The sequence below is a fragment of the Enterococcus columbae DSM 7374 = ATCC 51263 genome (assembly GCF_000406925.1).
Lineage (GTDB): Bacteria > Bacillota > Bacilli > Lactobacillales > Enterococcaceae > Enterococcus_E > Enterococcus_E columbae.
In genome coordinates this window covers 117843-175513 of the sequence record NZ_KE136348.1, presented here as the reverse complement: position 1 = coordinate 175513, position 57671 = coordinate 117843, and the positions used below count along the sequence as shown (strand labels likewise).

The following is a 57671-nucleotide window of genomic DNA, read 5'->3' as shown; positions in this document are numbered from 1 at the left end:
GTGATTTACAGCAAAATCCTGACATTTTTGCCAAAATGATTGGTGTAAAGGGAAGCATGAAAAATGCAATTGAGCAAGCGAAAGCAGCGATTTTATATCCTCCCAAAGGTTTAAACTGTTTAATTACTGGTCCAACCGGTTCTGGTAAAACCTATTTTGCGCATGCGATGTTCCAATTTGCTAAGGATCATCAAGTGATTGATCAAGATAAGGATTTGATTGTTTTTAACTGTGCAGACTATGCTAACAACCCTGAGCTATTGATGAGTCACCTATTTGGCTATGCTAAAGGTGCCTTTACGGGTGCAGATCAAGAAAAAGAAGGGGTCATCGATCAGGCTGACGGTGGAATGCTCTTTTTAGATGAAATTCATCGCTTACCACCTGAAGGTCAAGAAATGGTTTTTTATTTCATGGATCATGGAACCTATAGTCGTTTAGGGGAAACTGGTAAGAAGCACCAAGCAGATGTACGGATTGTTGGCGCTACAACCGAAGATCCAAATTCAGCTTTGCTGGATACTTTTGTACGTCGAATTCCAATTAATATTCAATTGCCGGCCTTTGAGAAAAGACCAGCTGGCGAGCAAATTGATTTAGTACGTGTGATGGTGGCCCAAGAAGCCAAAAGAATTCAACGCACAATCACCTTGACCGAAGATGTGGTGAAGGCCTTGCTTGGTAGTGTTAGCTTTGGTAATATCGGTCAGTTAAAATCTAATGTTCAGTTAATTTGTGCCCGTGGTTTTTTAAATCATATGCAGCAAGAGCAGATTGATATTGATTTAGACGATTTATCAGAGGGCATTCGGAGTGGTCTGATTGTATTAGCGAACAAGCGTGAACAATTGGCTGAGTTACAAAAGCAATTAGTCCCTAAATTGATTGTTCAACCTAATGAAAGCATCATTGATATTAATACCGATTCTTATGAGCTACCCTATAATTTGTATGATATTATTGGGGACAAAGCAGCCTTATTAAAAGCAGAAGGAATCGATCAAGAGGCAATCAATCATTTTATCAAGACGGATATTAACGTGCACTTGAAATCCTTCTATCGACATCATCAATTCTCATTTCAATCAGAAAATAAGTTGAGTGAACTAGTAGACAAACGAGTCATCGAGGTAACTAGCAAAATCTATCAACTAGTAGAAAATGAGCTCGCGATTGACTATCAGGCTAACTTTATCTATGCCTTTAGTCTACATATTAGTAGTCTGCTGAAAAAAATGAACCTAGGTGAGCAACGTCATATTAATGATAATATTCGTACGATGATTAGTGACTATCCTGAAGAATTCGCCTTGGCTAAAAAAATTCGTCATATAATAGAAGAAAGTTTTTCAGTAGAAATTTTAGAAAGTGAAGATTACTATTTAGCTGCCTTATTGGTTTCCTTAAAATCAACGCCTTCTGTTGGTAAAATTGGCGTAGTCGTAGCCGCTCATGGAAAAAGCTCGGCAACTAGTATGGTTGAAGTGGTTACGCAGCTTTTGGGCGTTGAGCAGCTGCGCGCGGTTGATATGCCATTAGATATGTCGCCTAAGGTAGCCTTGGAAAAAATTGAACAAGCTGTACTTGAAGTCAATGATGGCAATGGTGTCTTACTATTGGTTGATATGGGTTCATTGGCAACCTTCTCGCAGGAAATTTTCCGTGATACGAAGGTACGAGTACGCACGATTGATATGGTGACAACAGCAGTGGTTTTAGAAGCAGTCCGTAAAGCTTCGGTTATCGGTGCTGATTTAGATAGTGTTTATGATTCGCTAAGGCACTTTAGAGGGTATGGTCATGTCGAACAAACTGATGCGAAAAAAACAACTAAGAAAAAAGCGATATTAGCTATCTGTGCTTCTGGTGAAGGAACGGCGCAGCGAATCAAGGAGATTCTGGAATTTTCACTACAAAAACGGCAAAATGATGAAATTGAGATTGTTACCTCCTCCATCATTGAGATTAATCAACGTTTACCAGAAATTATGCAACACTATCAACTAATTGCTAGCACCGGTATTGCCCAACCAGCTGTACCCGTACCCTTTATTTCATTAGAGCAGTTTATTGATTCTGATGTTGATCAGCTTTTGGATAAATTGTTGTTGGATAATGAATTATTAGTTGATTTTGATACTGAGGAGCTTGCTTTAGCTAGTGAGACTGATGATACCAGAGATTTATGCATTCAATTTTTAGAACGTAATGTTACCTTTATCAATCCGAAAAAAGTCATTGATTTACTTTGGGGCTTTGCTGATAAAATTATTCAAGAATGGCAATTTACAGAGGAGTTAAAAGGTTTTCGGATTAATTTCATTTTACATTGTGGGAATATGCTTGAACGGAATGTATTGAAAAAACCGTTAAGTGAGCCAGAAGACTATTTAGAGAAGCTACATAGTGAGCCGTTGTATGATAAATTACATCTATATACACAAAGCTTAGCTCGGATGCTTAATATTGAATTGCCACCGGTAGAAGAATACTATTTATTAGAGCTGATTTTAAATCACCAGGCAAGAATACAGTATACAGAATAATACAGTAAAAGATCAATACACTAGATACACTATCAAAGATGGTAGTGTATCTTTTTAGTGTATTGCTTTTTTGTTGATTTTTAAGACTTTTTTAAGGAGTGTATTAATTAAAAAGTTGGCACGCATCTTGCTTATATATAAGTGAATACAAAGGAGGGAGGAACACTAAGGGAGAAATTTTGAGTGAGTGCTAAATTTACTAAGGAGCGTTTGGTATGGATGTCCGTTTAGTTCGAATTGATGATCGCTTAATCCACGGTCAAGTTGCGACGGTTTGGGCAAAGCAAACCGGTATTGAACGTATTATCGTGGTGAGTGATGTTGTCGCCCAGGACGAGATGCAAAAATTCTTATTGAATCAAGCAGCTCCACCTGGGATTAAGGCGAATGTCGTTACTATTGATAAGATGCTTGAGGTGTTTCATAACATTTTATTCTTAAATGCAAAAGTCATGTTATTATTTACCTGTCCTCAAGATGTCGAACGACTGGTACGAGCGGGAATTCGATTTTCCTCGGTGAATATTGGTGGGATGCGTTTTGCAGCTGGCAAAAAGATGCTTACCAATGTCATTTCATTGAGTGAAGACGACGTACGAGCATTTAAATATTTGTATGGGCAAGGGATAGAATTAGAAGTACGCCAGGTACCAGCCGATCGCAAAGTAAATTTTATGGATTTACTTTCAAGATTTCGATGAGTAAATAAAGAAGTATTCGTTGGTTAAGGTTAAATTTATCAATAGGAGGTATGAAGATGGTAGGAATTATCCTAGCAAGTCATGGGGAATTCGCAAATGGTATTTTACAATCTGGTTCAATGATCTTTGGTGAACAACAAAATGTTGCAGCTGTAACATTGATGCCTAGCGAAGGTCCAGATGATGTAAAAGCAAAAATGGAAGCAGCGATTGCTACTTTCGAAAACCAAGACGAAGTATTATTCTTAGTCGATCTTTGGGGTGGCACACCTTTCAACCAAGCAAACAGCTTGCTTGAAGCACACAAAGACAAATGGGCAATTGTTGCCGGTATGAATTTACCAATGGTAATTGAAGCTTATGCTTCACGTTTTTCAATGAACACTGCACACGAAATTGCAGCGCACATTATCGCTACTGCAAAAGATGGTGTGAAAGTGAAACCTGAAGAACTAGAACCAAAAGAAGAAAAAGCAGCCGTTGCTGCACAAGGTCCAGTTGGAGCAATCCCTCCAGGAACAGTTCTTGGTGATGGAAAAATCAAATATGTATTGGCTCGTGTGGACTCTCGTCTATTACACGGACAAGTGGCAACAGCTTGGACTAAAGCTACACAACCAAACCGTATTATCGTTGTTTCTGATGCAGTATCAAAAGACGATTTACGTAAGAAATTAATCGAACAAGCTGCTCCTCCAGGAGTAAAAGCAAATGTTGTACCAGTTGCTAAAATGATTGAAGTAGCAAAAGATCCTCGTTTTGGTAATACTAAAGCATTACTATTGTTTGAAAACCCACAAGACGTTGTTCGCGCAGTTGAAGGTGGCGTAGAAATCAAAGAATTAAATGTAGGTTCAATGGCTCACTCAGTTGGTAAAGTACTTGTTAACAAAGTATTATCAATGGATGCAAAAGATGTAGAATCATTTGAAACATTGAAAAAAGCTGGCTTAACATTTGACGTACGTAAAGTACCTAATGATGCAAAAGATAATATGGATGCATTATTACAAAAAGCAAAATCAGAATTAGGTAATGCTTAATTTACCAAATAAAGTACTTATATAGGAGGTTTATTATGTCTATTATTTCTATGGTATTAGTCGTAGTGGTTGCCTTTTTAGCCGGAATGGGCGGGATCTTAGATGAATTCCAATTCCATCAACCACTAGTCGCATGTACATTAATCGGATTAGTTACTGGTAATTTAGAAGCCGGAATTATTTTAGGTGGTACTATTCAAATGGTTGCTCTAGGTTGGGCAAATATCGGTGCTGCCGTTGCACCAGATGCTGCGTTAGCTTCTGTTGCATCAGCAATTATTTTAGCATTAGGTGGTAAAGGTGTTGCTGGGGTACCTGCAGCATTTGCAGTTGCAATGCCTTTAGCTGTTGCTGGTTTATTCATTACTATGATTGCTCGTACTTTAGCGGTTGCTATGGTTCATGCTATGGACCGTGCTGCTGACAATGGTAACATTCGTGCAATTGAAATGTGGCAAATCGCTGCAATTTGTATGCAAGGTTTACGTGTAGCTATTCCTGCTGCTTTACTATTGATGATTCCTGCTGAAAGCGTACAAGCATTGTTAAATTCAATGCCTGCATGGTTAAATGAAGGTATGTCTATCGGTGGTGGTATGGTCGTTGCCGTAGGTTATGCAATGGTTATCAATATGATGGCATCTAAAGAAGTATGGCCATTCTTCATGTTAGGTTTTGTTATCGCTGCAATTTCTCAAATCACATTAATTGGTTTAGGGGTAATCGGTGTTGCTTTAGCATTACTTTACATCCAAATCACTAAAAATGCTGGTTCAGCAGGTGGAAATTCTGGTTCAGGAGATCCATTAGGCGATATCCTAAACGACTATTAAGAAGGAGGAAAATGAATAATGGCTGAAAGAATTGAATTAACTAAAAAAGATCGTTTATCAGTTGCATGGCGCTCAACTTTCCTTCAAGGTTCTTGGAACTATGAACGTATGCAAAACGGTGGCTGGTGCTATGCTATGATTCCAGCAATCAAAAAATTATATAAAGATCCAGAAGATCGTAAAGCGGCTTTAAAACGCCACTTAGAATTCTTTAACACTCACCCATATGTAGCTTCTCCTATTTTAGGGGTAACTTTAGCACTTGAAGAAGACCGTGCAAACGGTGCTGCTGTCGATGATGTAGCAATTCAAGGGGTTAAGGTTGGTATGATGGGACCTTTAGCCGGTGTTGGTGACCCAGTATTCTGGTTTACTGTACGTCCTATGTTAGGGGCTCTAGGGGCATCTCTAGCTTTAGGTGGAAATATCTTAGGACCAATCTTGTTCTTCGTATTATGGAATGTAATTCGTTGGGCATTCATGTGGTACACACAAGAATTTGGTTACCGTGCAGGTTCAAAAATTACTGAAGATTTATCAGGTGGTTTATTACAAGACATCACTAAAGGTGCTTCAATCTTGGGTATGTTCGTATTAGCTGCTTTGGTAGAACGTTGGGTATCAATCAAATTTACTCCAGTAATTGCAAATATTAAATTGTCTAAAGGTGCTTATATTGAATGGGATAAAGTTGAAATGTCTGGTAAAGGCTTGAAGACTTTATTTGAACAAGTAAATTCAGGTATGGCATTTGAACCAATTAAACAACAAACATTACAAGGAAACTTAGATTCATTAATTCCTGGTTTAGTTCCATTACTATTAACTTTCCTATGCATGTGGTTATTGAAGAAGAAAGTTTCTCCAATTGTTATCATCATTGCATTATTCATCGTTGGTATCGTGGGACACTTAGTACACATTTTATAATTTTTAATTATATTTCTATTCGTTTATTGGGTCGAGAATCGCTGCTAGGTTCTCGACCTTTTTACTAGTGGTTTCTATTTTTTAAATATGATATGCTTAAACAAAGAGTAAGAAGGAGGCGCTGGCTTTTAGCTAGCATATACTTATGGTACAATCATTAAACACAAAAGTTGATTTAGTTATGGACGGCACATCATTTTTAGGTTTACCCAATTATGGAGAAATTATGATTGGTGATAAAGCCTTTGAGTTTTATAATGATCGTGATGTAAATAAATTTGTACAAATTCCATGGGAAGAAGTTGAATGTGTAGTAGCAACCGTTGTTTTTAAAGGAAAATGGATTCCAAGGTTTGCAATTCAGACTAAGAAAAATGGCACCTATCAATTTGCTGCTAAAAATCCCAAACAATTATTGCGTGCAATGCAGGCTTATGTTAATCCGAAGAAAATGGTTCGGGCATTAAGCTTTTTCCAAATGATAACTCGTGGAATTAAGGGGACATTAAATAAAAAAAAATAAAAAAAGCGTAATTAAGTAGTGCAGGTGTAAAAGAACTACTTGATTACGCTTTTTTGACTGTTTACATAGGCAATTAGCCAAACCTTTGTTATAATAGATAAAAATGAAGAATGAAGGGTGATACAATGATTCGAGTAGAAAATTTACGTAAATTACTGCGAGCAAATGATTTATCAGCGTTTTTAATTACCAGTCCATATAATCTACGCTACCTAACGAATTTTACAGGTACTACCGGATTGGCAGTGATTACTTTAAATAAAGCCTATTTTGTGACTGATTTTCGTTATACTGAGCAAGCAAGTATGCAAGCGAAAGGTTTTGAAATAGTAAAAAACACCGGTCATATTTTTGAAGAAGTGGCTAAAATTTGTCAACAGGATGAATTAGTTACTTTGGCTTTTGAAGAAAGCTTTGTAACAGTTAAGGATTATGATTTATTAGAAGAATTGATTGCTGAGACTTCTTTAGTACCAGTTAGTGGGCTAATTGAAGAATTAAGAGAAATCAAAGATGAACAAGAGATTACAATTACCAAAAAAGCTTGTGCGATTGCTGATCAAGCCTTTCAACATATTTTAGACTATATTCAACCAGGAATGAGTGAAATCCAAGTCGCTAATGAACTAGATTTTTATATGCGTTCATTAGGAGCAAGTGGTGTATCATTTGATACCATTGTGGCAAGTGGTGTACGTTCAGCAATGCCACATGGTGTAGCCAGTGAAAAGCTAATTGAAAAAAATGATTTGATTACGATTGATTTTGGTTGTTATTATCAAGGCTATGTATCAGATATGACGCGTACGTTTGCTATTGGTGATCCAGGTGAAAAATTAAAAGAAATCTATGAGATTGTTTTACAGGCTCAATTAAAGGTAATTGAAGCAGCTAAACCTGGAATCACAGGTATTGAATTGGATGCAGTAGCTAGAGATCATATCGCTAGCTTTGGCTATAAAGAAGCTTTTGGTCATTCAACCGGTCACGGAATTGGTTTAGAAATCCATGAAGGGCCAAATGTATCCTTTAGAGCGAATAAAGCTTTTGTGCCAGGGAATATTATTACTGATGAGCCAGGAATTTATTTACCAGGTATCGGTGGTGTACGGATTGAAGATGATCTTTTAATTACTAAAACAGGTAATGAAGTCCTTACCCATTCACCAAAAGAGTTGATTATCTTATAAAAAGCTTAGAATTAGCAAGAGTTTTGCATCAAGCGCTAGCTAATCTTACTATAAAATGATAAACTAAAAATGATTAGTGCTTAGAAGAATAGAAGTTTTCTTTTAAGTAGATTGAATGTAGGAACGGAGGAAAGTATGATGGCTGATGAAAAAGCATTAAAATTAGATGTTCAAGATGATCTTGGTGAAATTGTTATCGCGCCTGAAGTAATTGAAATTATTAGTGGAATTACTGCTGCAAAGGTGGAAGGTGTCCATCGTATGCAAGGTTCATTTGCCAATAATGTAACGGAACTTTTAGGTCGTTCTGTTTATGGTAAAGGAGTGTATCTATCTACTACTGAAGAAGGCATTCAGGTTGATGCCTATGTTAGTGTAAAATATGGTGTATCAGTACCTAAAGTGGCTACTGAAATCCAACAAAAAATTAAGCAGCAAGTATTATACATGACAGATGTAACCTTAGCTGAGGTCAATGTACATGTCGTTGCGGTTGTACCTGAAAAGACAGAAGCTGTGAATTTAGACGAATTATTTGATGCTGAAGAGGATGACAATGAGTAATAAAGAATTATCAAGACATCAAATTAGAGAAATGGCTGTTCAAGCCTTATTTCCTTTAATTTTTAATCAAGATTTATCTAAGCAGTCAGCGATTAATCATGCTTTAACCTTGAATCTTTTTGATCAATTAGATGAAGAGCATGAACATTTCGTTCCGGCTTATTTAGATTTATTGGTATCAGGCGTTTGCAATTATCAAGCGCAATTAGATCAGTTGATTGAAAGTCATCTACGTCCTGGTTGGAAGATTAGTCGGCTAGCTAAAATGGATGTAACGATTTTACGATTGGCTTTATTTGAAATGGTTTATGTTGAAGATGTACCAAATGCAGTTGCGTTAAATGAAGCAATTGAATTGACAAAAACTTTCAGTGACGAAAAATCACGGCGATTTGTTAATGGAGTATTATCAGCAATTAACCAAGAACTAAAAGAAAAAAGTGAGTAATGCTAGGCAATTGCTTAATTGGATGATTGGCTATAACCGAGATACTCTAAACTACTTGTAGCAGTTTAGAGGTTTCGGTTTTTTCATCATTAGAAATCATATGAAAAAGGGGTAAGAAAAGAATGACTGAAGTATTGAATGGGAAAGTTTTAGCTGAACAATTACAAAATCAAATGCGACAGGAAGTAGCGGAATTGGCAAAAGATGATATTCATCCTGGTTTAGCCGTAATTTTAGTAGGGGATGATCCAGCTAGTCAGGTCTACGTGCGCAATAAAGAACGAGCTGCTCAAAAAATCGGCTTACACTCTAAGGTATTGCGTCTGCCAAAAACGACGACGCAAATGGAATTATTAGCTGAAATTGAAAAATTAAATAGCGATGAAGCCTTTCACGGTATTTTAGTTCAGTTACCTTTACCCGCACATATTAATGAAGCAGTTGTTCTTGATGCGATTGATCCTAAAAAGGATGTTGACGGTTTTCATCCAATGAATTTGGGAAATTTATTTGCTGGAAAACCAACGATGATTCCTTGTACACCAGCAGGCATTATGGAAATGTTGAAAGCTGCTAATATCGAGATTGCTGGTAAAAATGCGGTGATTATTGGTCGTAGTAATATCGTGGGGAAACCAATGGCGCATTTATTATTAGCCGAAAATGCAACAGTTACTTTGACACATTCTAAAACAAAAAATCTCTCCCAGGTAGCCTCACAAGCCGATATTTTAGTCGTAGCGATTGGTCGGGCAGCTTTTGTGACAAAGGATTTTATTAAAGAGGGAGCCGTAGTTGTTGACGTAGGGATTAATCGTAATGCAGAGGGCAAACTGATTGGCGATGTCGCTTATCCAGAAGTAGCCCCATTATGTAGCTATATCACGCCTGTTCCTGGAGGCGTTGGTCCAATGACGATTACGATGCTAATGAAGCAAACCATTGAGGCAGCGAAAAGAATGGAGTAGATTAAATGACAGAACAACAATATTTAACTGTCAGTGCATTGACTAAATATATTAAACGTAAATTTGAGGCTGATCCCTATCTTGGACGCGTTTATTTAACCGGTGAGATTTCTAATTTCCGTAAGCGGCCGATGCATCAATACTTTTCTTTAAAGGATGATCATGCGAAGATCTCCGCTGTTATGTTCAAAAGTGCATTTGATAAAGTGAAATTTGAACCAACAGAAGGGATGAAAGTTCTCGTTGTCGGCTATGTTTCGGTTTATGAAGCAACTGGTGCCTATCAAATCAATATTGAACGCATGGAACCAGATGGTATCGGCGCTTTGTATCAAGCTTTTGAACAATTAAAGGAAAAATTAGCCAAAGAAGGTTTGTTTACTGCACCTAAAAAGGCAATTCCACGTTTTCCTAAGCGAATTGCTGTCTTGACAAGTCCAAGTGGTGCAGTGATCAGAGATATTATTACCACCGTTCGTAGACGTTATCCGATTGCGCAAATCATTCTTTACCCAACCGTTGTTCAAGGAGATCAAGCAGCAAGGAATATTGTTGAAAACTTAAAACGGGCAGATCAACAAAACTTCGATACAATTATTATTGGTCGTGGGGGTGGTTCGATTGAGGACTTGTGGCCGTTTAATGAAGAAGTGGTTGCTCGGCAAATTTTTGCGACCAATACACCGATTATTTCTTCCGTTGGTCACGAGACTGACACGACGATTGCCGATTATGTTGCGGATATGCGTGCGCCAACCCCAACGGCAGCCGCTGAGTTAGCTGTGCCGGTTTTAACTGAGGAAGTACTGAAAATTAACCAGCAACAAATGCGTTTAGTTCAAGCTTTTCAAGCCCAATTACAAAAAAAGACGCATCAATTAGACCGCTTATTACAAAGTTATATCTTTACCCAACCTCAACGTTTGTATGAAGCGAAGGTTTTACAGCTAGATCATTTGCAGCAACAGTTGAATATACAACTACAATCAATGCTAAGAGAGAAGGAAAAGGCTTATCAGTTTATAGCGCAACGCTTAAATCAGCAAACGCCCATTTATCGCCTACAAGCTGAGGGTCAAAAGCTGGATTATCTCTATGAACGATTAAATCAGGCAACCAACCGCATCTATCAACAAAAGCTGCAGACCTTCCAGCATTTAGTTGCCTCACTTGATTTATTAAGTCCATTAAAAATTATGCAAAGAGGCTATAGCTATACAACAAGTGAGGAAAAGGTAGTTAAATCAGTGAAGCAATTAGCTGTTAATCAACTTTTAACGATTCACTATGCTGATGGTAAAGTACAATCAAAAGTAGAAAAAATTCAGGAGGATAAATGATGAGTGAACCAAGCTTTGAACAATCAATTGCTGAATTAGAACAAATTGTTCAGCGACTAGAACGTGGCGATGTTCCTTTAGAAGAAGCATTAACGGCTTTTCAAACGGGAATTGCCCTAAGTAAAAAATGTAAAGATCAATTAACTAGTGCAGAAAAAACCTTGGCCAAAATGATGAATGACCAAGATGAAGAATTGCCATTTGAAGGGGTTGAAGGTGATGCAAACCATTGAGCATGAACTAGCCCAAGTTGAAGCATTGATGCAGCAATTTATCGTTACGCATACAAATGATGAAAAACTACAAGAAAGTATGCGTTATTCGGTGCAAGCTGGCGGCAAACGGATTCGTCCGCAGATTGTGTTGATGGTGACCGAAGCTTTAGGTGGAAAAATTGATTGGAATACCTATCGCGCGTCTGCTGCAATCGAAATGATTCATACCTATTCATTGATTCATGATGATTTACCAGCGATGGATGATGATGATTTACGTCGTGGTAAGCCGACCAATCATAAAGTCTTCGGTGAAGCGATGGCTATTTTAGCCGGTGATGCCCTTCTGACAATGGCCTTTGAATTATTAAGTCACTTAACACTTTCTAGTAAGCAGAGTCTACGATTAATTCGTTTATTAGCTGAGTCAGCTGGCGCAAGCGGGATGGTGGCTGGACAGGCAGCTGATATTTTGGCTGAAGAAAAACAGCTAGCTTTAAATGATTTGATGTTTATTCATCGCCGAAAGACTGGAAAATTAATCGAATGTGCCTTTTTGTTTGGGGCTATTTTGGCAGAAGCAAGTCATGAGCAACAAATCTTATGTCAGCAATTAGGTCAAGAAGTGGGCGTTGCTTTTCAAATTCGCGATGATTTATTAGATGTCCTTTCTACAACCGAAGAATTAGGCAAAGTCGTGCATCGTGATGAGGCATTACAAAAAAGTACTTATCCGCAATTATTAGGGATTGATCGGGCGAAAGAGGCTTTTGCTCAGCGTTTGGCACAAGCCGATGAACTATTAGCAAAATTAGCTGCAAGTGGTGCTGAAACCTACCTGCTACAATCACTAATTCATCGCCTAAAAATTGATTGAGATGAGGATGAGAATATGAAGAAAGAACGTGTAGATGTACTAGCAGTGATGCAAGGTTTATTTGATAGCCGCGAACAGGCAAAGCGTGGCATTATGGCGGGCTTGGTTTATTAATAAGTAGTAAATATATAGAGAAATTTGTATATGATGAATGATGGTTCATTCATTCCACTTGAATTGCTGGAAAGTCGTAAAGCTGACGGAACGACAACGTAAAGATGAAAGAGGCTTAAGCGTGAACGTGGCGAAAGCAGAAAAAATTCGTCAGATGGTTTAAGGTTAAATCCTAAGAACTGTAAGAATCGATAATCAGCAGCGAAGACTTGAATAGAGTAACGTTCAACGACTATCCTTTTAGGAGTAGGATGAAGTCATCCGAAGTAAGTGGCGCTTAACACATTATGGTGAAGCTGAAGATATAGTCTGTGCTGTATGGAAACATACAGAAGTTCATTAGAGAACTGCATTAAATTAACGACTTAATGTGAACACCTTCCATTTGGATTCAGACCGACAAGCATGAACGCCTAGATAAACCTGGTGAAAAAATCCCACTATCGACAGAGCTAGTAATAAAAGGGAAGAAACTCCCCTATGTATCTAGAGGTGGCTTGAAATTAGAAAAAGCCTTGCAAATTTTTGATTTTGATGTAAAGGATAAAATTGTGCTAGACATCGGTGCTTCAACTGGAGGCTTTACCGATGTTGCCTTACAAAACGGAGCTAAATTAAGCTATGCTTTAGATGTTGGTTATAATCAATTGGCTTGGAAAATTCGACAAGATCCACGTGTTGTTGTGATGGAGAAAACGAATTTCCGTTATAGTCAGCCAACTGATTTTCTTGATGGCTTACCTAGTGTAGCAACGATTGATGTGTCGTTTATCTCATTAGCTTTAATTTTGCCCCCATTAGCTCAAATTATTGTGGATCAAGGCGATGTGATGGCTTTAATTAAACCACAATTTGAAGCTGGTAAGGAATTTGTGGGGAAACACGGTGTTGTTCGTGATCCAAAGGTGCATGAAAGTGTGATTAATCAAACGATAGCGCTAGCCTTAGCCAATGGTTTTTCAGTGAAAAATTTAAGCTACTCACCAATTACTGGTGGGGAAGGGAATATCGAATTTTTAATCCATTTAAGAAAAGAAGCGACCCCACAGCTTGCTGATGGAGTAGATGTATTAGCAACGATTCAAGCAGCGCATCAACATTTACTAGGTTAATTTTGCATAAAAATTATCTAAGAACCCAATTTTTGAGGGTTCTTTTTTTGTATAAGCATGATATAATCAGAATACTGAAGAAAATAGTGTATAAAAATAAATATTTAAATACAAAGGAGGGAACCACGGTTAGCAGTGGTTAATACGTGGCTTGAATGAGAAAAAAAGATCGACATCGCTTAATTACTAAGTTACTGACAGAACATGAAATCGAAAAACAAGAAGACTTTGTTGAATTATTGCGTAACTATTCAGTAGAGGTTACCCAAGCAACTGTCTCTAGAGATATAAAAGAATTAAAATTAATCAAAGTACCAGCTGCTTCTGGAGGCTATCGCTATAGCTTGCCAGCTGAAACGCCAGAGGATAGCTTTAATCGTTTATTGCGCTTATTAAAGACCGCTTGTTTAGGTATTGATCAAATGGATAAAATGATCATCGTCAAAACGATTCCTGGTAATGCTTCGGCAATTGGTAATTTATCAGATAAATGCTTTAAAAATGAATTATTTGGTTTACTAAATGATGATGATAGTGTGTTGATGATTTTTAAAGAAGAAGCAGCTTGTCTAGCGTGCTATCAACGTTTGCAACAGTATCGTCAATAAATCAAACTGAGGTGAGAATCTTGATTTTGGAATTATCCATTCAAAATTTTGCCATCATTCCCAAGCTACACTTACACTTTCAAGAAGGCATGACGGCATTGACAGGAGAAACCGGGGCAGGTAAATCCATCATTATTGATGCTATGTCTTTATTAGCCGGTGCGAGAGGTTCTAGTGAATTTATTCGTCAAGGGGCGGATAAATCGGTAATTGAAGGAATTTTTGAATTACCTGTACAAGCTGAATTTACTAGTTTGGCTAAAGAGCTCGGTCTAGATTTGGATGAAGGGGTCTTAATTATTCAACGTGATTTAGTACGAAGTGGCAAGAGCTTTTGTCGAGTGAATGGTCGTACGATGACCTTGGCCAATTTAAAACGGATTGGTAGTTATTTAGTTGATATTCAAGGGCAAAATGATCACCAACAATTATTACAAGCGGATAAGCATTTAAGCTTTGTTGATGCTTTAGGCAGTGATGACTTTAAGGAAAAATTAGCTGACTATCAAGAACAATTTACAACCTATCAACAGTTAAGTAAGCAGGTTCAACAAATCCGCAATAATGAGCAGCTGTATGTTCAGCGTTTGGATATGCTGAAATTTCAAAAAGAGGAAATTGAACAAGCCGCACTTTTGCCAGGAGAAGAAGATCAATTACTTGAAGAGCGGGATAAATTATTAAATTTTCAAAAAATCATGGATGCTTTTGCTAAAAGTCGGGCGATTCTAAGCTTAGAAGAGCCAAATCTAATGGATACCCTGTCTTTAGTTGGTGGTCAATTACAAGAGATTGCGCATTTGGATACTGATTACGAGGAATTAAGTGAACAACTACAGTCCGCTTATTATCTATTGCAAGATGTCTCAGCAGGGATTGCCAAGCAAATAGATGGTTTGGAGCTAGATGAAGCGCGCCTAGATGAAATTGAACAACGGCTAAGTGTGATCAAAAAATTAAAACGGAAATATGGTCAAGATATTGAGCAAATTTTAAATTATTTAGCTGAAATTACCGATGAGTTAGGAAATGCGACTCAGACAGAAGATCAGCTAGAAAGATTAGAAGCTAAATGTAAAGCATTGGAACAAAGCTTGTGGCAGCAAGCTGAACAAATTAGTCATCAGCGACACCAAATGGCCCATCACTTATCGAAAGAAATCATGCAGGAGCTAAAAGAGCTGTATTTAGAAAATACCCAATTTGAGGTTCGCTTTTTTAAAGACAAACACCAGCTACACCTTCAAGGAATGGATCAGGTAGAATTTTATTTAACCACTAACCCTGGTGAGCCCTTAAAGCCACTAGTGAAGGTGGCCTCTGGTGGAGAACTATCTAGAATTTTATTGGCCTTAAAAGCAATTTTTTCTAAGGCTCAACAAATGACTAGTATTATTTTCGATGAGGTGGATACTGGTGTAAGTGGGCGCGTCGCACAGGCAATTGCTGAGAAGATCTTCAAAATTTCTCAGCAATCACAGGTCCTTTGTATTACCCATTTGCCACAAGTAGCAGCTGCCGCAACGAATCAGTATTTTATTAAAAAGACTGTTCAAGATGGCCGAACCACGACAATTGTTCAACCATTAAACGAACAAGAGCGAGTACAAGAGGTTGCTCGGATGCTATCAGGGGCTGAAATTACTCCGTTAACCATCGAGCATGCGAAAGAATTAATTACTAGCTTGCAGGCTAAATAAACAAGCAAAATAAAATAAAAGCTGTTGCTTAGAATCAAATCCTTGTCAGCAACAGCTTTTTTTATGGGCTTATATTGGCTGCTCACCTTACATTAAGGCGGCAACGGCAGAAAGTAAGACACCGCCGATTGTGATAATTAACATTGACCACACTACTACTTTGGTAATTTTTTCAAAGGTAGATAATTTTTTCTTTTCGTTCATAGTAGCCTTCCTTTATCTTTATTTGGTTTCAGTTTACAACCATTTAGGTTAGAACTCAAGCTTTTAATGAATATTGCAAAAGGAATTTAAAAAATTGTTGAACTAAATATATTTTTAAAAAGTTTGCAACAAGGATGTAACGTATTTGTTGTATATTATAGAATGGATGTTTGTAGAAAGGATTAGATTTATGGATCACTCAACACTGGTTGTATTTATTTGGTTTGTATCACCTATCATTATATTTATGGGATTGAATTATGTCATTCAACGTTTTCGTTTAAAAAAATATTTGAAAGTACGCCTAGTTGATATTATGGTGCCTATTTTATTTTTCGTTGAAAATCATATTGTCAAGCTTTTATTTAATGAAAGTGTCTGGCCTTATTTATTGATTTCAGCTTTGGTTTTAGGCATTGGTGTAGCCTTAGTACAGGCTTATTTTTATGATGAAATTGCTTATCGCTTCTATTTAAAAATGTTTTGGCGCTTTTTATTTATTTTATTAGCTGCTTTGTATTTCTTTTTATTGTTTGTCGCTATTTTTTAAGTTTGTCGAGGTGAAAAGGCTTAAAAACGGCAAGAATCTTTATAAAAACTTTTAAAAGTCTTCAAATTTGAATTTTTTTGTTTTTTTTTATTAAGTTCGATTAAATGTTATAGAAATAGTGGTAGAAAGTGGGGGAATGTGGTAGACTTAGGTTACTAAGTGGTAAATGGAGGAACTTTCGATGTTTATGGGTGAATTTCAACATTCAATAGACGCGAAAGGCCGGCTAATTGTCCCAGCGAAGTTTCGTGAAAAATTAGGTGAAACCTTCGTTGTAACACGGGGCTTGGACGGCTGTTTATTTGGCTATCCTCTAGATGAGTGGAACAAGCTCGAAGAAAAACTAAATGAAATGCCACTAGCTAAGAAAGACGCTCGTTTATTTGTTCGTTTCTTCTATTCAGCAGCGACGGAGTGTGAAATTGATAAACAAGGGCGCATTAATATTCCCCAAACCTTACGAACCCATGCACAGTTAGAAAAAAGCTGTGTCATCATTGGGGTAAGTAACCGAATTGAAATTTGGGATGAAGCACGTTGGCAAGCATTTACGACTGAAGCTGAAGAAAGCTTTGATGAAATTGCTGAGTCAATGATTGATTTTGGTCTATAATATTGAAATGAGGATTTATAATAATGGTGTCATTCCAGCATTATACTGTAATGAAACGAGAAACAGTTGATGGTCTTGCTATCAAAGAAGACGGTATCTATGTGGATTGCACATTAGGTGGTGCCGGTCATAGTGAATATATTTTGTCACAATTAACCAATGGCCATCTTTATTGTTTTGATCAAGATGAGCTAGCGATTGCACATGCAAAGGAACGTTTAGCTCAGTATGTTGAAAAAAAGATGGTGACCTTTATTCGTGCTAATTTTAGAGAGTTAGCTGATCAGTTAGCGAAATTAAACGTGACAAAAGTCGATGGGATTATCTATGATTTGGGTGTTTCATCTCCACAGTTAGATGAAGCCAGTCGTGGTTTTAGTTACCATCAAGATGCGCCGTTAGATATGCGCATGGATCAAAGTGCTGATTTTAGCGCTTATAATGTCATTAATGAGTATAGCTATCACGAATTAGTGAAGATTTTTTTCCGTTATGGAGAAGAAAAATTTTCTAAACAGATTGCTAGAGAAATTGAAAAAAGAAGACAGCTTCAACCAATTGCTACAACTGGTGAGTTAGTCGATATTATCAAAACAGCGATTCCGGCGCCCGCTAGAAGAGCCGGTGGACATCCGGCAAAACGAATCTTTCAAGCTGTACGGATTGCGGTCAATGATGAATTAGGGGCAGTTGAAGATTCTTTGGAACAAGCCATTCAGCTCTTAAAGGTGGGTGGTAGAGTCAGTGTGATTACCTTCCATTCTTTAGAGGATCGAATCGTTAAGACGATGTTTAAAGAATATAGTCAACCTAAAGATGTGCCTCCAGGATTACCGGTTATTCCAGAAGAAGCACAGCCTATTTTGAAGTTGATTACTAGAAAACCTATCGTTGCTAGTCAGGAAGAATTATTAGAAAATAACCGTTCGCGTAGTGCAAAGCTACGAATTGCTGAGAAATTAAGAGAGGAGGAGTAGTAACAATGGCAGAATTGAAATTTGAAGATTATTCATTTGATTTAGATAGCCCAATCGAACAACCGATTGAACAAGTGAATTATCTCTCAATTGATGAAGTTCAACGACCAAAAGTTGCTATTGCCCCTCAATCACCAGCCTTAAAACTAAAAAGAATTAGTCTGTTGGAAAAGACATTGGCTTTTTTGTTGTTGGTATCAGTTGTTTTATTGGCATTGGGAATGATTTATGTTCGTACCTCAGTTAATCAATTAGAACACAACATTACCATTGTCGAAAATGAAATTAGTACAAATGAAAAAGATATTACTCGCTTACAGCAAGAAAAAAATGAGCTTTCTAAAGCTGAACGAATTAAACAAATTGCTGAGAAATTAGGGTTATCAATTAATGATGATAATTTAAAGAAAGTGAAGTAAAAAATTAATGAGTTCAAGATATAAAAAAATTAAGGATTTTATTCGTAAAAAAAATCAATCCACGATGAACAACCGCAAAAAAGTAGGGATAATCTTCTTTTCTACCGCCATTGCGTTGTTCTTTTTATTTGCGATACGCTTTAGCTACATTGTTTTAGTCGGAAAAGTAGGCGATGTTTCGTTAAAAGAGAAAACTGCCGAGTTGTATAAAGGATCGGAAGTTATCCCTGCCAAGCGTGGTACGATCTATGATCGAAATGGGGTGGCGATTGCAGAAGATGCGACTTCTTATTCGGCATATGTGGTCTTTTCAAAAACATATGTACAAGGAAAGAAAAAATTATATGCTGAAAAAAGTGATTTTGCCATTATCGCCCAGGTTTTAAATCAGCAGACCGGTATCGATCAAGCAAGTGTCCTAAAAGTATTGAACAATGCTTATCAGACGGATCCTCGACCTTATCAGGTAGAAATTTCGGCTGCTAAAAATATTACTTTACAGCAAAAAGAAGCAATCGAAGCTGAATTAAAGCGTCAGGGAAGCAAAGGCTTATATTTCAATGATCACCCTTCAAGAATTTATCCAAATGGTCAGTTTTCTTCACACCTCATCGGTTATGCGGATATTGAAACGAAGGATAATGAAGAAAGATTAGTCGGTAAATTAGGAATTGAAGAGGCCTATAATGATGTGTTGAAAGGAAAAGATGGGAAGATTACCTATCAAAAGGATAACTATCAAAATCCATTGCCTGGAACTGTTGCACAAAAACAAGCGGCAATTGACGGGAAGGACATTTATACAACGATTGATAGTCGCCTACAAAGCTATTTAGACACATTATTAACTGAAGCTTATCAAAAGAATAAGCCGGAAAATATGACTGGCGTTTTGATGAATGCAAAAACTGGTGAAATCTTAGCAGCGGCGCAACAACCGTCATTTAATCCAGAAGATAAATCAACATTAGGCGGCGATGATTTCACTTGGTTAAATCTACTGTTACAAGATACTTATGAGCCGGGGTCTACGATGAAGATATTGACGACTTCGGCAGCGATTGACCAAGGCATTTTTAATGAAAATGAGACCTTTAATTCAGGGACGATTAAGATTGCTGATACAACGATTGATGACTGGGATCATGGTGCGTTAGGAACCTTGACCATGCGTCAGGCGCTTTCTTGGTCAAGTAATAAAGGAATGGTTATTCTAGAACAACGGATGCAAGATCGCTGGCAAAGATATTTGAAACAATTTGGTTTTGGTCAAAGTACGAATGCCGGTATTTTAGGCGAAAGTTCAGGTATTTTACCAGAAGATAATGTCGTATCTAAGGCGATGAGTTCCTTTGGTCAAGGGATTGCGGTAACCAATTTCCAAATGCTCCAAGCTTTTACCGCTGTTTCCAATAATGGAACGATGGTAAAACCACATTTTATTAAAGAAATCGTGGATAATACTACCAATAAGCGTGTTGTAACAGATACGGAAGTGGTGGGTAAACCGATTAGTGAACAAGCTGCTCGTAAGGTCAGAGAATATATGCGAGACGTTGTTGAAAGCAAGGATTATGGTAGCGCCTATGGTAAGTATAGTGTGCCAGGGTATACGATTGCAGCTAAAACAGGGACTGCGCAGGTTGCTTCACAATCTGGTGGATACCTTAAAGGTAGCAACGATTATCTTTATTCGATTGTTGAAATGATTCCAGCCGAAGAGCCTGAATACGTCTTGTATCTAACCATTAAATTACCAAAAGAATATGATGGAACAGCTTTACCTAGCGTAGGGAATCCGTTGTTAAAACGGGCGATGGATTTATTAGATACCGATCAATTAGCTGACACTACTGAAGAAAAGAGCAACGAAAAAATTAAAGTGGCCAATTATGAAGGAATGTCAGCAATTGAGGCAGCGAATCAGGCTGAAAAACAAGGCTTAGAAGTGATTGTTTTAGGTAGTGGCGAAAAGGTTACTACTCAATCGATTAAAGCAGGGATTAAAGTCTTACCAAATGAAAAGATTATTTTAAAAACCAAAAGTGAGCAGTACTATATGCCGGATGTCTCTGGTTGGTCTAAAGCTGATTTGATTAAGCTAACGAGTATGTTGGACTTGAAAATAAAGCTGGAAGGTAGTGGCTATTGTGTGAGCCAGAGTATTCAGCCATACGAAACCATTACTGGCGATACGCTAAGCTTTACCTTGAAAGAAAATTAATGAAAATGTTGTAATAGGAGAAAAATGATGGAATTAACCAAAATGATTTTACCACTAGCAAGTAGCTTTGGCATAACCTTTGCTTTTATGCCTTTGTTTATTGAATATTTTATTCAAAAAAAATATGGTCAGGAAATTCGGGATGAAGGCCCTAAATGGCATAATGTAAAGGCGGGAACACCGACGATGGGGGGCTTTGTCTTTGTAAGTGCGGCAATCCTCACAGCCATTTGGGTGGCAATCTGGTTAGGGGAATTGACACCAACAATGTTTATTTTATTGTTTGTCTTTTTCCTTTATGGAACCCTGGGCTTTTTAGATGATTTCATTAAAATCTTCAAAAAGCGTAATCTTGGTCTGACTTCTTTACAAAAGCTAATTGGTCAAATTATTGGTGGAGTTGTTTTTTATATCGTTTTTCTAATGGATCATCAAGCAAATGTCCTAAATTTCTTTACCTTTGAGATTCCATTATCCTATTTCTATGGATTATTTATTATTTTTTGGTTAGTTGGTTTTTCCAACGCAGTCAATTTAACTGATGGTATTGATGGTTTAGTTGCCGGTTTAGGGACTATCTCCTTTTTAACCTATGCCATCATCGCTTTTTACCAAAAACAATATGATATTTTGATTGTTTGTATCAGTGTTGTTGGTGGTCTAATTGGCTTTTTCCCTTACAATCACAAACCAGCCAAGATTTTCATGGGTGATGTTGGTTCGCTAGCATTAGGTGGATTATTAGCGGCTGTTTCCATTTTATTACATCAAGAATGGACCTTATTATTAGTCGGTTTGATTTATGTCATCGAGACGGCTAGTGTCATGTTGCAAGTGACTTCTTTTAAATTAACAGGTAAACGGATTTTTAAGATGTCACCGATTCATCATCATTTTGAAATGAGCGGTTGGACTGAATGGAAGATTGACATTGTCTTTTGGCTTGTTGCATTAATCTGTTCAGTAATAACACTATTTGTTGTATTGTAGGAGATGACTATTATGAAATCAATCAATCAATTGAATAATCAAAAAGTATTAGTTTTAGGACTAGCTAAAAGTGGAGTAAGTGCGGCCAAATTGTTACACAATTTGGGTGCACTTGTTACCGTTAATGACGGAAAACCTTTTAATGAAAATCCAGAGGCTCAAGAGCTACTGGAATTGGGTGTGACAGTAATTACTGGTAGTCACCCAATCGAATTATTAGATGAAGGCTTTACCTTGATGGTGAAAAACCCAGGTATTCCGTATACACAGCCAATGGTCGCGCGGGCCCTTGAGTTAAACATCCCGGTGATTACCGAGGTAGAGCTAGCTTATTTAGTATCGGAAGCCCCAATTATCGGTATTACCGGTACAAATGGTAAAACTACTACTACCACCATGATTGCCAATGTCTTAAATCAAGAGCGCAAACTCGGTCAGGCGCGTCTAGCCGGTAATATCGGCTTTCCGGCTAGCAATGTGGCTAGCCAAGCGCAAAAAGAGGATGTTTTAGTAATGGAGCTATCTAGCTTCCAACTAAAAGGAATTGAAAAATTTCATCCACATATCGGGGTAATTACCAATTTATATGAAGCGCATTTGGATTATCATGGTAGTCGTGAAGATTATGTCGCCTCAAAATGGCATTTACAAAAAAATATGGATGCTCATGATTTTCTTGTGTTGAATTGGCAACAAGCAGAGCTAAGAGAATTAGCTCAAACAACCAAAGCAACAGTCATTCCATTTTCTGCTGAAGAAAAAGTAGCAGGTGCCTATTTAGCTGATGGGGCTTTATATTATCAAGATGAATTCATTTTAAACGCTGACGAATTAGGCGTTCCTGGGAAACATAATATCGAAAATGCCTTAGCTGCTATCGCGGTAGGAAAATTACAAAATCAAGAAACTAAAGCGATTGCCACTGCTTTAAAAAACTTTCATGGTGTTGCTCATCGCACCCAGTTTGTTCGTGAAGTATCTGGGGTAAAATATTATAATGATTCAAAAGCTACAAATATTTTAGCTACGCAAAAAGCTTTAGCTGGTTTTGATCGCACTAAGGTCATTTTATTAGCGGGTGGATTAGATCGTGGTAATAGTTTTGATGCTTTAGTCCCAACCTTAACTGGTTTAAAAGCAATTATTCTCTTTGGGGAAACCAAGGGAAAATTACAAGAAGCGGCTAAAAAAGCGGGCATTAGCGATATCACAATGGTTGAAGATGTGGTAGCTGGGGCAAAATTAGCTAATCAAAAAGCAATCAAAGGCGATATTGTCTTGCTTTCACCAGCTAATGCTAGTTGGGATCAATACCCTAATTTTGAAATTAGAGGACAAAAATTCATGGATGCAGTCAATGCATTATAAATATGGAAATAAATCATTGAAAGAGGCTATATATGAAAATTTTAGTTACCGGTGGAGGCACAGGCGGTCATATTTATCCGGCACTTGCCTTTATTAAATACGTTCAATCGATTGATGCTACATGTGAATTTATGTATGTAGGTGGGAAAAGAGGCTTAGAGAATAAAATTATCCCTCAGACTGGTCTACCTTTTAAGACTTTGGAAATTCAAGGGTTTAAAAGAAGCTTGTCATTAGATAATTTTAAAACCATTCAATTATTTTTGAAGAGCTATTTTCAAGCCAAAAAAATTTTAAGAGAATTTCAACCGGATGTAGTGATTGGTACAGGGGGATATGTTTCTGGAGCGGTTGTTTATGCAGCTAGCCGTTTAAAAATTCCAACCATTGTTCATGAGCAAAATAGTGTACCAGGTATTACCAATAAATTTTTATCACGCTTTGTTGATAAAGTGGGGATTGTTTTTTCTGATGCGGGACAGTATTTTCCGCTACATAAGACAGTGCTGGTAGGAAATCCTCGCGCGCAAGAAATGCAAGGAATTGAGCGCTCGGATGTATTGAGCCAATATAGCCTAAAGCCAAGCATTCCGACTGTCTTGATTTTTGGGGGAAGTCAGGGAGCGTTAAAAATCAATCAAGCCGTTATCTCCGCTTTACCTGAATTAGCCAAAAGGGATTATCAAGTGTTATATGCTTCTGGGGAACGCTATTATCGCCAAATTGAAGAAGAAATTGGCATGTCTAAGGATGCTTTTAAAAACATCAGCATTCAACCTTACATTCACAATATGGCAGAGGTAATGGGCAATTGTGATTTGTTAATTGGTCGGGCTGGCGCTACTTCAATTGCGGAATTAACAGCACTAGGCTTGCCGGCAATCTTAATTCCAAGTCCGTATGTCACCAATGATCATCAGACTAAGAATGCAAAAAGCTTAGAAAAAGTTGGTGCTGCGGTAGTCATAGCCGATAATCAGCTAACTGGTTCTAGCTTGGTTGCAGCGATTGATCGGATTATGAATGATGCAGATAAGCAAAAAAATATGGCTAAGGCTTCTAAGTCTCAAGGGATTACAGATGCTTCAGAGCGACTTTATGCAATTGTGCAAGCATTGATTCAGGAATATTCTCATTCAAAGTAGGTGAACACCATTACTAAGAAAACGAAACAGGCAGCTAACAAATCGCAGAAGAATCAACATTTAAATGAATCAAAAAAACTAACTCCCTGGCAAGAGGCCCATCAGCGTTATTTAGAAGAAAAGCGTTTGATGGATGAGTTGATGGCTAAACAGGAAGAAAAAACGTTAGAAGAACAGGCAGATGCTGTAACGCCAGATGAACTAGAGGATGAAACAAATGCTACACTTGAAGGTAGTCTGCTAAATGACAAGGCTAAAGCGGAAAAAGAGAAGACTAGCTTTTCAGATAAGTTACCCAAAATGAAAGATTATCGTCAGAAAAAACTATTTCGACGTTTAGGCTTGATTGTTGGCATTTTGGCTATCCCACTGATTTTTTGTCTATACTATATTTCTCCTTTAGGGCAACTAGCAAAAGTTGAGGTGAGTGGGAATAAGGCCGTGAATGCACAAGCTATCGTGCAGACCGCTCAATTTAAAGTCGGCGAGCCATTATGGGAGCAATATTTTAACCGTGATAAGAATGAAACACGAGTAAAAAAATTATCTCCTTGGATTAAGTCCGTTAGTGTAAGCATTACTGATTTTAATCATTTTAAACTTGAGATTAAGGAGTATCCAGAAGTAGCATATTTGTTAAAGGATAATCGTTATTATACGATTTTAGAAAACGGCAAGGTTATCGATCAATCAACTGATCAACCACAAGCAACTTATCCAATCTTAGAGGGCTTTAAAAAACAAACAACGATTTTAAAAACATTACAGGCCTACGAGCGACTATCACAAGAGATTAAACAAAGCATTTCACAAATTAAGTCCACTCCAAGAAGTGATAACAACGAACTGTTGACTTTAATTATGAATGATGGGAATCAAGTGTTAATTAATCGTGATCAATTGGTTCAAAGAATGCCCTATTATGCGCAGGTAGCTGCTAATTTGACGACACCAGGTGTTGTTGATATGGAAGTAGGAATTTTTAGCTACCCTTATCCAAGCACAAGTGAAAGTAGTAGTGATTCTACTGAGGCAACTACTTCATCTGAGGTTACCGAGTAAATTTTAAAAAAATTTGATAATTTAGCGCTTTTTTTGTATAATTTCTTGCTAGCTACTTTTTAAAAGTGGTACAAATGTGTTAGAATTGGTAACAGTGAAAACTCAAAAAAGTTATTCAGAACAAATTTGTTCTATTGATAGTTAAAAATTAGGAGGGAGCCCCATCCATGGCAAAAACGGGAATTTATGTCGGGCTTGATATTGGTACGACATCAGTAAAAGTCGTTGTCGCAGAATATGTTGATAGCCAAATGAACATTATCGGTGTCGGGAACGCAAAATCAGAAGGAATCAATCGCGGAATTATTGTTGATATTGAAAAAACAGTTCAAGCAATCAAACGAGCAGTTGCTCAGGCTGAGGAAAAGGCCGGTATCCAAATTCGTACGGTAAACGTTGGCATACCAGCTAATCTTTTAGAGGTTGAAAATTGTCAAGGAATGATTGCGGTAAACAATGATTCAAAAGAAATTACTAGTGAGGATGTTCGTAATGTAGCTTCGGCGGCTTTGGTACGTTCAGTTCCACCAGAAAGACAAATCATTGCTGTCTTACCACAAGAATTTACAGTTGATGGCTTTGAAGGCATCAAAGATCCACGTGGCATGATTGGTGTACGTTTAGAAATGTACGGTGTTATGTTTACTGGACCTAAGACCATCATACATAACATTCGCAAATGTGTCGAAAAAGCTGGTTTAGTAATTGGTCAAACAGTAATTACCCCACTAGCTCTAACTGAATCTATTTTATCTGATGGTGAAAAAGATTTTGGTACCATCGTGATGGATATTGGTGGTGGTCAGACAACGACTGCTGTGATGCATGATAAACAATTGAAGTTTACACATGTGAATCAAGAAGGTGGCGAATTTGTCACTCGTGATATTTCAACTGTGTTAAATACTTCATTTAATAATGCAGAGGCTTTGAAAATTAATTATGGCGATGCTTATCCAGCACGTACTTCTGCTAGTGAAGAATTCCCAGTGGATGTCATTGGTAAGGCTGAGCCAGTTAAAATTGATGAACGCTACTTATCAGAAATTATTGAAGCACGTATGGAACAAATCTTTACGAAAGCCAAAGATGTGTTAGATGAAATTGATGCCCTAGATTTACCAGGTGGTGTAGTCTTAACTGGTGGTGCAGCTAGTCTACCTGGTGTGGTTGACTTAGCACAAGAAATTTTAGGTGTACCTGTTAAATTACACGTGCCAAATCATATGGGACTAAGAAATCCAGTCTTTACCAACGTCATTAGTTTAGTTGAATATTCAGCAAACATGAGTGATATTACCCAAGTCGTTGTTTCAGCGATTACTGGCGAAAAAGTTACGACTACCACGGTTTCTCAACCGGTAGCTGCACCAGTTACACCGGAGCCAGTTTATGAACAAACCTATGAAGAACCTGAAACTTCATATTATGAAGAACAAGAACCTAAAGCAGAAGGTAATGTGACCGATAAGATTAAACATTTCTTCTCAAACTTTTTTGACTAATTTGTTAGGAGGCAAATAAATATTATGGAATTCTCTATTGATAACAGCGTAAACACTGGTGCTGTCATTAAGGTTATCGGTGTTGGTGGCGGTGGTGGTAACGCCGTTAATCGCATGATTGAAGAAAACGTTAAAGGCGTTGAATTTATTACTGTTAATACTGACGTACAAGCTTTACAAAATTCTAAAGCAGAAACAGTCATTCAATTAGGACCTAAATTCACTCGTGGATTAGGTGCTGGCTCTCAACCTGAAGTTGGCCAAAAAGCGGCTGAAGAAAGTGAAGAAGCGATTCGTGAATCATTAGAAGGTGCAGATATGGTCTTCATCACTGCCGGTATGGGTGGTGGAACAGGAACAGGGGCTGCGCCAATCGTTGCACGTATCGCTAAAGAAATCGGTGCTTTAACTGTTGGAGTGGTTACACGACCATTCACCTTTGAAGGACCAAAACGCGGTCGTTATGCGGCAGAAGGTATTGCTAAATTAAAAGAAAATGTCGATACACTATTAATTATCTCAAATAACCGCTTATTAGAAATCGTTGATAAGAAAACGCCAATGTTACAAGCCTTCCGTGAAGCAGATAATGTTTTACGTCAAGGGGTACAAGGGATCTCTGATTTAATTACTGCGCCTGGTTATGTGAACCTTGACTTTGCGGATGTGAAAACAGTGATGGCTAATCAAGGTACAGCCTTGATGGGAATCGGTGTTGCTAGTGGTGAAGAACGCGTGATTGAAGCAACCAAACGTGCGATTTCTTCTCCATTATTAGAAACTTCAATTGATGGGGCAGAACAAGTCTTATTAAACATCACTGGTGGTTTAGATATGACCTTGTTTGAAGCTCAGGATGCAGCAGATATTGTTGCACATGCAGCAAGTGGAGATGTGAATATTATCTTAGGTACTTCAATCAATGAAGAATTAGGAGATGAGATTCGCGTAACAGTGATTGCGACTGGTATTGATCCAAGTAAAAAAGAAAATAGTTCCTCACGTAGTCACCGTGTAAGTCAAATTCATACAACACAAGCTAAACCTACGATTGATTTAGATCAAACACGTCCAGTCACTGAAGAAAATTCTTTCGGTGATTGGGATATTCGCAAAGAACAAAATGTACGTCCTAAAGTGGATGAAAGTCAATTTGAAAATGTTGAAAAACGTGAATTTGAGACTTTCAATCGTGAGGAAGTAAATAAAACAGCCGACGATGAATTGAGTACCCCACCATTCTTCCGTCGCAAACGCAATAACTAATAAGTAAAGGAGCTAGTCGCAGATGATTCAAGAAAATTTAGCCAAAGTACAGCAAACCATTCATGAAGCATGTGCGCTAGCGAATCGTTCTAGTGATGAAGTGACTTTGGTAGCTGTAACCAAAACGGTGGATGCTAAAGTAACGGAATCCTTGATTCGTTTAGGTCAATTGAATTGTGCCGAAAATCGAGTGGATAAGTTTTTAGCTAAGAAAGCGCAGCTGCAGGCTTATCCTGAGGTGGTATGGCACTTCATTGGCAATTTGCAACGTCGTAAGGTAAAGGATGTAATTAATGAGATTGATTATTTTCACGCTTTAGATAGTTTGCGTTTAGCAGATGAAATTCAAAAACGGGCGAAAAAAGTCATAAAGTGTTTTGTGGAAGTGAATGTATCCGGTGAGGAGAGTAAACAAGGTATTCACCCTGATGAGGTGGAAAGCTTTATTCGCTCGCTAGCTGAACATACACAAATCCAAGTGGTCGGGTTGATGACCATGGCACCATTTGAATCTACCGAACAAGAGCAACGTGAGATTTTCAAAAAATTGCATCTAATACAAAGAAAAATAGCAAATCTCCACTTAACAAACGCCCCTTGTTTAGATTTAAGTATGGGAATGTCAAATGATTATCCCGTTGCTATTGGCGAGGGGGCAACTTTTGTTCGCGTGGGAACGGCTTTGTTTAGATAATTTTTGAAAGGAGGCATTTGCATGGGAATTTTTGATCGTATTTCCTCATTTTTTGGAATGGGCGATGATGATTATGATTATGAGTATGATGAATATGAAGAAATGGAATTGGCAGATGAACGACCAGTCCAAAAGCCAATTACCAATAAAGTAAATCCTTCAACACACACATCAACTCAAAACGCCTATCAACAGGCACCAAGAAGTACAAATTATAGACGACCTACTGTATCACAAACAACTGCAAATGCAGGGACGTTTAATCAACCAGAAACAAACCAACGTACAAGTGAAGCACAGCCTAGCTATCAGCAACCAAACGTGGTATCGATGCAACAAAGAAGTGCTCGTACACCTAAATCAGGAGCTGTCAAAGCAAATCAAAGCAATAAAATTATTATTATTGAACCACGTGCTTATTCTGAAGCGATGAAGATTGCTAAGCATATTATGAATGGTGAATCGGTTTTAATTAATTTTCATCAAATTGAAGAATATCAAGCGCGACGCATTGTCGACTTCTTGACTGGTACGGTTTATGCTCAAAATGGGGATATTAAACGTGTAGGTAATGAAATTTTCCTTTGCACAGCGCAAGGCGTTGAAATTGACGGTACGGCTCAATCATTAATGGATACTAGCATGTTGGAGATTCAATAAGGAGGCAAGGCCTATCATTATCTATCAATTACTTAGTTTATTTAGTGATGCTGTATATTTATATACTACATTACTTGTTATTTATGCTTTATTATCATGGTTTCCTGGTGCTTATGATTCGGCATTTGGTCGTTTTTTAAGCAAAATCTGTGAACCATATTTAAGTATTTTTGATCGGGTGAAATTACATTTTGGTCCGGTTGACTTTACGATTTTATTTGCGGTAATTGTTTTACAGCTAGCCAGTCAAACAATTATTCGTATTGTATTATTTTTAGTAAATTAAAAGGATAGGAGGGAGCTAGGATGAACGTAAATGTCTATCAGCATTTTCGTGATGACGAGCGCCCTTTTATTGACAATGTTGAGGAATGGTTAGAAAAAGTTGAAATGCAGTATGCGCCGTTTTTGACCGATTTTTTAGATCCACGCCAAGCTTACATTTTAGAAACCTTGGTACGTCAAAACTCGGACTTAGCTTTTCGTTTTTATGGTGGGTATGAACGAGCAGAACGTGTTCGATGCTTGATTTATCCGGATTATTTTGAACCGACGCAAGATGATTTTGAAATAGCATTGTTTGAAATCAATTATCCTAAAAAATTTGCAACATTAAGTCATGGCAAGATTTTGGGAACTTTGCTGTCAACCGGCTTAAAACGAGCTTCATTTGGAGATATTATCTCTGATGGGCAGCGTTGGCAGGTATTACTAGCCAAAGAGACAAGTAATTATGTTCAGCTTCAGGTAGAAAAAATTGGTAAGATTGCTGTTCGTTTAGAAACCAAACAATACACGGATTTGCTGATACCAAAGGATGATTGGACGATGGAACAGACAACGGTTAGTTCACTTAGAATCGACACCGTTATCTCTAGTGTGTTTAATATTTCGCGTCAGCGTTCTAAGCAGCTAATTGAAGCGGGAAAGGTTAAGTTGAATTGGGTAGAAATGAATCGTTCTGATTTTACGCTTGATTTACTTGATATTGTATCAATAAGAGGTTTTGGTCGTTTACAGATTCGATCACTTGAAGGGACGACTAAGAAAGAAAAAATTCGTTTATTATTGGGTGTATTACGTAAATAAAATAAAGAGGTGGCAATTATGACATTAACTCCATTAGATATTTCAAATAAAGATTTTCCAGTAAAAATGCGTGGTTATGACAAGGATGATGTGTTAGATTTTCTAGCCTTAGTTGCGCGTGATTACGAGCTTGCTGTTCAAAAAAATCGTGAGTTAGAAAAAGCCTTAAAGCATGCCGAAGAAAAATTAGCATATTTTAACGAATTGAAAGATGCCTTGAATCAGTCCATCATTGTTGCACAGGATACAGCTGACAAGGTAAAATCAAGCGCCAATAAAGAATCTGAAGTGTTATTAACTTCTGCTCAAAATAAAGCAACAGAATTGGTCGCAAGTGCTGAACAACGTGCCTTTCAAATTACCAATGCAGCTGAAGAAAAAGCCAAAGAAATTTTGTCTGCTGCGACCGAAAATGCACGTCAGTTAGCTTTAGAAACTAACGACTTGAAGAAGAAGACACGCGTGTTTTACAATAGCTTATTGTTAAAATTAGAAACACAGTTACAAGAAGTCAAAAGTCCAGAATGGGATGAAATCCTAGCGCCGTTTTCCAGCTACGTACCAGATAGTTCAACGGTCATTCGTGAAGTTTTGGCGGAAACACTTGACAATGAAAATGAAAATGAAGTAAACTCTGAGATAGAAGTTTCAACACAAGAAACCGATTCTCAAACAATCGACGAATAATTATATAAAAGTTGTGGAACAGAAAAACAGATAATATTTTTTAAGCGAGCCGAAGTTGGTGGAAGTTCGGTAAACCCTGTTATCTCGTTAGATCATCCATTGAGTTTGCTATCCTGAAGCTTTAAGTAGGGATAGACGGTTCATCGCGTTATTGATGATAAAGGAAGAATCATCTTCAAATTTTGGGTGGTACCACGATTTCGCTCGTCCCTATCTTTAGGGGCGAGCTTTTTTGTTTGTCTGAAATAACGAGGAAGTATTGATTAATATTTAAAGGAGTGTCAAAGAATGAAGTTAAAAGAAACTTTACATCTTGGAAAAACTGGCTTTCCAATGCGTGGTAATTTACCAACACGTGAAGCGCAGTGGCAACAAGAATGGGACGAAAAAGATTTATACAATCAACGTCAAAAACTAAATGAAGGTAAACCAAGTTTTATTTTACATGATGGTCCTCCATATGCTAACGGAAACATTCATTTAGGTCATTCATTAAATAAAATTAGTAAAGATATTATTGTCCGTTCAAAATCAATGTCAGGTTTTCGTGCGCCATATGTTCCTGGATGGGATACACACGGTTTACCAATCGAACAAGTATTAGCGAAACAAGGCATCAAGCGTAAAGAAATGGATATGGTTGCTTATCGTCAATTATGTCATGATTATGCTTTATCACAAGTGGATAAACAACGCGCTGATTTTAAACGATTAGGGGTTTCTGGTGATTGGAATCATCCTTATATCACGCTAACCCCCGATTATGAAGCAGCACAAATCCGTGTATTCGGAAAAATGGCTGAAAAAGGCTATATCTACAAAGGTCTAAAACCAATTTATTGGTCACCATCTAGTGAATCTTCACTAGCTGAAGCTGAAATTGAATATCATGATGTGAAATCACCTTCAATTTTTGTTGCCTTTAAAGTAGTAGATGGTAAGGATTTATTAGATACAGATACTTCATTTATTATCTGGACAACGACTCCTTGGACCTTGCCTGCGAACCTAGGAATTTCAGCCAATCCTGATTTTGACTATGTGCAAATTAAAGCAGATGGCCGCAAATTTGTAGTAGCTAAAGAACTGCTTGAAACAGTAAGCCAAGAAATTGGTTGGCAAGAAGTTGAAGTATTACAAGAATTCAAAGGTCAAGCCTTAGATTTAATGACCGCCCAACATCCATTCTATGAACGTACTTCATTATTGATGTTAGGTGATCATGTGACTTTAGATGCTGGTACTGGGTTAGTCCACACTGCTCCTGGACATGGGGAAGAAGACTACATTGTCAGCAAGAAATATGGTTTAGATGTTTTATCACCATTAGATAGTCGTGGTTGCTATACGCAAGAAGCACCAGGCTTTGAAGGTATGTTTTATGATAAAGCCAATCCAATTATTACTAAGATGCTAGAAGAAAATGGTTCATTATTAAAACTAGATTTCTTCACCCATAGCTATCCACATGACTGGCGTACGAAAAAACCAGTTATTTACCGTGCAACTCCACAATGGTTTGCTTCAATTGATAAATTCCGTCAAGATATTCTTGATGAAGTTGAAAAAGTTGATTGGATTATTCCGTGGGGTAAAACTCGTTTGTACAACATGATTCGTGATCGTGGGGATTGGGTGATTTCTCGTCAACGTGCTTGGGGTGTCCCACTACCTGTCTTTTATGCTGAAAATGGTGAAGCAATCTTGACCCCAGAAACCATCGAACACGTTGCTCAATTGTTTGCTGAACATGGCTCAAGCGTATGGTTTGAACGTGAAGCAAAAGATTTATTACCTGAAGGCTTCACTCATCCAGGCTCACCAAATGGGCTCTTTACAAAAGAAACAGATATCATGGACGTTTGGTTTGACTCTGGTTCTTCTCATGAAGGAGTTTTACGTCAACGTGAGGAATTAAGCTTCCCGGCGGATATGTACCTAGAAGGCTCTGACCAATATCGTGGTTGGTTTAACTCAAGTATTACTACAAGTGTTGCCATTAATGGTGTTGCTCCATATAAAGCAGTGCTATCACAAGGCTTTACTTTAGATGGTGAAGGACGCAAAATGAGTAAATCATTAGGCAATACAATTGTTCCTGAAACAGTAATTAAACAAATGGGTGCAGATATTTTACGTCTATGGGTAAGTAGTGTTGATTACGAAGCCGATGTTCGCGTATCAATGGAAATTCTAGCACAAGTTTCTGAAGTTTATCGTAAAATCCGTAACACTATGCGTTTCTTATTGGCGAATACCTCAGATTTTGATCCAAAAGAAAATCGCGTTGCCTATGAAGATTTGCGTTCTGTAGACAAATACATGATGGTTCGTTTAAATCAAACGATTAAACAAATCCGTGATGAAGGCTATGACAAATATAACTTCTTAAATATCTATCGTACAGTGGTAAACTTCTTAACGGTTGACCTTTCTGCTTTCTATTTAGATTTTGCAAAAGATGTGGTTTATATTGAAGCTGCTGACAATTATGAACGTCGTAGCATGCAAACGGTCTTTTATGATATTGCAGTTGCTTTAACTAAATTATTAACGCCAATTATCCCACATACTGCTGAAGAAATTTGGAGCTATCTAAAAGAAGAAGAGGAATTTGTGCAATTAGCTGAATTCCCTGCATATCAAGAATATGCAAATCAAGATGAGCTATTAGATATGTGGCAATCTTTCATGGACTTTAGAGATAAGGTCTTAAAAGCTTTAGAAAATGCTCGAAACGAAAAATTAATTGGTAAATCAATGGAAGCGAAAGTAACCATTTATCCAAGTGAACAAGTTCGTGTATTATTAGAAAGCTTAAATGCAAACTTACCACAAATCTTAATTGTCTCACCTGATTTCTTTACTATTGCTAAAGAAAACCATCAAAGTGCACCAGCTAATGCTACGCAATTTGAAGATGTCGCTATTTTAGTGGAACGTGCAGAAGGTGAAGTTTGTGATCGTTGCCGTCAAATGAAAGCTGAATTAAGCAATCATCCAGCAATGCCACATGTCTGCCATCACTGTGCAGAAGTGGTTACAGCAGAATTTCCAGAAGCTGTAGAACAAGGATTTGAAGCATAAAATATTTGAAGAGAGAATCGGGTTGGTTCTCTCTTTTTTTATCAATAAGCACTAATTGATAACGATTCTCAGTATTTTTTCACAAAAAATGATGGAATTTTCTAAAAATTTGTGTAAACTTTAAATTATTATAAGAAAAAAACTCATCAAAAATTAATAATTATCGTATAATAAGAGTTATCCAGATAATTATTTTGTTGGTTAATCATTTAGTGATAAAAAGGAAGGTGTGTCAAGTGAGCCATTCAATGAAGAAAAATCAAAAATTAATGTATGATGCAGCTTTTGAAAAAGATGCTTGTGGGATGGGCTTTATTGCTCAAAAAGATGGTCAAGCTTCACATATGTTGGTTGATTACGCATTAACCATGTTAGAGCGAATGAATCATCGTGGGGGAACTGGGGCTGAGCCTGATACAGGTGACGGTGCTGGAATATTAATGGCGATGCCAGATAGCTTCTTTCAAAAGAAGGCAAGTGAGATTGACTTACACTTGCCACCAAAAGGCGAATATGCAGTAGCCATGCTGTTTTTACCGAAAGAAAAAGCGCCTAAATTAGCATTGCAAAAAGCGATTGTCAATGATATTGAGCAGGCTGGTTATCATGTTTTATGGGAGCGTGATGTTCCTTATGCCTTTTCCAACTGCGGCCCAGGTGCGCAGAAGGTAATGCCTAGCTTTGTGCAAATTTTTATTGAAAAACCATTGGATACACCAACTGGTCGAAAATTAGAAGATCAATTATTTACTTTAAGACGAAAACTAGAAAAAACCTATCAAGCGAAAGATTTAACGATTTGTAGTCTTTCATCAAAAACGATTGTCTATAAAGGCATGCTGCATGCTTATCAAGTTCGTCTGTTTTATCTTGATTTACAAGATGAAGCAATGGAAACAAGTATTGCTTTAACTCATTCACGTTTTTCAACAAATACTTTTCCAAGCTGGAATCGTGCGCAACCGTTTCGTTTCTTAGCACATAATGGGGAAATCAATACCTTACGTGGGGCGGAAAATTGGATGCATTCTCATCAAATTGAGGTCTATGATGAGGAAAATTCTGATTCAGCTAAGCTAGAAAATTGTATGGAATATTTATATCGTCATGGGCGAGATATTCCACAAGCTTTAATGATGATGGTTCCAGAAGCTTGGTCCAAAGCAGCAAATTTAAGTCCAAGCCAAACCGCCTTCAACGAATATAATGCGAGCTTTATGGCACCATGGGATGGGCCTGCTGCTCTATGTTTTACAGATGGTGAAATGGTTGGGGCAGCACTTGATCGTAATGGGTTACGTCCATCTAGATATTCGATTACCAAAGATGGCTTGGTTGTTGTCGCTTCTGAATCAGGTGTTGTTGACTTAGAGCCAGAACGTGTGATTGAAAAAGGGGTTTTAGGCCCAGCTAATTTCTTTGTAGTTGACACCAAGACTGGTAAAATTATGCATTCAGCAGAGGTTAAACAGCATTATGCGAATCAACATCCGTATGAAAAATGGGTGAAAAAACAATTATTAACTTTTGATCAATTACCAGATGTTGAACAAGAAATTGTTACCTATTCTGATCAAGAAATGAATCGTTTGTGGAAATTAAATGGATATACAGAAGAAATGATTCGTACGGTGATTATTCCAATGGCGAAAAATGGCGAAGAACCAGTTATTTCAATGGGATTTGATTCACCATTAGCTGTTTTAAGTGAAAAACCACAATCATTATTTACTTATTTTAAACAGCAATTTGCCCAAGTTACAAATCCACCGATTGATGCAATTCGTGAAAAAATGGTCATTGGTACGGAATTATTTTTAGGTCGTGATTATGATGTCAAAAATGATATTCCGGAAAATTGTAGTAAATTAAAAGTTCATTCACCAGTCCTTACAACGAAAGAGTTTTTAAAATTAAAGCATTTAAATCGCAAATATCATCGTGCAGTGACGCAATCTACCTTGTATGATTATAATCCTGAAAATCGAGAAAACTTAGCTAAGGCGATGGAAAAATTATGTCGTGATAGTGAACTGGCTATTGATCAAGGAGCGACAATTTTGATTTTATCTGACCGTGACTATCAAGAAGGTAAGGTAGCAATGCCAATATTATTAGCGGTCTCAGGCTTACATAATTATCTTGTTCGTCAAGGGAAGGCGGCATTGGCTTCTATCGTGGTGGATAGTGCTGAAGTGTGTGAAGTCCATCATTTTGCGATGTTAGTTGGTTTTGGTGCAGGTGCGATTCATCCATATGGGGCTTATCGTACGCTTCGTCATGTTGAGTTAGGCAATCAAATTGAAAAGTATCGTACAGCTTGTGAAAAAGGCATTGTAAAGGTTATGTCACGGATGGGGATCTCAACGGTGGCAGGCTATCACGGTGCACAATTATTTGAAGCAGTGGGCCTAAGTGAAAAAGTGGTGAACGAATTCTTTACAGGAACAGTTACGCGAATTGGCGGACTTAGCTTAGCACAAATTGAAGAAGAGTACCTACAACGTTATGAAGCTGCCTATGGAGAAAAAGCAAATGATTATTTACCATCTGGTGGTAGCTTCCAATATAAAGCAGACGGTGAACATCACTTATATAATCCAAAGACTATCTATAATTTCCAACGTGCTGTTCGCTCTGGTGACTATCAGTTGTATAAAGAATATGCCCGTCAGATGAATGAAGAAATGCTTGCGACACCGACGACACTTCGTTCACAATGGGAGTTTAAAAAGACTCGACCAAGTATCTCGATTGATGAGGTAGAGCCGGCCGAACGCATTGTCAAACGGTTTAAGGTTGGAGCGATGTCTTATGGTTCGTTGAGTGAAGAAGCGCATAAATGTATTGCAGAAGCGATGAACCGTATCGGTGGTAAATCCAATAGTGGTGAGGGTGGCGAAAATCGCAATCGTTTTAAACCACAGGCGGATGGACGCAATTTTAATAGCCGAATTAAACAGGTTGCTTCCGGTCGTTTTGGTGTGAATGCTGAGTATTTGATGAGTGCAGATGAATTGCAAATCAAAATGGCGCAAGGTGCAAAACCAGGTGAAGGTGGACAGTTACCTGCTAAAAAGGTCTTTCCATGGGTAGCAGAAATTCGAGGTTCTACGCCAGGAGTAATGTTAATTTCTCCTCCACCACATCACGACATTTATTCAATTGAAGACTTAGCACAATTGATTTATGATTTAAAGACCATTAATCCTTATGCCCGTATCAACGTGAAGCTTGTTTCAAGTACGGGGGTTGGTACAATCGCTACCGGTGTTGTAAAAGCTGGTGCAGATGTAGTGGTGATTTCTGGTTATGATGGTGGAACAGGTGCTTCACCTAGAAACTCTGTACGCGATGCTGGACTGCCTTGGGAAATGGGCTTAGCAGAAGCACACCAAACATTAGCATTAAATAATTTACGTCAACGGATGATTTTAGAAACAGATGGTAAGCTAATGACCGGTCGAGATATTGCAATTGCCACTTTATTAGGTGCGGAAGAATATAGCTTTGCATCTTTAGCTTTAGTTGCAGTGGGTTGTGTGATGATGCGTGTATGTAGCTTGAATACTTGCCCAGTTGGTGTAGCTACGCAAAATCCGGCTTTACGTAAATTCTTTGCTGGAAAACCTGAACATGTTGTCAATATGATGATGTTCTTAGCTGAAGATTTACGTGAAGTAATGGCTGAGTTAGGCTTTAAGACAATTGATGAGATGGTAGGTCACGGTGAAGTATTAGAAGCAAAATTTGTGGCTAAAGGAAAAGCCAAATCATTAGATTATTCACGAATTATTGGTCATGAAATCGGTATTGAACGCAAAACCATTGATCCGTTCTATGAAAAACGTCAATGGAAAGAGCTGGATCAATTTGCCAAAGCCGCAATTGAAGGCAATCAATCAGTAAGTATTAATCAACCGATTAATAATGTACAGCGTTCAGTTGGTGCTAGAATGGCTGGTTGGATTGCAGAGCGTTTTGGTAATTATTCAGTAACACCTGGTTTAATCAACTATACGTACACCGGTATTGCTGGCCAAAGCTTTGGTGCCTTTTTAACTCAAGGAATGGAACTAAAACTAATCGGAGAAGCCAATGACTACGTAGCTAAGGGCTTAAGTGGTGGCCGCTTAGTGATTGTACCACCTACTGATGCAAGTTATGATGTAGAGCAATCACCAATTGTAGGGAATGTTGCTTGCTTTGGTGCAAATAAAGGAGAGGCTTTCTTTAGAGGATTAGCTGGTGAACGTTTCTGTGTTAGAAATAGTGGAGCGCACGTTGTCGTTGAAGGAGTCGGTGATCACGGCTGTGAATATATGACTGGAGGCGTGGCTGTTGTTTTAGGAAAAACAGGTCGTAACTTTGGTGCAGGGATGTCTGGTGGTGTGGCTTATGTCTATGATGTTGATCAGACCTTTGCTAATCGTTGCAATATGGAAATGGTTGATTTATTTAAGATTGATGAAACCGAAGATGATGAAATCTTGAAAGAATTAATTGAAAAACATTTAGCCTATACCGATTCAATCAAAGCCGCTGAAATATTAAATGATTGGGAAAATCAAAAACAACATTTTGTGAAGGTTTATCCTCGTGAATACCATAAGATGGTTGATGCGACTAAGCATTTTGCTTCTAAAGGTTATACTGGCGATGAATTGATGAATCAAGCATTTGAATCAGTAGTCGGTGTTCAATTAAGCATCCCTACAGGAAAGGAGTAGTGATAAAATGGCAGATCCATTTGGTTTTTTAAAGTATGCAAGAAAAGAAAATCCATATCGTCCAGTCGGTGAAAGAATTACCGACTGGCATGAATTACAAGTGCCATTGTCAACGCAAGAAAGACAAGAGCAAGCCTCACGCTGTATGAACTGTGGGATTCCATTTTGTCATACTGGTACCTTTTATGGAGGCAAACGGGCAGTTTCAGGTTGTCCAAATGATAATTTAATCCCTGAATGGAACGATTTGGTGTATCAAGGTAGATTTAAAGCTGCATTTGAACGTTTAGCGAGAACCAATCCTTTACCAGAGATGACTGGTCGTGTTTGTCCAGCTCCTTGTGAAAAATCATGTACAGAGGCTTTAAATGGTTCAGGAGTTACCATTCACGATAATGAACGCTTCATCATTGATACAGCCTTTGAAAACGGTTGGGTCAAGGAATCTGGTTTACCAGCTGAACGTACTGATTTTAAAGTAGCGATTGTCGGTAGTGGACCAGCAGGACTATCAGCTGCTTGGCGTTTAAATCAATTAGGACATCAAGTCACTGTCTTTGAACGTAGTGATCGTTTTGGCGGTTTATTGATGTATGGCATTCCGAACATGAAATTAGACAAGGAAATCGTGCAACGTCGCATTGATTTAATGGCTGAATTGGGCATTGAATTTGTGGCTAATACGGAAGTAGGACGTGATATTTCAGCTGAAGAATTACAAGCTAAATATGATCGAGTGATTATTGCAGCAGGTGCCAGTGTGCCACGTGACTTAAAAGTTCCAGGTCGTGAATTAAACGGTGTGAAATTTGCGGTAGATTATCTAACCGAAGCAACAAAGGATGTCTTAAAGCATGGCAAACAAGCGACTAGTCGTAAGCTTGAAGGCAAGCATGTTGTTGTTATTGGTGGTGGAGATACTGGAAATGACTGTATCGGTTCAGCCATTCGTCAAGGGGCAGCTTCAGTAAAACAATTAGAAATCACCCCACAATTACCACAAAGTCGTACTGCCAATAATCCATGGCCAGAATATCCGATGATTAATCGGATTGGCTATGGTCAAGAAGAAGCTTTAACGGTTTTTGAAAATGAGCAATTGACTTATTATAGTACCTCAACAACTGCTTTTATCGGTGCAGAAAGAGGTCAGTTAATTGGCTTAGAAACAGTACAAGTTGATCAAAACTTCCAACCTATCGCAGGAACGGAGCAGGTCATCAAGGCTGATTTAGTTTTACTAGCAATGGGCTTTTTAGGTCCAGAAAAATCATTACTTGATCGTTTTGGGGTAAGTGAAATTTATGATGACTATACTACCAATAATGAACGAGTTTTAGTAGCCGGTGATGCTAAACGTGGTCCAAGTTTGGTTATCTGGGGGATTCGTGAAGGTAGACTAGCTGCTGAAAAGGTTGATGAATCCTTACGCGCGCTAACATATCAAGTATAATTCATTTGTTTAGAAAGCTATCGGTCTTTTGAGACGGATAGCTCTTCTTTTCTTAAGGAGGGAAACTAATGCAGTATTATGATCAACATTTACATACTTTTTTATCATTTGATTCAGAAGAAACATTTGAAGCCTATTTAGATAAAGATTTACCTATTTTTGTCGCTACCGACCATTTTGATTTGCAAAATCCGTGTAGCCAATTCAAAGATGATATTCCAAACTATGACCGGCTTTGTCAAATACATCAAGACCTTACAAACAAATATCCTACTAAACTGTTAAAGGGAATCGAATTAGGGGTAGTTCCCGGGCAGCAAGCGCAAATTGAAGCCTATTTACAAACACATCCTTACGACCTACATTTATTAAGTATTCATCAAAATGGTCGCTTTGACTATATGGATGATATTGTGTTAACAATGGATAAGTTGAAGATTGCCCAAATGTATTTTGATCAGATGGAATTAGTGTTACAAACCTTTAAATATGGTCATATCTTAACTCATTTTGAATATGGCTTACGCCGTTTGTCTTTTAGTGCAGAAGAATTGGCTAATCATTTTGAAACGCAACTAACGCGAATTTTAAAATTAGTTATTCAAAGACAAATGGGCTTAGAATTAAATGCTAAGAGTTTTGGCAAATATCAAAATGCGCCTCTTTATGATTATATTATCCCACTGTATCAGTCGCTAGGTGGAAAGTTATTCACCTTAGGCTCTGATGCACATGTTGCTGATGATTATCAATTGTTATTTCCAGAAATGGCACAGTTATTAGCCAAGCATCAGGTGAAGCAATTGGCATTGTTTGAAAATACAGAGATTCAGCTTGTTTCGCTTATATAAAAATCGCTTCACTCATTTTTGCGATGAGTGAAGCGATTTGTCTTTTTTTAAGCGTGGCTAACTAGTGCTGCTTGATAGCCAATTTCTGAAGCACTGAATGGTTGTTTAGTAATTTGACTCATTAAAATTTCAATTAACTTTTTAGCAATATCGACTGTTTGATGTTGGAAAATAGTGATATCATGAAGATAACTTAATAAATTTTCATTAGAAGTGTAGCTACAAATTTGTAATTGCTTGGGAATTTGAATGGCTAATTTTTTACAAACCTTAATCAGTTGAACAGCTGTTGCTTCATCTGAACAAAAAACACCATCTAATGTATTTGATAAAAGAATTTTTTCTATTTGTTTCGCGCTTTGTGTGCTCTGCATATTGATATGAAAAATCAGTGGCTCGATATTATGCTGAGCTAAGGCTTCTCGAAAACCAATAGCACGTTGTTCAACTGGCTCTTTATGTAGCTTGAGCCCATCAAACATGGCAAGGTTGCTACGCTGATTCATAATCAGATGTTTTGCTGCTTGGAAGCCACTTTCATAATTATTCGTATGTACATAGGGAATATGCTGCATTTTACGATCAAATGCAGTAACGGCAAAGTCCAAATTATGATAGCGTTTGACAGCTAAGGCATGACTAGCAGTAATCAGGCCAGCTGCATTATTATTTAGCATTTGATTAATGAAATCTTGTTCCTTTTCTTTGTTGTTTTGGCTAATACAAAGAGTGGTTAAGTAGCCTAAAGTATGTAATTGTTTTTCCAGTTCGATGACTAAATCAGCATAAAGACTATCATTTAGATTAGGTAAGATAATGCCAACTAGATTGGTATTTTTTCCATGTAGTCCACGTGCAAAAGCGTTTGGTTGATAATTCAATTCCTTCATCGCTTTTTGTACTAATTGAATGGTTTCTTTACTAACTGCCGGATAATGATTGATTACTCTGGAAACCGTTGTTGGTGAAACGCCTGCAAGCTTGGCTACATCAGTAAGCTTTGTTTTCATAAGATACTCCTTTTTTATTGTGAGTTGATCAGCTAATTGATGTATCGACTATTTGAACGTTATTTAAATCTAACTTGAAAAATTACTCAAGTTTTTTAATATTTATATATATTGTAAAAAAGATAAAGTATAGAGATTCATTCAGAATAAAATATAGTGATTTATCTAGATGAATATTCAAGTAGTTTTAAAAGCTTGAGTAATTTTTACTTAATAGTATTGATACATTTAAGCTAGATAATTTTAGCTAGATATATGAATTGAATTGTAATATTTATAATTTTTATCAGCTAATTCTTGATGTTTTGATACAAATTTCTCACCAATATTAATCTCGGCTTAATACTGACCATAGGCATTTTTAGTTATGAATGATTAGTTAGGACAAAGATTTCTAGCTGATATGATAGCTAATTTTCGAAGAACTTTTTATAATCAATAGACGAGAAAGATATGTAAATGTTGATGTTAATGTCTCATGAAAGCGTTCTTTTTTTGCTGGTGGATATAAATTTAGCTAATTACTTTGAAAAGAAAAAAGGAATCATTTTTTTAAAGACATTTTTTATTGATTATGTTACTATCCATGTAAGGAGGTGATTTGAATGGAGAAAATAAAAGAATCAATTACAATGAAAGATGTGGCTCAGTTAGCAGGTGTGAGTGTTGGAACAGTTTCTCGCGTGATAAATAATGAAAGTGGTATCAAACAATCTACTCTAAAAAAAGTGAAGGCTGCGATTAAAGAATTGAATTATATTCCAAATGCTTATGCTCGAGGTATGAAAAAAAATCAAACCTCAACAATTGGTTTGATAGTTCCCACGATTTGGCATCCATTTTTTAGTGAATTCGCACAATACATCGAACAATTGTTAGCAAGCAAAGGATATAAAACACTCTTATGTAATATAGGTCAGTATAATTCAGAAGTAGAAATTATCCAAATGTTAGAACAAAATAAAGTAGATGGTATTATTGCCATTACCTATAGTCCTATTGAATCCCACTTATCTACAGATATTCCATTTGTAAGTATTGACCGTACTTATACGGACAAGCATATTGCTTGTGTTTCTGCTGATAATGCTTTAGGTGCTACGATTGCAGCAGAAAAGCTAATTGAAAAAGGTGGCACTCATTTTGCTTTTGTGGGAAGTCATAACAAAACCATTAATGAAACGAAAAAACGCCGACAATATTTTGAAAAAACCATTTTAAATGCGGGCCTACCATTTGTTGCTTTTGATTTAGAAGAACCATTTACTGATTTTAAAGGAAAGCTACATGAATTTTTAGTAGAAAATCCATTCATTGATGCAATATTTGCAATTAATGATTTTACTGCATTAGATGTGATAGAGGAATTGAAGCTAATTGGTAAAAGCGTACCAGAAGATGTTCAAGTGATAGGGTTTGATGGGATTAAAATGGCTGTTGAAAGAAACACACCAGTTACCACCATTCGTCAGCCATTGGAATCAATGGCTCAAAAAGCTGTCGAATTAATTATACAGAAAATTGGAGGAGAGTCACCTAAAAAGTTACAGTATATCTTGCCAGTAACCTACATAGAAGGTCCAACAACAAAAAATTAAAAAAATCTATTGACAGGAAGCGTTACCAATGTTAGTATCAACTTGTCAGAAATGATTTTTTTATTTAGCAAAATTTGAAACGTTTCAAAAAAAGTTAGAGAGGTTACGCGCGACTCTCTTTACTTTTAAAACAAAAATGAAACGTTTCAAAAAAGGAGGAAATTATGAATAAAGTATCAGTGAATAAGAGTGATTCATTCCTTCAAAAGGTGAAAAAACAGAAATTATTACTTGCGATGTTAGTGCCTGGATTAGTATTAACTTTTATTTTTAAGTATATTCCGATGTACGGTGTGCTCATTGCCTTTAAGGACTATAATCCGTTACGTGGAATTTTAGGTAGCCCATGGGTTGGTTTTTCTGAGTTTGAAAAATTCCTCTCTTCACCTAATTTTATGAATTTATTGATGAATACTCTGAAATTAAGTGTTTATGGCTTATTACTCGGCTTTTTGCCACCGATTATTTTAGCCATTATGTTAAATCAATTATTGAGTGAAAAAGCAAAGAAACGGATTCAATTGGTATTATATGCACCGAATTTTATTTCAGTGGTTGTCATTGTTGGGATGATTTTCTTGTTCTTCTCAGTAGACGGACCAGTGAATCATATCCTTGGTTTCTTTGGGATAAAAGCGAGCTTCTTAACTGATCCTGATTGGTTCCGTCCATTATACATCTTTAGTGGGATTTGGCAAGGAATGGGTTGGGCTTCGACATTGTATACCGCGACTTTAGTAAATGTGGATACCTCATTAGTTGAAGCGGCAAAATTAGACGGTGCGAATATTTTTCAACGTATTTGGCACATTGACATTCCAACTTTAAAGCCAATTATGGTGATTCAGTTTATTTTAGCAGCTGGTGGCATTATGAGCGTTGGGTATGAAAAAGCTTATTTGATGCAAACTTCACTCAACCTTACTTCATCTGAAATTATTGCGACTTATGTTTATAAAGTGGGGCTAGTCTCTGGTGATTATTCTTATTCTACAGCAGTTGGCTTGTTTAATACGGTGATTAATGTAATCTTACTTGTTGCGGTGAATAAACTAGTTTCTAAAGTTAATGATGGTCAAGGATTATAGGAGGGAAAATCGTATGAATATGAAAATGTATACCAAGTTTGATAAAAGAATGTTGGTATTAAATAAGATTATTATTGCTTTTTTAGTACTAATTACGTTTGTTCCTTTAGTTTATATTCTTGTCGCCTCTTTTATGGATCCACAAGTATTAGTGAGCAAAGGAATTAGTTTTAACCCTAAAGATTGGACAACAGAAGGATATGCCAGAGTATTTAGTGATAAGTCGATACTTCGAGGTTTTTTAAACTCGCTATTATATTCCTTTACTTTCTCAGTTTTAACCGTTGCGATTTCTGTATTAACCGCTTATCCATTAGCAAATAAAGAGTTAGTTGGACGTAAATGGGTCAATATCTTTTTAATCATTACTATGTTCTTTAGCGGTGGGTTAGTCCCAACTTACCTTTTGGTTAAACAATTAGGGATGCTAAATACAATGTGGGCGATTGTTTTACCTGGTGCAGTCAATGTATGGAATATTATTTTAGCGCGAACTTATTTCCAAGGATTACCAAAAGAATTGGTTGAAGCAGCAGTGATTGATGGTGCAAATGACTTACAGATATTCTTGAAAATTATGTTACCTTTAGCGAAACCAATTATGTTTGTATTATTCTTGTATGCTTTTGTTGGCCAATGGAATTCATATTTTGATGCGATGATTTATATCAAGGATCCGAATTTAGAACCATTGCAATTAGTTTTACGTAAAATCTTAATTCAAAGTCAACCAGCCAAAGATATGATTGGGGCACAAGCTGCAATGAACGAGATGAAGCGCTTGGCTGAAATGATTAAATATGCGACAATTGTCATTTCAAGTTTACCATTGATTGTTATGTATCCGTTCTTCCAAAAATACTTTGATAAAGGAATTATGGTTGGTTCACTTAAAGGATAAAAATAATTTTAGATTGGAGAAAAATATCATGAAAAAATGGATGACAGTAGGTAGTGTTTTGGTAGCGAGCAGTGCACTTTTATTAGCGGGTTGTAGCAAAAAAGATGAAGCAGCGAGCCCAGATTATAAATTAGAAAAAGTGAAATTTCCTTTAAAAGATGAAGTGACTTTGAAATTTATGACTTCTTCTTCACCATTATCACCAAAAAATCCAAACCAAAAATTGATTTTAAAGCGGATGGAAAAAGCGACAAATGTGCATATTGATTGGACCAATTATCAATCTGATTTTGCTGAAAAACGTAACCTAGATATTTCTTCTGGTGATTTACCAGATGCCATTCATAATGATGGGGCTTCAGATGTGGAATTAATGAACTGGGCAAAACAAGGCGTCATCATTCCTGTAGAAGATTTAATTAAAGACTATATGCCTAACTTGAAAAAAATTCTTGATGAAAACCCTCAATACAAATCCATGATTACAGCACCGGATGGACATATTTATTCTTTCCCTTGGATTGAAGAATTAGGTGAAGGTAAAGAGTCTATTCATAGTGTGAATGATATGGCTTGGATTAATGTCGATTGGTTGAAAAAATTGAACTTGCCAATGCCACAAACAACAGATGATTTAGTGAAAGTTTTAGAAGCCTTTAAAACGCAAGATCCAAACGGAAATGGTAAACAAGATGAAATTCCGATGTCCTTTGTAAATGGTGGAGGTAATGAAGATTTCAAAATGTTGTTCGGAGCATTTGGTATCGGGGACAATGATGATCACTTAGTTGTAAATAATGATGGTACAGTCGATTTTACTGCTGATAATGAAGAATATAAAGAAGGCGTTAAATTTATGCGCCAATTACAAGAAAAAGGATTAATTGATAAAGAAGCTTTTGAACAAGACTGGAATACTTATATTGCCAAAGGGGCGGAAAAACGTTATGGTGTTTACTTTACTTGGGATAAGGCGAATGTATCAGGCATGAATGATTCTTATGATGTATTACCTGCATTGGCTGGCCCAAGTGGTAAAAAACATATTACTCGCTCAAATGGTATGGGATTCCAACGCGATCGTATGGTGATTACAAGTGCCAATAAAAACCTTGAGTTAACTGCCAAATGGATTGATTATCAATATCGACCACTTCAATCTGTCCAAAATAACTGGGGAACTTATGGCGATAAGAAACAACAAAATATTTTCGAATTTGATAAAGCAACGAATTCATTGAAACACTTACCATTAGAAGGTACGGCACCAGCTGAATTGCGTCAAAAGACTGAAATTGGTGGACCATTAGCCATTCTAAATAGTTATTATGGAAAAGTGACCACAATGCCTGATGATGCAAAATGGCGTTTAGATTTGTTGAAAGAATACTATGTTCCTTATATGGACAATGAAAATATCTATCCAAAAGTATTCATGAAAGAAAAAGATTTAGACAAGATTAGCCAAGTAGAAGCAGATATGAATGATTATATTTATCGTAAACGTGCAGAATGGATTGTAAATGGCAATATTGATAAAGAATGGGATAGTTATTTGAAAGATCTAGATAAATATGGCTTAAACGATTGGTTGAAGATTAAGCAAAAATATTATGATATCAATCAAAAGAATCATTAGGAGGATATTCATGTATAGTATTGAACGTGCAAATAAATATATTGAAGCAAATAAGAATAATGTACAATCAACCTATCAGCCCAAATTACATTTTGTTCCAGAAATTGGTTGGATGAATGATCCTAATGGCTTCGTATATTATAAAGGAGAATATCATCTTTTTTATCAGTATAATCCTTATGATAGTAAATGGGATACAATGCATTGGGGTCATGCGAAAAGCAAGGATTTAGCGCATTGGGAATATTTACCTATCGCCTTAGCACCAGATCAAGATTATGACAAAAATGGTTGTTTTTCAGGTTCAGCTTTAGTAGTTGATGATACACTTTGGTTAATGTATACCGGCCATATTGTGAATGAAGATGGCTCAATTTCTCAAGTGCAGAATATGGCTTACTCTACTGATGGTATTACTTTCCATAAAATTAAGGAAAATCCAGTTATTACAGGTCAACAATTACCTAATGAAATTAGTAGAAGTGATTTTCGTGATCCAAAGTTATTTACTAAAAATGGAAAATACTACGCTGTGGTTGCAACTCAACATCAAGATCAAGTTGGCTGTATTGTTTTAATAGAGTCTGAGAATTTGATTGAATGGTCCTTTAAGTCAATTTTTCTAAAAGGTGAAAAACATCAAGGAATTGTCTGGGAATGCCCAGATTATTTTGAAATGCATGGTCAAAGTTATCTGATTGTGTCTCCGATGCAATATCATTCTGAACACTTGGATTTTAATAATCAAAATTCCAATATTATTATGGAAGGTCGAGTGGACTGGCAAATAGGAAAATTTTATCCTAACAACCTTAAAGAAATTGACCATGGTCATGACTTTTATGCTGCTCAAACAACTAAAAATGCAAATAATGAACGAATCATGATTGCTTGGATGCATACTTGGGGACGTCCACTAGTTACTGATCAATTACAACATGGTTGGTTTGGTTCGATGTGCTTACCTCGAATCTTGACAGTAAAAGACAACCAAATAATGCAAAAATTACCAGAAAGTTTGTCTAACCAGTTCATTGAATCTCATCTAAATGAAGAGATTAAGGAACCTTCAAAAATTGAGATTGATATAAATGAAAGTATCGCTCTGAGACTAGGAACAAAAGATGATTATTTATGCTTTGGATACGATGCTTTTAGAAAAGAAGTTTATATTGATAGAAAGAATTTGAAGTATCAGTTAATTGGTGAAGAACGGAATCCAGTTCTATACCGTGGTGTGCAAATCCAAGCCACTCATTTGACAGTTTACATTGATCAACAGAGTATTGAAATCTTTGTTAACGATGGAAAAGAAGTGCTTACATCTGTATTCTATATAGAAGGAATAAAGAAAGTTTATTCGCAAATCTAAAAACATAGATTATAATATATTTGTCATGAATCCGGTTGACAAAATCAGAAAATTTAGTATGATAAAAATGTAGAACCGTTCCCACATTTTGCGGAAAGTAAAGGAGAATAGAATATTATGGGCATTTTTGATAAATTATTTGGTAAAAAACCGGAAATTCATGCGGAATCTGTAAGCGCTATTAATTTAGCTGAAAATCAAGTAGCAGCAGTAGTAACTGGTGAAGCTGTCGAATTAAAAACGGTAAAGGATCCAGTTTTTTCAAGTGAAATGATGGGGAAAGGTGTAGGGATTATTCCACAAGCTGATCAAGTCTATGCACCGGTTTCTGGTACTTTAACAGTGGCCTATCCAACTGGTCATGCTTATGGTATTCAAGCAGATAGTGGTATGGAGCTATTAATTCATATCGGTGTGGATACTGTGAATTTAGAAGGTAAACATTTCACTACGAACAAAAAGCAAGGCGATAAAATCCAAGCTGGTGAATTACTAGGTACTTTTGATCGTCAAGCAATCAGTAAGGCAGGCTATGATACGACTGTTATGTTGATTGTTACGAACACTGATCAATATCAAGACGTTAAACCAACTCATTTAGGCCAAGTCAATAGTAAAGAAGTCGTCTTAGAAGTAACTAAATAATTATGATTCTATAAAATAAGCTGAAAACGAAACCATCAAAATCAAAGGAGTGCTTAGTATGTATTTTGGATCAATTGAAGCGGGAGGCACTAAGTTTGTTTGTGCTATCGGTGATGAAGAATTAAATATCGTAGCTCGTGAAAGCTTTCCTACCACTACCCCAGAGGAAACGATGACGGATGTCATTAACTTTTTCAAAGAATATCAAGCAGAATTAGCTAGCATCGGCGTTGGCTCATTTGGACCAATTGATATTCATCCAGATTCAGCAACCTATGGCTATATTACCTCAACCCCTAAGCTTGCATGGCAAAACTATAATTTTGTTGGTGCGCTAAAAGCTGCCTTTGATTTACCAGTTGCATGGACTACAGATGTGAATGCAGCAGCTTACGGTGAATATTATTATGGTCATGGTAAGGGGAAAAGAAGTGTCGTCTACTATACAATTGGTACTGGTGTAGGTGGTGGCGCTATTCAAAATGGTCATTTCATTGAAGGCTTTAGTCATCCTGAAATGGGGCATATGTTAGTGGTTCCTCATAAAGACGATCATTTTGAAGGGGCTTGTCCATTCCATGGTAATTGCTTAGAAGGGATGGCAGCTGGACCGGCTGTGGAAAAACGTTTGGGAATGAAAGGCCAAGATGTGCCTGCTGATCATCCATATTGGGAACAAGAAGCTTATTACATTGCTCAATGTGCATATAATACAACGCTAATGCTTTCACCAGATGTCATTATTTTTGGTGGGGGTGTGATGAAACAAGCGCACATGATGGAGCGAGTGCATCGTCACTTTACGGAATTATTAAAGAACTATGTGAAAACACCAGACTTAGCTGCGTACATTGTAACCCCTAAATTAGTGGATAATGCAGCGACAATTGGGTGTTTGGCTATGGCGAAAGACTTGTTAAAATAGTTTATAGTAGTTAAAAGATTCATTACCTCATCTAAGGTAGTGAATCTTTTTTTTGTAAAGTTTGAGAAAATTTTCGCATTCTTTTAAATTAAAACTTTATTAATGAATTTTAATCTGATATAATTGTAATCACATAAAATAGAGGTGGCATGTTGTTGAGCTGATACTCGGTAAATAAGCCAAGTTGCTGTAAAAGTCTTAAAAGATGGAGAACTTTTCCATCCACTTGGAATTTATTTACTCGTATCAAAGCGCTCAACACATAGCCTCTGAAAACGGCATGAGCCAGCTAGTCACTCGTCAAATAAGTCAAAGTGCTGTAAAAGTCTTAAAAGTAATGGACTTTTCCATCCCTTTGAAGCTTATTTGCTCGTGCCTGAGCGAGCTGTCTCATAGCCTCTACAATAAACGGCATCAATCGAGCTGCTATTCGGTAAATAAGCAACTATCCCAAAAAAGTGTTAAAAATTGTGCACTTTTTTGGTCTAGTTAGACTTATTTACTCATAGCAAATCGCTCGCTTGATTGCCTCTAAAAACGGCATGAGCCAAGCTGGTTTTCGGCAATAAGCTTGCAGTCGAAAAAGTGTTAAAAACCATGCACTTTTATCGACCGCTACGACTTATTGCTCAAACCAGAACGCTTGTCTCATAGCCTCTACAATAAACGGCATGTTGTTGAGCTGATACTCGGTAAATAAGCCAAGTTGCTGTAAAAGTCTTAATAGATGGAGGACTTTTCCATCCACTTGGAACTTATTTACTCGTATCAAAACGCTCAACACATAGCCTCTAAAATAAAGGAGAGAGTATAGATGATTGTTTACAATTTTTCAGCCGGTCCAGCCGTGCTACCAAAAGAAGTATTACAAAAAGCTCAAGCAGAATTTTTAAATTATGCAGGTAGTGAAATGTCTGTAATGGAGCTGAGTCATCGCTCCTCCTTATACGATCAGATCATCAAAGAAGCAGAGCATTTATTAAGAGAATTAATGGCGATTCCAGATAATTATCATGTGCTATTTTTACAAGGTGGTGCTAGTTTGCAATTTAGTATAATTCCTTTAAATTTAGCGCAAGGGAAGAAGGCACTTTATATCAATACCGGTGCTTGGTCCAAAAAAGCCATTAGTGCAGCTGAGCAAGTTCCAGGTGTTGAGGTAGAAGTAATTGCTACCAGTGAAGATCAAAACTTCACTTATGTGCCAGAAGTGACAGTAGATCAAATCGATCAGGAAGCAGCCTATGTGCATATTACCACTAATGAAACAATTGGTGGCGTGACCTATGATAAATTACCACAAACGGGTGAAGTGCCTTTAGTTGCAGATATGTCATCAAATATTTTAGCTAATGATTTTAAGGTGACTGATTTTGGTTTAATCTATGCAGGAGCACAAAAAAATCTTGGTCCATCTGGGGTTACTTTGGTTATTATTCGAGATGATTTATTAAATAAAGAGCCGATTTTTGCACCGATGCTTGATTTTGCTTTACAAGCGAAAAATCGCTCATTATACAATACACCACCAACCTATGCGATTTATATCATGAAATTGGTTTTAGAGTGGGTCAAAGCTCAAGGAGGCGTTCAGGGAATGATCGAAAAAGATCAGGCCAAAGCTCAACTACTCTATCAGGCAATTGATCGCTCAAAGCTCTTTTCAAATCCGGTAGCAATTAACAATCGTTCCATTACCAACATCCCATTTGTTACGGGTGATGAAAAACTAGATCAATTATTTAATAAAGAAGCTTTAGTAGCTGGATTTCAAAATCTAAAAGGACATCGTAGTGTAGGTGGGATGCGAGCAAGCCTATATAATGCTTTCCCTTATGAAGGTGTGGAGGCTTTGGTTGATTTTATGCAAGCATTTGAACAAAAATATGGTGGTGAAAAATAATGTATCAAATTAAAACATTTAACGCAATTGCTCCAGAAGGCTTAGCACGTTTTGAAAAAGAAAATTATGCGATTAATGAAAGTGAACAGCCTGATGCGATTTTATTACGTAGTCAAAAATTACATGACTATGCTTTTCCAAAATCAGTTTTAGCTGTAGCAAGAGCTGGTGCGGGAACGAATAATATTCCAATTGATCACTGTACGGAACAAGGAATAGTTGTTTTTAATACACCAGGAGCTAATGCCAATGCGGTAAAAGAATTAGTTTTAGCAAGCTTATTATTAAGTGTTCGTCCAATTATGCAAGGTGCCAAATGGGTCCAGCAATTAACGGGTGAAAATACAGAAGAACAGGTTGAAGCCAATAAAAAGCAATTTGTTGGTCATGAACTAGAAGGGAAAAAACTGGGAGTCATCGGTTTAGGCTCTATTGGTGCGATGGTAGCGAATGATGCCTATCGTTTAGGGATGGAAGTCATTGGTTATGATCCGTATGTTTCGGTTGATACAGCTTGGAGTATCTCAAGACGTGTCAAACGTGCCAATCAAGTAGAAGAAATTCTACAAACCTGTGATTTTATTACACTTCACATGCCATTAAATGAAAAGACAAAAGGATTTATTGGCGCAAGAGAATTAGCTATGATGAAAAAAAATGCGCATCTATTTAATTTTTCACGTGGCGAAATTGTTGATGTTCCTGCCTTGTTAGCAGCGATTTCAGCACAACAAATTAGTGGGTACACGACTGATTTTGCAGATGCACGATTACTTAATCAAGAAAATATTTTGGTCTTGCCACATTTAGGCGCTTCTACGGATGAAGCTGAGATTAATTGTGCCAAAATGGCTGCTCGTACCTTGAAGCGTTATCTAGAAACCGGTGCAATCAAATATTCGGTGAATTTTCCAACCGTTGAGATGGCCTTTCAATCACCTTATCGAATAACTGTAATTCATCGCAATATTCCTAATATGCTTGGTCAAATTTCTTCAGCAATCGCTACATTAGGCGTAAATATTGAAAATATGGTTAATCGTGGACGTGGCGATTATGCTTATACACTAGTGGATGTAGCCGAAAAAGAGCAAACAGTTATCCAGCAGATTGTCGAAAAATTACAAGAGCAGGAAAATATTATTCGTGTTCGTAGCATTCAACATACGGAGGTGCCATATTAATGGTTCAAGTACGTCCTTTTCGAGCAATTCGTCCTAAAAGCAATCTTGCTAGTCAAATCGCGGAATTACCTTATGACGTGATTGATACCAACGAGGCGCGCAATTTAGCCAAGGATAATCCATATAGCTATTTCCATATTGATCGCTCTGAGATTGCATTTGATGATCAGATGAATCCTTATGCAAAAGAAGTTTATCAAAAGGCAAATGAGGTTTTGCAACAATTTTTAGCTGAAGGTTGGTTTGTTAAAGAGGACAAGCCTTGCTTTTATTTATATGAATTAACGATGGCTGGAAGGACTCAAACAGGAATTGCTGCGAATACAGCAATTGAGGACTATGTCAACGACTTAATTAAAAAGCACGAGTTTACTCGACCAGCTAAAGAGGAAGATCGGATGAATCATATCCGATACTGTGATGCCAATACCTCACCGATTTTCTTAAGCTATCGTGAGCCAGAAGCGATGCAGCAAATTGTTCAAGCGTGGAAGGTGCAGCACGCGCCAATCTATGATTTTGAAAAATATCATCAGGTTCACCATCGTCTATGGGTCATTGATGATTTAGCAGTCATTGAGCAAATTACGGCCATTTTTGAGCAAGTGAACGCATTATATATTGCTGATGGGCATCATCGGGCAGCCTCAGCCGTGAAGGTCGGCTTAGAAAAACGAGAAAATCAAACAGCAAGTGCGGAAAGTGAGTATTTCTTATCGATTATTTTTCCAGAAAATGAATTGCATATTTTGGAGTATAATCGAGTGATTAATATTGTCCCACCGGCTGATTTTTTCCAACGCTTAGCGGAATACTTTACAGTTACACCGACGACCCAAATAAAAGCACAGCAAAAAGGTGAGTTTAAATTATATTACAATCAGCAATGGTATACCTTAACCTTTAACGAAGCCTTACGACCTAATGATGCAGTCAATGGCTTAGATGTTGCTGTTTTACAAAAGTATGTGATTGAAGGTATTTTTGGCATTACCGATGTCCGAGTCGATTCACGGATTGATTTTGTTGGCGGCATTCGTGGCTCTGAAGAACTTGTTCGTTTGGTGGATAGTCAAAAATGGCAGGTAGCTATTGCGATGTATCCAACATCGATGCATGATTTATTAGCTGTTGCTGATGCCAAACAAATCATGCCACCAAAGTCAACATGGTTTGAACCTAAACTATTAAGTGGCTTATTAATCCATGATTTAGAAACAAGAAGTAAATAATGAATAAAACGAATATACAAGCTATCACCATTAGCCTGTATATTCGTTTTTTTATAAAAAAATGCGAAGTGGATTGCTTAGCCGCGAGAAAATAAGGCCCAGAATGGCGAAAAAGTCCGTGCGATTAAAGACTTTATACGCCAGGCTGGCTTATTTTCCGAGAGGCTATCCACTAAGCATAGATTAAAAAATGCGAAGTGGATTGCTTAGCCGCGAGAAAATAAGGACCAAAATGGCGAAAAAGTCCGTTTATTTAAAGACTTTATATGCCAGACTGGCTTATTTTCCGAGAGGCTATCCACTAAGCATAGATTAAAAAAATGCGAAGTGGATTGCTTAGCCGCGAGAAAGAGGCTAGAGAGCTATTTACTCAGTTACGAGGAAACAAACTAACTATTATGCTTTACAAGGTAGCCAACATTTGCTATAATTACCTTGTAATACAAGATAGGGGTGGTGAAATGACAACCAAAATTGATTCTCAGTTATTAAAAGGTGTGTTAACAGGCTGTATCCTACAATTATTGCAAAAAGAAGAGCTTTATGGCTATACTTTAAGCGAACGTTTAGCTGACAATGGATTTAGCGATATTTCAAATGGAACAATATATCCATTATTGCTATCAATGGAGAAAAAAGGCTGGATTGTTGGACAGATGCGTGAATCTGAGACAGGTCCAAAGCGTAAATATTATGCAGTCACTGCACTAGGTCAAGAGGAACTGCTTCACTTTAAACATCAGTGGCAATTACTTAAAGAAAATGTTAATCAGGTGATAGGAGATGAGGAGAATGAGTAATTTAATCGACCAAAATACACAGCTTCAAAAACAGTTGAATGTAGCTAACAAACAATATTACGATGATCTTTTGGTATATGTTCGTCTTCATAGTATGAATAAAAACGAGCAACAAACAGAAGAAATGTTGTTAAGCATTTTGCAGGATATTTTAGAAGCACAGCAAAATGGGATGAGTGCACAGGATTATTTTGGTAAGGAGCCTCAACCGATTGCTGATGATTTGATCAAGCAATTGCCGACTGATTGGCGACAAATGCTAAGGCTTACTTTATTGGCCTTTTTTTCTTATTTGACTGTCATATTAATTATGGATTACTTAGAAGCTTTTTTTCATCAAAATACCTTGCAACAATTAGATGTCGGCAAGTATCTGTTTTGTAGTTTAATAGCAGGTGGATCGGTATTTTTCATCTTATGGCTGACGGGTCGAACATATGGAGAAAAGGCTAAATGGCAGCATTTATTGATGATTGCTGTAATATTTGCATTAAATATTGTTTTATTTATCAGTATTCATACGCCGTTTATACTAAACGTTTCACGCTGGCAGGTTTTCTTAGTAGCGGTGTTTTTGATTGGAATCAACTATTTTTTGAGCCGTGATGCTGGATGAATTTAAGAAAATAAGTATATAAAATAAAAGGAATAAATAGCGCTAGAATTTATTTTTGTATTTACATTGAAAAAATAAAAATAGTATTAATGTATATCTATCAAGGGTATCAAATATTGATAGATTTTGTTGTTTCAATCATCACTGTAGTAGTTTGCTATACTTTAACCAAATTATTTGCTATTCCAAGTGAAATTAAACAAGTTGATTCTAGTGAAAACTAATCAAATATTTTTTGCTTAAAATAGTTAAGAACCTGTTTTTAGCAAAGCACCTCATAGCTTCCTTCCTTTCGTTATGAGGTATAAAAATCGTTTCTATACTGAGAGAGATTTTCTTAGTGTAGGAGCGATTTGTTATAAACCTTGATAAGTCAACTTTTAACCAGAAAATTTGCTTTTTGACCTTAGGAAAGTTAAAAACGAAAAAACACACGGAAATTAACTAGCAAGTAATTCCGTGTGTTCATGTTTTGAATACGTTTAGACACCTAACTTTTGCTTTAAGGCGTCGGTTAAGGTTTGCGAAAAATTAATATGCTCTTTTTCTGCAAGGATATTTAACCATTCAGGAATAGAGGTATTTTTACGTCGATATTCGTTTAAATCAAGAGAAATCATGACTACCAAATCCTCATCACTTTCAAGGTGAATGTCTTTCGGTGAACTGGCTGGGGGCATTTGCGTTTGTTCATACAAGGCTAAACCTAATGCTGATTGTGCCATGATTACAGCTTCTTCACAGTCTTGTTGCTTACAGAAATAAAAATTGGAAAATATTGTTCTCTAACTATCGTAATCAAGGAAAGTGTACGGAATAAAGTCAGGATTTTCTTCATTTTTTGAGTATGAAAAAAGCAATCAATCATAACTGAAAGATTGCTTTAAATTATATCTAATTTATTGTTTTGATAGTGATTTAACTGATTGGCTATGTCTCGTCCGGCATACATTACTCTCAGTATTGTTACAACCTTTTTATCACTATCTGGAACATAAAGTACCAGATAATTGTCTATTGGTAGTACACGGAGTCCACGACTTTTCCATGGTTCTTTTTCATATTTTTGATAACGATCTGGCATTGTATCTAGACTGAATATCTGTTCTTCCAGACGGTCAAGTAGTCTGCTTGTATTTTCCGGTGATTGTAATTCAAAAGCAATATATTTAAAAATTTCTCTCAAATCATTATCAGCCTGTTCAGATACTTCCACTTCATATATCATAAACCATAATCTTTGCGAATATCAGCAAAGGACTCCTTCGCTTTTTTTGTCCGTCCAGCCTGCATATCCGCATATCCTTTCTCCAATTCTTCGTTGAACGCTGCTTCTGATAATGTACTGATGTCTACAGGAGTAGAAGATGGTAATTTTACTTCAAACGGAAGCCCTCTTTGTAAGATAATCTGTTTATAAAACATATTAATAGCGCTGGATGCAGGGATACCAAGTGTAGATAGAATTTTTT

The 57671-nt window shown here is 37.0% G+C and carries 52 protein-coding genes and 1 pseudogene (2 of these 53 cut by a window edge); 48 read left to right on the top strand and 5 right to left on the bottom strand.

What is annotated here, in order from left to right; all coding sequences use genetic code 11:
• The 16 genes and pseudogenes from RK02_RS05790 to recN all read left to right on the top strand — a co-directional run.
• Nucleotides 1-2546, top strand: partial view of a sigma-54-dependent transcriptional regulator gene (locus RK02_RS05790; RefSeq protein ID WP_016183317.1) — the 3' portion only. 307 nt of this gene lie to the left of the window's left edge; only the last 2546 of its 2853 coding nucleotides appear in the window; the start codon falls outside the window, past its left edge; it ends in the stop codon at nucleotides 2544-2546.
• Nucleotides 2547-2761: 215 nt separating this feature from the next.
• The gene (locus RK02_RS05785) at nucleotides 2762-3247 is read left to right on the top strand and encodes a PTS sugar transporter subunit IIB (RefSeq protein WP_016183316.1); all 486 of its coding nucleotides are present in this window, start codon (nucleotides 2762-2764) and stop codon (nucleotides 3245-3247) included.
• Between the two features lie 56 nt (nucleotides 3248-3303).
• Nucleotides 3304-4290, top strand: a complete 987-nt coding sequence (locus RK02_RS05780; protein WP_016183315.1) for a mannose/fructose/sorbose PTS transporter subunit IIA — start codon at nucleotides 3304-3306, stop codon at nucleotides 4288-4290.
• A gap of 35 nt (nucleotides 4291-4325) precedes the next feature.
• On the top strand, nucleotides 4326-5123 hold the full coding sequence (locus RK02_RS05775; protein WP_016183314.1) for a PTS mannose/fructose/sorbose transporter subunit IIC: 798 nt from the start codon (nucleotides 4326-4328) through the stop codon (nucleotides 5121-5123).
• 18 nt (nucleotides 5124-5141) lie between these two features.
• Nucleotides 5142-6053 (top strand): PTS system mannose/fructose/sorbose family transporter subunit IID, encoded by a 912-nt coding sequence (locus RK02_RS05770; protein ID WP_016183313.1) that lies wholly within the window; start codon nucleotides 5142-5144, stop codon nucleotides 6051-6053.
• A gap of 145 nt (nucleotides 6054-6198) precedes the next feature.
• Nucleotides 6199-6576, top strand: a complete 378-nt coding sequence (locus RK02_RS05765) for a DUF956 family protein (RefSeq protein WP_016183312.1) — start codon at nucleotides 6199-6201, stop codon at nucleotides 6574-6576.
• A gap of 125 nt (nucleotides 6577-6701) precedes the next feature.
• Nucleotides 6702-7766, top strand: coding sequence for a M24 family metallopeptidase (locus RK02_RS05760; protein ID WP_016183311.1), 1065 nt, complete (start codon nucleotides 6702-6704; stop codon nucleotides 7764-7766).
• A 138-nt stretch (nucleotides 7767-7904) separates the two neighbouring features.
• The gene (locus RK02_RS05755; RefSeq protein ID WP_016183310.1) at nucleotides 7905-8330 is read left to right on the top strand and encodes an Asp23/Gls24 family envelope stress response protein; all 426 of its coding nucleotides are present in this window, start codon (nucleotides 7905-7907) and stop codon (nucleotides 8328-8330) included.
• On the top strand, nucleotides 8323-8778 hold the full coding sequence (gene nusB, locus RK02_RS05750) for a transcription antitermination factor NusB (RefSeq protein WP_016183309.1): 456 nt from the start codon (nucleotides 8323-8325) through the stop codon (nucleotides 8776-8778). Before RK02_RS05755 ends, nusB begins: the two co-directional genes overlap by 8 nt.
• Before the next feature lie 122 nt (nucleotides 8779-8900).
• Nucleotides 8901-9746 carry a bifunctional methylenetetrahydrofolate dehydrogenase/methenyltetrahydrofolate cyclohydrolase gene (locus tag RK02_RS05745; protein WP_016183308.1) on the top strand — a complete coding sequence of 282 codons (846 nt, stop codon included), beginning with the start codon at nucleotides 8901-8903 and terminating at the stop codon, nucleotides 9744-9746.
• 5 nt (nucleotides 9747-9751) lie between these two features.
• A complete protein-coding gene (gene xseA / locus RK02_RS05740; protein WP_016183307.1) occupies nucleotides 9752-11086 on the top strand; it encodes an exodeoxyribonuclease VII large subunit in 1335 nt (444 codons plus the stop codon).
• On the top strand, nucleotides 11086-11319 hold the full coding sequence (locus RK02_RS05735; RefSeq protein ID WP_018451627.1) for an exodeoxyribonuclease VII small subunit: 234 nt from the start codon (nucleotides 11086-11088) through the stop codon (nucleotides 11317-11319). The genes xseA and RK02_RS05735 overlap by 1 nt, the downstream gene beginning before the upstream one ends.
• Complete coding sequence (locus RK02_RS05730) at nucleotides 11306-12178, top strand: polyprenyl synthetase family protein (RefSeq protein WP_016183305.1); 873 nt, start codon at nucleotides 11306-11308, stop codon at nucleotides 12176-12178. Before RK02_RS05735 ends, RK02_RS05730 begins: the two co-directional genes overlap by 14 nt.
• A 518-nt stretch (nucleotides 12179-12696) precedes the next feature.
• Nucleotides 12697-13404, top strand: a pseudogene (locus tag RK02_RS05725) (TlyA family RNA methyltransferase); the annotation flags it as partial.
• A gap of 155 nt (nucleotides 13405-13559) precedes the next feature.
• On the top strand, nucleotides 13560-14012 hold the full coding sequence (locus tag RK02_RS05720) for an arginine repressor (protein ID WP_016183302.1): 453 nt from the start codon (nucleotides 13560-13562) through the stop codon (nucleotides 14010-14012).
• Nucleotides 14013-14032: 20 nt separating this feature from the next.
• On the top strand, nucleotides 14033-15712 hold the full coding sequence (gene recN / locus RK02_RS05715; protein ID WP_016183301.1) for a DNA repair protein RecN: 1680 nt from the start codon (nucleotides 14033-14035) through the stop codon (nucleotides 15710-15712).
• An 87-nt stretch (nucleotides 15713-15799) separates the two neighbouring features.
• Here the strand turns inward: recN and RK02_RS12125 are convergent, their stop codons facing one another.
• Entirely contained in the window at nucleotides 15800-15916 is a 117-nt protein-coding gene (locus tag RK02_RS12125) for a DUF4044 domain-containing protein (protein ID WP_016183300.1), read from the bottom strand.
• Between the two features lie 190 nt (nucleotides 15917-16106).
• On the opposite strand from RK02_RS12125, the gene RK02_RS05710 reads away from it, so the two are divergent.
• The 20 genes from RK02_RS05710 (at nucleotide 16107) to RK02_RS05620 (ending at nucleotide 41286) form a co-directional block, all read left to right on the top strand.
• The gene (locus RK02_RS05710; RefSeq protein WP_016183299.1) at nucleotides 16107-16466 is read left to right on the top strand and encodes a DUF3397 family protein; all 360 of its coding nucleotides are present in this window, start codon (nucleotides 16107-16109) and stop codon (nucleotides 16464-16466) included.
• Between the two features lie 181 nt (nucleotides 16467-16647).
• Nucleotides 16648-17079 (top strand): division/cell wall cluster transcriptional repressor MraZ, encoded by a 432-nt coding sequence (gene mraZ, locus RK02_RS05705; RefSeq protein ID WP_016183298.1) that lies wholly within the window; start codon nucleotides 16648-16650, stop codon nucleotides 17077-17079.
• Between the two features lie 20 nt (nucleotides 17080-17099).
• Nucleotides 17100-18056 carry a 16S rRNA (cytosine(1402)-N(4))-methyltransferase RsmH gene (gene rsmH, locus RK02_RS05700; protein ID WP_211211269.1) on the top strand — a complete coding sequence of 319 codons (957 nt, stop codon included), beginning with the start codon at nucleotides 17100-17102 and terminating at the stop codon, nucleotides 18054-18056.
• A 5-nt stretch (nucleotides 18057-18061) separates the two neighbouring features.
• Nucleotides 18062-18475 (top strand): cell division protein FtsL, encoded by a 414-nt coding sequence (gene ftsL / locus RK02_RS05695; protein WP_016183296.1) that lies wholly within the window; start codon nucleotides 18062-18064, stop codon nucleotides 18473-18475.
• Between the two features lie 7 nt (nucleotides 18476-18482).
• Nucleotides 18483-20699: a penicillin-binding transpeptidase domain-containing protein gene (locus tag RK02_RS05690; RefSeq protein WP_016183295.1), complete on the top strand. Its 2217-nt coding sequence runs from the start codon at nucleotides 18483-18485 to the stop codon at nucleotides 20697-20699.
• 27 nt (nucleotides 20700-20726) lie between these two features.
• Nucleotides 20727-21689, top strand: coding sequence for a phospho-N-acetylmuramoyl-pentapeptide-transferase (gene mraY / locus RK02_RS05685; RefSeq protein ID WP_016183294.1), 963 nt, complete (start codon nucleotides 20727-20729; stop codon nucleotides 21687-21689).
• A 12-nt stretch (nucleotides 21690-21701) separates the two neighbouring features.
• Nucleotides 21702-23057, top strand: a complete 1356-nt coding sequence (gene murD, locus RK02_RS05680; protein WP_016183293.1) for a UDP-N-acetylmuramoyl-L-alanine--D-glutamate ligase — start codon at nucleotides 21702-21704, stop codon at nucleotides 23055-23057.
• A gap of 32 nt (nucleotides 23058-23089) precedes the next feature.
• Nucleotides 23090-24202, top strand: a complete 1113-nt coding sequence (murG, locus tag RK02_RS05675; protein ID WP_016183292.1) for an undecaprenyldiphospho-muramoylpentapeptide beta-N-acetylglucosaminyltransferase — start codon at nucleotides 23090-23092, stop codon at nucleotides 24200-24202.
• Nucleotides 24203-25264 carry a cell division protein FtsQ/DivIB gene (locus RK02_RS05670; RefSeq protein ID WP_016183291.1) on the top strand — a complete coding sequence of 354 codons (1062 nt, stop codon included), beginning with the start codon at nucleotides 24203-24205 and terminating at the stop codon, nucleotides 25262-25264.
• 167 nt (nucleotides 25265-25431) lie between these two features.
• Complete coding sequence (gene ftsA / locus RK02_RS05665; protein ID WP_016183290.1) at nucleotides 25432-26769, top strand: cell division protein FtsA; 1338 nt, start codon at nucleotides 25432-25434, stop codon at nucleotides 26767-26769.
• A 24-nt stretch (nucleotides 26770-26793) separates the two neighbouring features.
• Complete coding sequence (gene ftsZ, locus RK02_RS05660; protein ID WP_016183289.1) at nucleotides 26794-28035, top strand: cell division protein FtsZ; 1242 nt, start codon at nucleotides 26794-26796, stop codon at nucleotides 28033-28035.
• Nucleotides 28036-28057: 22 nt separating this feature from the next.
• Nucleotides 28058-28729: a YggS family pyridoxal phosphate-dependent enzyme gene (locus RK02_RS05655; RefSeq protein WP_016183288.1), complete on the top strand. Its 672-nt coding sequence runs from the start codon at nucleotides 28058-28060 to the stop codon at nucleotides 28727-28729.
• A gap of 21 nt (nucleotides 28730-28750) precedes the next feature.
• On the top strand, nucleotides 28751-29389 hold the full coding sequence (locus RK02_RS05650; RefSeq protein ID WP_016183287.1) for a cell division protein SepF: 639 nt from the start codon (nucleotides 28751-28753) through the stop codon (nucleotides 29387-29389).
• A 19-nt stretch (nucleotides 29390-29408) separates the two neighbouring features.
• Nucleotides 29409-29675, top strand: coding sequence for a YggT family protein (locus RK02_RS12120; RefSeq protein WP_071856402.1), 267 nt, complete (start codon nucleotides 29409-29411; stop codon nucleotides 29673-29675).
• Between the two features lie 20 nt (nucleotides 29676-29695).
• Nucleotides 29696-30478 carry a YlmH family RNA-binding protein gene (locus RK02_RS05645; protein WP_016183286.1) on the top strand — a complete coding sequence of 261 codons (783 nt, stop codon included), beginning with the start codon at nucleotides 29696-29698 and terminating at the stop codon, nucleotides 30476-30478.
• An 18-nt stretch (nucleotides 30479-30496) separates the two neighbouring features.
• Nucleotides 30497-31165 (top strand): DivIVA domain-containing protein, encoded by a 669-nt coding sequence (locus RK02_RS05640; RefSeq protein ID WP_016183285.1) that lies wholly within the window; start codon nucleotides 30497-30499, stop codon nucleotides 31163-31165.
• Between the two features lie 288 nt (nucleotides 31166-31453).
• On the top strand, nucleotides 31454-34252 hold the full coding sequence (gene ileS / locus RK02_RS05635) for an isoleucine--tRNA ligase (protein ID WP_016183284.1): 2799 nt from the start codon (nucleotides 31454-31456) through the stop codon (nucleotides 34250-34252).
• A 248-nt stretch (nucleotides 34253-34500) separates the two neighbouring features.
• Nucleotides 34501-38982 (top strand): glutamate synthase large subunit, encoded by a 4482-nt coding sequence (gene gltB, locus RK02_RS05630; protein WP_016183283.1) that lies wholly within the window; start codon nucleotides 34501-34503, stop codon nucleotides 38980-38982.
• Nucleotides 38983-38989: 7 nt separating this feature from the next.
• Nucleotides 38990-40435 (top strand): glutamate synthase subunit beta, encoded by a 1446-nt coding sequence (locus RK02_RS05625; RefSeq protein ID WP_016183282.1) that lies wholly within the window; start codon nucleotides 38990-38992, stop codon nucleotides 40433-40435.
• Between the two features lie 68 nt (nucleotides 40436-40503).
• The gene (locus RK02_RS05620; RefSeq protein ID WP_016183281.1) at nucleotides 40504-41286 is read left to right on the top strand and encodes a PHP domain-containing protein; all 783 of its coding nucleotides are present in this window, start codon (nucleotides 40504-40506) and stop codon (nucleotides 41284-41286) included.
• A gap of 47 nt (nucleotides 41287-41333) precedes the next feature.
• On the opposite strand, the gene RK02_RS05615 is transcribed toward RK02_RS05620, so the two are convergent.
• A complete protein-coding gene (locus RK02_RS05615; RefSeq protein ID WP_016183280.1) occupies nucleotides 41334-42296 on the bottom strand; it encodes a LacI family DNA-binding transcriptional regulator in 963 nt (320 codons plus the stop codon).
• Nucleotides 42297-42901: 605 nt separating this feature from the next.
• Between RK02_RS05615 and RK02_RS05610 the strand changes: the two genes are divergently transcribed.
• The 12 genes from RK02_RS05610 (at nucleotide 42902) to RK02_RS05555 (ending at nucleotide 56199) form a co-directional block, all read left to right on the top strand.
• Nucleotides 42902-43894 carry a LacI family DNA-binding transcriptional regulator gene (locus RK02_RS05610; protein WP_016183279.1) on the top strand — a complete coding sequence of 331 codons (993 nt, stop codon included), beginning with the start codon at nucleotides 42902-42904 and terminating at the stop codon, nucleotides 43892-43894.
• Between the two features lie 164 nt (nucleotides 43895-44058).
• Nucleotides 44059-44982: an ABC transporter permease gene (locus RK02_RS05605; protein ID WP_016183278.1), complete on the top strand. Its 924-nt coding sequence runs from the start codon at nucleotides 44059-44061 to the stop codon at nucleotides 44980-44982.
• Nucleotides 44983-44995: 13 nt separating this feature from the next.
• The gene (locus RK02_RS05600; protein WP_016183277.1) at nucleotides 44996-45883 is read left to right on the top strand and encodes a carbohydrate ABC transporter permease; all 888 of its coding nucleotides are present in this window, start codon (nucleotides 44996-44998) and stop codon (nucleotides 45881-45883) included.
• A gap of 28 nt (nucleotides 45884-45911) precedes the next feature.
• Entirely contained in the window at nucleotides 45912-47522 is a 1611-nt protein-coding gene (locus RK02_RS05595; protein WP_016183276.1) for an ABC transporter substrate-binding protein, read from the top strand.
• Between the two features lie 10 nt (nucleotides 47523-47532).
• Nucleotides 47533-48894: a glycoside hydrolase family 32 protein gene (locus RK02_RS05590; protein ID WP_016183275.1), complete on the top strand. Its 1362-nt coding sequence runs from the start codon at nucleotides 47533-47535 to the stop codon at nucleotides 48892-48894.
• A 117-nt stretch (nucleotides 48895-49011) separates the two neighbouring features.
• The gene (locus RK02_RS05585) at nucleotides 49012-49539 is read left to right on the top strand and encodes a PTS sugar transporter subunit IIA (protein ID WP_016183274.1); all 528 of its coding nucleotides are present in this window, start codon (nucleotides 49012-49014) and stop codon (nucleotides 49537-49539) included.
• Between the two features lie 58 nt (nucleotides 49540-49597).
• Nucleotides 49598-50464 (top strand): fructokinase ScrK, encoded by an 867-nt coding sequence (gene scrK / locus RK02_RS05580; protein WP_016183273.1) that lies wholly within the window; start codon nucleotides 49598-49600, stop codon nucleotides 50462-50464.
• Between the two features lie 814 nt (nucleotides 50465-51278).
• Nucleotides 51279-52367 carry a 3-phosphoserine/phosphohydroxythreonine transaminase gene (gene serC, locus RK02_RS05575; RefSeq protein WP_016183272.1) on the top strand — a complete coding sequence of 363 codons (1089 nt, stop codon included), beginning with the start codon at nucleotides 51279-51281 and terminating at the stop codon, nucleotides 52365-52367.
• Entirely contained in the window at nucleotides 52367-53551 is a 1185-nt protein-coding gene (locus tag RK02_RS05570) for a phosphoglycerate dehydrogenase (RefSeq protein WP_016183271.1), read from the top strand. Before serC ends, RK02_RS05570 begins: the two co-directional genes overlap by 1 nt.
• Nucleotides 53551-54783, top strand: a complete 1233-nt coding sequence (locus RK02_RS05565) for a DUF1015 domain-containing protein (RefSeq protein ID WP_016183270.1) — start codon at nucleotides 53551-53553, stop codon at nucleotides 54781-54783. Before RK02_RS05570 ends, RK02_RS05565 begins: the two co-directional genes overlap by 1 nt.
• Before the next feature lie 461 nt (nucleotides 54784-55244).
• Nucleotides 55245-55583 (top strand): PadR family transcriptional regulator, encoded by a 339-nt coding sequence (locus tag RK02_RS05560; protein WP_016183269.1) that lies wholly within the window; start codon nucleotides 55245-55247, stop codon nucleotides 55581-55583.
• On the top strand, nucleotides 55576-56199 hold the full coding sequence (locus RK02_RS05555; protein ID WP_016183268.1) for a DUF1129 family protein: 624 nt from the start codon (nucleotides 55576-55578) through the stop codon (nucleotides 56197-56199). Before RK02_RS05560 ends, RK02_RS05555 begins: the two co-directional genes overlap by 8 nt.
• A gap of 482 nt (nucleotides 56200-56681) precedes the next feature.
• Here RK02_RS05555 and RK02_RS05550 read toward each other — a convergent pair whose 3' ends face one another.
• From RK02_RS05550 to RK02_RS05540, 3 genes are all read right to left on the bottom strand, one after another.
• Nucleotides 56682-56924 (bottom strand): hypothetical protein, encoded by a 243-nt coding sequence (locus RK02_RS05550; RefSeq protein ID WP_016183267.1) that lies wholly within the window; start codon nucleotides 56922-56924, stop codon nucleotides 56682-56684.
• A gap of 158 nt (nucleotides 56925-57082) precedes the next feature.
• Nucleotides 57083-57427 carry a type II toxin-antitoxin system RelE/ParE family toxin gene (locus RK02_RS05545; protein ID WP_016183266.1) on the bottom strand — a complete coding sequence of 115 codons (345 nt, stop codon included), beginning with the start codon at nucleotides 57425-57427 and terminating at the stop codon, nucleotides 57083-57085.
• Nucleotides 57424-57671, bottom strand: the 3' portion of a protein-coding gene (locus RK02_RS05540; RefSeq protein ID WP_016183265.1) for a type II toxin-antitoxin system RelB/DinJ family antitoxin. The gene runs 61 nt beyond the window's last position; 248 of the gene's 309 nt are visible here — the last part of the coding sequence; its start codon lies off the right edge, out of view — the gene reads right to left on this strand; the stop codon is at nucleotides 57424-57426. Before RK02_RS05540 ends, RK02_RS05545 begins: the two co-directional genes overlap by 4 nt.

Bases quoted from the DNA above. Each gene is read 5' to 3' on its own strand.
- RK02_RS05785 (WP_016183316.1), top strand. From the start codon at position 2,762: ATGGATGTCCGTTTAGTTCGAATTGATGATCGCTTAATCCACGGTCAA.
- RK02_RS05780 (WP_016183315.1), top strand. From the start codon at position 3,304: ATGGTAGGAATTATCCTAGCAAGTCATGGGGAATTCGCAAATGGTATT.
- RK02_RS05775 (WP_016183314.1), top strand. From the start codon at position 4,326: ATGTCTATTATTTCTATGGTATTAGTCGTAGTGGTTGCCTTTTTAGCC.
- RK02_RS05770 (WP_016183313.1), top strand. From the start codon at position 5,142: ATGGCTGAAAGAATTGAATTAACTAAAAAAGATCGTTTATCAGTTGCA.
- RK02_RS05765 (WP_016183312.1), top strand. From the start codon at position 6,199: ATGGTACAATCATTAAACACAAAAGTTGATTTAGTTATGGACGGCACA.
- RK02_RS05760 (WP_016183311.1), top strand. From the start codon at position 6,702: ATGATTCGAGTAGAAAATTTACGTAAATTACTGCGAGCAAATGATTTA.
- RK02_RS05755 (WP_016183310.1), top strand. From the start codon at position 7,905: ATGGCTGATGAAAAAGCATTAAAATTAGATGTTCAAGATGATCTTGGT.
- nusB (WP_016183309.1), top strand. From the start codon at position 8,323: ATGAGTAATAAAGAATTATCAAGACATCAAATTAGAGAAATGGCTGTT.
- RK02_RS05745 (WP_016183308.1), top strand. From the start codon at position 8,901: ATGACTGAAGTATTGAATGGGAAAGTTTTAGCTGAACAATTACAAAAT.
- xseA (WP_016183307.1), top strand. From the start codon at position 9,752: ATGACAGAACAACAATATTTAACTGTCAGTGCATTGACTAAATATATT.
- RK02_RS05735 (WP_018451627.1), top strand. From the start codon at position 11,086: ATGAGTGAACCAAGCTTTGAACAATCAATTGCTGAATTAGAACAAATT.
- RK02_RS05730 (WP_016183305.1), top strand. From the start codon at position 11,306: ATGCAAACCATTGAGCATGAACTAGCCCAAGTTGAAGCATTGATGCAG.
- RK02_RS05720 (WP_016183302.1), top strand. From the start codon at position 13,560: ATGAGAAAAAAAGATCGACATCGCTTAATTACTAAGTTACTGACAGAA.
- RK02_RS12125 (WP_016183300.1), bottom strand. From the start codon at position 15,916: ATGAACGAAAAGAAAAAATTATCTACCTTTGAAAAAATTACCAAAGTA.
- RK02_RS05710 (WP_016183299.1), top strand. From the start codon at position 16,107: ATGGATCACTCAACACTGGTTGTATTTATTTGGTTTGTATCACCTATC.
- mraZ (WP_016183298.1), top strand. From the start codon at position 16,648: ATGTTTATGGGTGAATTTCAACATTCAATAGACGCGAAAGGCCGGCTA.
- ftsL (WP_016183296.1), top strand. From the start codon at position 18,062: ATGGCAGAATTGAAATTTGAAGATTATTCATTTGATTTAGATAGCCCA.
- RK02_RS05690 (WP_016183295.1), top strand. From the start codon at position 18,483: ATGAGTTCAAGATATAAAAAAATTAAGGATTTTATTCGTAAAAAAAAT.
- mraY (WP_016183294.1), top strand. From the start codon at position 20,727: ATGGAATTAACCAAAATGATTTTACCACTAGCAAGTAGCTTTGGCATA.
- murD (WP_016183293.1), top strand. From the start codon at position 21,702: ATGAAATCAATCAATCAATTGAATAATCAAAAAGTATTAGTTTTAGGA.
- murG (WP_016183292.1), top strand. From the start codon at position 23,090: ATGAAAATTTTAGTTACCGGTGGAGGCACAGGCGGTCATATTTATCCG.
- ftsA (WP_016183290.1), top strand. From the start codon at position 25,432: ATGGCAAAAACGGGAATTTATGTCGGGCTTGATATTGGTACGACATCA.
- ftsZ (WP_016183289.1), top strand. From the start codon at position 26,794: ATGGAATTCTCTATTGATAACAGCGTAAACACTGGTGCTGTCATTAAG.
- RK02_RS05655 (WP_016183288.1), top strand. From the start codon at position 28,058: ATGATTCAAGAAAATTTAGCCAAAGTACAGCAAACCATTCATGAAGCA.
- RK02_RS05650 (WP_016183287.1), top strand. From the start codon at position 28,751: ATGGGAATTTTTGATCGTATTTCCTCATTTTTTGGAATGGGCGATGAT.
- RK02_RS05645 (WP_016183286.1), top strand. From the start codon at position 29,696: ATGAACGTAAATGTCTATCAGCATTTTCGTGATGACGAGCGCCCTTTT.
- RK02_RS05640 (WP_016183285.1), top strand. From the start codon at position 30,497: ATGACATTAACTCCATTAGATATTTCAAATAAAGATTTTCCAGTAAAA.
- ileS (WP_016183284.1), top strand. From the start codon at position 31,454: ATGAAGTTAAAAGAAACTTTACATCTTGGAAAAACTGGCTTTCCAATG.
- gltB (WP_016183283.1), top strand. From the start codon at position 34,501: ATGAAGAAAAATCAAAAATTAATGTATGATGCAGCTTTTGAAAAAGAT.
- RK02_RS05625 (WP_016183282.1), top strand. From the start codon at position 38,990: ATGGCAGATCCATTTGGTTTTTTAAAGTATGCAAGAAAAGAAAATCCA.
- RK02_RS05620 (WP_016183281.1), top strand. From the start codon at position 40,504: ATGCAGTATTATGATCAACATTTACATACTTTTTTATCATTTGATTCA.
- RK02_RS05615 (WP_016183280.1), bottom strand. From the start codon at position 42,296: ATGAAAACAAAGCTTACTGATGTAGCCAAGCTTGCAGGCGTTTCACCA.
- RK02_RS05610 (WP_016183279.1), top strand. From the start codon at position 42,902: ATGGAGAAAATAAAAGAATCAATTACAATGAAAGATGTGGCTCAGTTA.
- RK02_RS05605 (WP_016183278.1), top strand. From the start codon at position 44,059: ATGAATAAAGTATCAGTGAATAAGAGTGATTCATTCCTTCAAAAGGTG.
- RK02_RS05600 (WP_016183277.1), top strand. From the start codon at position 44,996: ATGAATATGAAAATGTATACCAAGTTTGATAAAAGAATGTTGGTATTA.
- RK02_RS05595 (WP_016183276.1), top strand. From the start codon at position 45,912: ATGAAAAAATGGATGACAGTAGGTAGTGTTTTGGTAGCGAGCAGTGCA.
- RK02_RS05590 (WP_016183275.1), top strand. From the start codon at position 47,533: ATGTATAGTATTGAACGTGCAAATAAATATATTGAAGCAAATAAGAAT.
- RK02_RS05585 (WP_016183274.1), top strand. From the start codon at position 49,012: ATGGGCATTTTTGATAAATTATTTGGTAAAAAACCGGAAATTCATGCG.
- scrK (WP_016183273.1), top strand. From the start codon at position 49,598: ATGTATTTTGGATCAATTGAAGCGGGAGGCACTAAGTTTGTTTGTGCT.
- serC (WP_016183272.1), top strand. From the start codon at position 51,279: ATGATTGTTTACAATTTTTCAGCCGGTCCAGCCGTGCTACCAAAAGAA.
- RK02_RS05570 (WP_016183271.1), top strand. From the start codon at position 52,367: ATGTATCAAATTAAAACATTTAACGCAATTGCTCCAGAAGGCTTAGCA.
- RK02_RS05565 (WP_016183270.1), top strand. From the start codon at position 53,551: ATGGTTCAAGTACGTCCTTTTCGAGCAATTCGTCCTAAAAGCAATCTT.
- RK02_RS05560 (WP_016183269.1), top strand. From the start codon at position 55,245: ATGACAACCAAAATTGATTCTCAGTTATTAAAAGGTGTGTTAACAGGC.
- RK02_RS05555 (WP_016183268.1), top strand. From the start codon at position 55,576: ATGAGTAATTTAATCGACCAAAATACACAGCTTCAAAAACAGTTGAAT.
- RK02_RS05550 (WP_016183267.1), bottom strand. From the start codon at position 56,924: ATGGCACAATCAGCATTAGGTTTAGCCTTGTATGAACAAACGCAAATG.
- RK02_RS05545 (WP_016183266.1), bottom strand. From the start codon at position 57,427: ATGATATATGAAGTGGAAGTATCTGAACAGGCTGATAATGATTTGAGA.